48 protein-coding genes (2 of these 48 cut by a window edge) are annotated in these 57,671 nt (G+C 57.5%); 29 read left to right on the top strand and 19 right to left on the bottom strand.

Annotated features, from left to right (window positions below; translation table 11 throughout):
• The 8 genes from DSM25558_RS10575 to DSM25558_RS10540 form a co-directional block, all read left to right on the top strand.
• Window positions 1-382: the 3' portion of an ABC transporter substrate-binding protein gene (locus tag DSM25558_RS10575; RefSeq protein WP_077104502.1), read on the top strand. It extends 674 nt beyond the left edge of the window; the window shows 382 of its 1,056 coding nt (coding positions 675-1,056); its start codon lies off the left edge, out of view; its stop codon occupies window positions 380-382.
• Window positions 383-393: 11 nt separating this feature from the next.
• Complete coding sequence (locus DSM25558_RS10570) at window positions 394-1,290, top strand: NmrA family NAD(P)-binding protein (RefSeq protein WP_077104500.1); 897 nt, start codon at window positions 394-396, stop codon at window positions 1,288-1,290.
• A complete protein-coding gene (locus DSM25558_RS10565) occupies window positions 1,281-2,453 on the top strand; it encodes an LLM class flavin-dependent oxidoreductase (RefSeq protein ID WP_077104498.1) in 1,173 nt (390 codons plus the stop codon). Before DSM25558_RS10570 ends, DSM25558_RS10565 begins: the two co-directional genes overlap by 10 nt.
• A gap of 80 nt (window positions 2,454-2,533) precedes the next feature.
• Window positions 2,534-3,733 (top strand): M20 aminoacylase family protein, encoded by a 1,200-nt coding sequence (locus DSM25558_RS10560; protein WP_077104496.1) that lies wholly within the window; start codon window positions 2,534-2,536, stop codon window positions 3,731-3,733.
• 42 nt (window positions 3,734-3,775) lie between these two features.
• Window positions 3,776-5,371: an ABC transporter substrate-binding protein gene (locus DSM25558_RS10555; protein ID WP_077104494.1), complete on the top strand. Its 1,596-nt coding sequence runs from the start codon at window positions 3,776-3,778 to the stop codon at window positions 5,369-5,371.
• Between the two features lie 292 nt (window positions 5,372-5,663).
• Window positions 5,664-6,002: a DUF3088 domain-containing protein gene (locus DSM25558_RS10550; protein ID WP_077104492.1), complete on the top strand. Its 339-nt coding sequence runs from the start codon at window positions 5,664-5,666 to the stop codon at window positions 6,000-6,002.
• A 33-nt stretch (window positions 6,003-6,035) separates the two neighbouring features.
• Window positions 6,036-7,631 carry an ABC transporter substrate-binding protein gene (locus DSM25558_RS10545; protein WP_077104491.1) on the top strand — a complete coding sequence of 532 codons (1,596 nt, stop codon included), beginning with the start codon at window positions 6,036-6,038 and terminating at the stop codon, window positions 7,629-7,631.
• A 64-nt stretch (window positions 7,632-7,695) separates the two neighbouring features.
• Entirely contained in the window at window positions 7,696-9,048 is a 1,353-nt protein-coding gene (locus tag DSM25558_RS10540; RefSeq protein ID WP_077104489.1) for an LLM class flavin-dependent oxidoreductase, read from the top strand.
• A 12-nt stretch (window positions 9,049-9,060) separates the two neighbouring features.
• Here DSM25558_RS10540 and DSM25558_RS10535 read toward each other — a convergent pair whose 3' ends face one another.
• From DSM25558_RS10535 to DSM25558_RS10505, 7 genes are all read right to left on the bottom strand, one after another.
• Window positions 9,061-10,035 carry a LysR substrate-binding domain-containing protein gene (locus DSM25558_RS10535; protein ID WP_077104487.1) on the bottom strand — a complete coding sequence of 325 codons (975 nt, stop codon included), beginning with the start codon at window positions 10,033-10,035 and terminating at the stop codon, window positions 9,061-9,063.
• A gap of 19 nt (window positions 10,036-10,054) precedes the next feature.
• Window positions 10,055-11,296 carry an acyl-CoA dehydrogenase family protein gene (locus tag DSM25558_RS10530; RefSeq protein ID WP_077104485.1) on the bottom strand — a complete coding sequence of 414 codons (1,242 nt, stop codon included), beginning with the start codon at window positions 11,294-11,296 and terminating at the stop codon, window positions 10,055-10,057.
• A gap of 69 nt (window positions 11,297-11,365) precedes the next feature.
• Window positions 11,366-12,421, bottom strand: a complete 1,056-nt coding sequence (locus DSM25558_RS10525; protein ID WP_077104483.1) for an aldo/keto reductase — start codon at window positions 12,419-12,421, stop codon at window positions 11,366-11,368.
• A gap of 20 nt (window positions 12,422-12,441) precedes the next feature.
• The gene (locus DSM25558_RS10520) at window positions 12,442-13,377 is read right to left on the bottom strand and encodes an ABC transporter ATP-binding protein (protein WP_077104480.1); all 936 of its coding nucleotides are present in this window, start codon (window positions 13,375-13,377) and stop codon (window positions 12,442-12,444) included.
• Complete coding sequence (locus DSM25558_RS10515) at window positions 13,355-14,353, bottom strand: ABC transporter ATP-binding protein (protein ID WP_077104478.1); 999 nt, start codon at window positions 14,351-14,353, stop codon at window positions 13,355-13,357. Before DSM25558_RS10515 ends, DSM25558_RS10520 begins: the two co-directional genes overlap by 23 nt.
• Entirely contained in the window at window positions 14,350-15,363 is a 1,014-nt protein-coding gene (locus tag DSM25558_RS10510) for an ABC transporter permease (protein ID WP_077104476.1), read from the bottom strand. Before DSM25558_RS10510 ends, DSM25558_RS10515 begins: the two co-directional genes overlap by 4 nt.
• Window positions 15,360-16,349: an ABC transporter permease gene (locus DSM25558_RS10505; protein ID WP_077104475.1), complete on the bottom strand. Its 990-nt coding sequence runs from the start codon at window positions 16,347-16,349 to the stop codon at window positions 15,360-15,362. Before DSM25558_RS10505 ends, DSM25558_RS10510 begins: the two co-directional genes overlap by 4 nt.
• A gap of 257 nt (window positions 16,350-16,606) precedes the next feature.
• On the opposite strand from DSM25558_RS10505, the gene DSM25558_RS10500 reads away from it, so the two are divergent.
• From DSM25558_RS10500 to DSM25558_RS10490, 3 genes are all read left to right on the top strand, one after another.
• Complete coding sequence (locus DSM25558_RS10500; RefSeq protein WP_077104473.1) at window positions 16,607-18,211, top strand: ABC transporter substrate-binding protein; 1,605 nt, start codon at window positions 16,607-16,609, stop codon at window positions 18,209-18,211.
• A 107-nt stretch (window positions 18,212-18,318) separates the two neighbouring features.
• Complete coding sequence (locus DSM25558_RS10495) at window positions 18,319-19,353, top strand: ABC transporter substrate-binding protein (RefSeq protein WP_077104549.1); 1,035 nt, start codon at window positions 18,319-18,321, stop codon at window positions 19,351-19,353.
• Entirely contained in the window at window positions 19,350-20,552 is a 1,203-nt protein-coding gene (locus DSM25558_RS10490) for an acyl-CoA dehydrogenase family protein (protein WP_077104471.1), read from the top strand. The genes DSM25558_RS10495 and DSM25558_RS10490 overlap by 4 nt, the downstream gene beginning before the upstream one ends.
• A 45-nt stretch (window positions 20,553-20,597) precedes the next feature.
• Here DSM25558_RS10490 and DSM25558_RS10485 read toward each other — a convergent pair whose 3' ends face one another.
• From DSM25558_RS10485 to DSM25558_RS10475, 3 genes are all read right to left on the bottom strand, one after another.
• A complete protein-coding gene (locus DSM25558_RS10485; RefSeq protein ID WP_077104469.1) occupies window positions 20,598-21,251 on the bottom strand; it encodes a methionine ABC transporter permease in 654 nt (217 codons plus the stop codon).
• Window positions 21,244-22,314, bottom strand: a complete 1,071-nt coding sequence (locus DSM25558_RS10480; protein WP_077104467.1) for a methionine ABC transporter ATP-binding protein — start codon at window positions 22,312-22,314, stop codon at window positions 21,244-21,246. The genes DSM25558_RS10485 and DSM25558_RS10480 overlap by 8 nt, the downstream gene beginning before the upstream one ends.
• A gap of 69 nt (window positions 22,315-22,383) precedes the next feature.
• Window positions 22,384-23,214 (bottom strand): MetQ/NlpA family lipoprotein, encoded by an 831-nt coding sequence (locus DSM25558_RS10475; protein ID WP_077104465.1) that lies wholly within the window; start codon window positions 23,212-23,214, stop codon window positions 22,384-22,386.
• Between the two features lie 437 nt (window positions 23,215-23,651).
• Here DSM25558_RS10475 and DSM25558_RS10470 point away from each other — a divergent pair, with 437 nt between their 5' ends.
• From DSM25558_RS10470 to ssuD, 14 genes are all read left to right on the top strand, one after another.
• The gene (locus tag DSM25558_RS10470; RefSeq protein ID WP_077104463.1) at window positions 23,652-24,233 is read left to right on the top strand and encodes an alpha/beta hydrolase; all 582 of its coding nucleotides are present in this window, start codon (window positions 23,652-23,654) and stop codon (window positions 24,231-24,233) included.
• 44 nt (window positions 24,234-24,277) lie between these two features.
• Window positions 24,278-25,342 carry an LLM class flavin-dependent oxidoreductase gene (locus DSM25558_RS10465; RefSeq protein ID WP_083716402.1) on the top strand — a complete coding sequence of 355 codons (1,065 nt, stop codon included), beginning with the start codon at window positions 24,278-24,280 and terminating at the stop codon, window positions 25,340-25,342.
• A 69-nt stretch (window positions 25,343-25,411) separates the two neighbouring features.
• A complete protein-coding gene (locus DSM25558_RS10460) occupies window positions 25,412-26,413 on the top strand; it encodes an MsnO8 family LLM class oxidoreductase (RefSeq protein WP_077104462.1) in 1,002 nt (333 codons plus the stop codon).
• A 21-nt stretch (window positions 26,414-26,434) separates the two neighbouring features.
• Window positions 26,435-27,775: an LLM class flavin-dependent oxidoreductase gene (locus tag DSM25558_RS10455; RefSeq protein ID WP_077104460.1), complete on the top strand. Its 1,341-nt coding sequence runs from the start codon at window positions 26,435-26,437 to the stop codon at window positions 27,773-27,775.
• A 60-nt stretch (window positions 27,776-27,835) separates the two neighbouring features.
• Entirely contained in the window at window positions 27,836-29,023 is a 1,188-nt protein-coding gene (locus tag DSM25558_RS10450) for a M20 aminoacylase family protein (protein ID WP_077104458.1), read from the top strand.
• 22 nt (window positions 29,024-29,045) lie between these two features.
• Complete coding sequence (locus DSM25558_RS10445) at window positions 29,046-29,591, top strand: GNAT family N-acetyltransferase (RefSeq protein WP_077104456.1); 546 nt, start codon at window positions 29,046-29,048, stop codon at window positions 29,589-29,591.
• A gap of 23 nt (window positions 29,592-29,614) precedes the next feature.
• A complete protein-coding gene (locus DSM25558_RS29710) occupies window positions 29,615-31,420 on the top strand; it encodes an amino acid ABC transporter permease/ATP-binding protein (protein ID WP_077104454.1) in 1,806 nt (601 codons plus the stop codon).
• Window positions 31,421-31,444: 24 nt separating this feature from the next.
• The gene (locus tag DSM25558_RS10435) at window positions 31,445-32,383 is read left to right on the top strand and encodes an ABC transporter substrate-binding protein (RefSeq protein ID WP_077104452.1); all 939 of its coding nucleotides are present in this window, start codon (window positions 31,445-31,447) and stop codon (window positions 32,381-32,383) included.
• An 89-nt stretch (window positions 32,384-32,472) separates the two neighbouring features.
• A complete protein-coding gene (locus DSM25558_RS10430; RefSeq protein ID WP_077104450.1) occupies window positions 32,473-33,411 on the top strand; it encodes an ABC transporter substrate-binding protein in 939 nt (312 codons plus the stop codon).
• Window positions 33,412-33,595: 184 nt separating this feature from the next.
• Window positions 33,596-34,561: an aliphatic sulfonate ABC transporter substrate-binding protein gene (locus DSM25558_RS10425; protein ID WP_077104448.1), complete on the top strand. Its 966-nt coding sequence runs from the start codon at window positions 33,596-33,598 to the stop codon at window positions 34,559-34,561.
• A gap of 6 nt (window positions 34,562-34,567) precedes the next feature.
• The gene (locus DSM25558_RS10420) at window positions 34,568-35,410 is read left to right on the top strand and encodes an ABC transporter permease (RefSeq protein WP_077104447.1); all 843 of its coding nucleotides are present in this window, start codon (window positions 34,568-34,570) and stop codon (window positions 35,408-35,410) included.
• A complete protein-coding gene (locus DSM25558_RS10415; protein ID WP_077104445.1) occupies window positions 35,410-36,165 on the top strand; it encodes an ABC transporter ATP-binding protein in 756 nt (251 codons plus the stop codon). Before DSM25558_RS10420 ends, DSM25558_RS10415 begins: the two co-directional genes overlap by 1 nt.
• Before the next feature lie 235 nt (window positions 36,166-36,400).
• Window positions 36,401-37,864: an FAD/NAD(P)-binding protein gene (locus DSM25558_RS10410; protein ID WP_077104547.1), complete on the top strand. Its 1,464-nt coding sequence runs from the start codon at window positions 36,401-36,403 to the stop codon at window positions 37,862-37,864.
• Between the two features lie 21 nt (window positions 37,865-37,885).
• A complete protein-coding gene (gene ssuD, locus DSM25558_RS10405) occupies window positions 37,886-39,055 on the top strand; it encodes an FMNH2-dependent alkanesulfonate monooxygenase (RefSeq protein WP_077104442.1) in 1,170 nt (389 codons plus the stop codon).
• 44 nt (window positions 39,056-39,099) lie between these two features.
• Here the strand turns inward: ssuD and DSM25558_RS10400 are convergent, their stop codons facing one another.
• A complete protein-coding gene (locus DSM25558_RS10400; protein ID WP_077104545.1) occupies window positions 39,100-40,518 on the bottom strand; it encodes an LLM class flavin-dependent oxidoreductase in 1,419 nt (472 codons plus the stop codon).
• A 196-nt stretch (window positions 40,519-40,714) separates the two neighbouring features.
• On the opposite strand from DSM25558_RS10400, the gene DSM25558_RS10395 reads away from it, so the two are divergent.
• The 3 genes from DSM25558_RS10395 to mgrA are packed head-to-tail and all read left to right on the top strand — an operon-like array spanning window position 40,715 to window position 44,325.
• On the top strand, window positions 40,715-41,983 hold the full coding sequence (locus DSM25558_RS10395; RefSeq protein WP_077104440.1) for an SfnB family sulfur acquisition oxidoreductase: 1,269 nt from the start codon (window positions 40,715-40,717) through the stop codon (window positions 41,981-41,983).
• Window positions 41,984-41,994: 11 nt separating this feature from the next.
• Entirely contained in the window at window positions 41,995-43,257 is a 1,263-nt protein-coding gene (locus DSM25558_RS10390; RefSeq protein WP_077104438.1) for an SfnB family sulfur acquisition oxidoreductase, read from the top strand.
• A 24-nt stretch (window positions 43,258-43,281) separates the two neighbouring features.
• Entirely contained in the window at window positions 43,282-44,325 is a 1,044-nt protein-coding gene (gene mgrA / locus DSM25558_RS10385; RefSeq protein ID WP_077104436.1) for an L-glyceraldehyde 3-phosphate reductase, read from the top strand.
• 41 nt (window positions 44,326-44,366) lie between these two features.
• Here the strand turns inward: mgrA and DSM25558_RS10380 are convergent, their stop codons facing one another.
• The 5 genes from DSM25558_RS10380 to DSM25558_RS10360 form a co-directional block, all read right to left on the bottom strand.
• Window positions 44,367-45,737, bottom strand: a complete 1,371-nt coding sequence (locus tag DSM25558_RS10380) for an LLM class flavin-dependent oxidoreductase (protein WP_077104434.1) — start codon at window positions 45,735-45,737, stop codon at window positions 44,367-44,369.
• A gap of 4 nt (window positions 45,738-45,741) precedes the next feature.
• Window positions 45,742-46,995 (bottom strand): LVIVD repeat-containing protein, encoded by a 1,254-nt coding sequence (locus DSM25558_RS10375; protein ID WP_077104432.1) that lies wholly within the window; start codon window positions 46,993-46,995, stop codon window positions 45,742-45,744.
• Window positions 46,996-47,063: 68 nt separating this feature from the next.
• Window positions 47,064-48,107, bottom strand: coding sequence for a substrate-binding domain-containing protein (locus DSM25558_RS10370; protein ID WP_077104543.1), 1,044 nt, complete (start codon window positions 48,105-48,107; stop codon window positions 47,064-47,066).
• A gap of 33 nt (window positions 48,108-48,140) precedes the next feature.
• Complete coding sequence (locus tag DSM25558_RS10365; RefSeq protein WP_077104430.1) at window positions 48,141-49,175, bottom strand: ABC transporter permease; 1,035 nt, start codon at window positions 49,173-49,175, stop codon at window positions 48,141-48,143.
• Window positions 49,175-50,656 (bottom strand): sugar ABC transporter ATP-binding protein, encoded by a 1,482-nt coding sequence (locus DSM25558_RS10360; RefSeq protein WP_077104428.1) that lies wholly within the window; start codon window positions 50,654-50,656, stop codon window positions 49,175-49,177. The genes DSM25558_RS10365 and DSM25558_RS10360 overlap by 1 nt, the downstream gene beginning before the upstream one ends.
• A gap of 309 nt (window positions 50,657-50,965) precedes the next feature.
• Between DSM25558_RS10360 and DSM25558_RS10355 the strand changes: the two genes are divergently transcribed.
• Window positions 50,966-52,015 (top strand): substrate-binding domain-containing protein, encoded by a 1,050-nt coding sequence (locus DSM25558_RS10355; protein ID WP_077104415.1) that lies wholly within the window; start codon window positions 50,966-50,968, stop codon window positions 52,013-52,015.
• 105 nt (window positions 52,016-52,120) lie between these two features.
• Here DSM25558_RS10355 and DSM25558_RS10350 read toward each other — a convergent pair whose 3' ends face one another.
• From DSM25558_RS10350 to DSM25558_RS10340, 3 genes are all read right to left on the bottom strand, one after another.
• A complete protein-coding gene (locus DSM25558_RS10350) occupies window positions 52,121-54,316 on the bottom strand; it encodes a methyl-accepting chemotaxis protein (protein WP_244554153.1) in 2,196 nt (731 codons plus the stop codon).
• 192 nt (window positions 54,317-54,508) lie between these two features.
• Entirely contained in the window at window positions 54,509-55,042 is a 534-nt protein-coding gene (locus tag DSM25558_RS10345) for a sarcosine oxidase subunit gamma family protein (RefSeq protein ID WP_077104413.1), read from the bottom strand.
• Window positions 55,035-57,671 carry the 3' portion of a sarcosine oxidase subunit alpha gene (locus DSM25558_RS10340; RefSeq protein ID WP_077104411.1) on the bottom strand. 327 nt of this gene lie beyond the right edge of the window, so only the last 2,637 of its 2,964 coding nucleotides appear in the window; its start codon lies beyond the right edge, outside the window; the stop codon is at window positions 55,035-55,037. Before DSM25558_RS10340 ends, DSM25558_RS10345 begins: the two co-directional genes overlap by 8 nt.

Here is a 57,671-nt window from a genome sequence, read left to right as displayed (position 1 = left end):
TCCAGACCCGAAAATCCGCATCAATAATGGTACGCCACGGCCTTTGACTGTCGATGCGACCTTTGCGGACGAGCGGCCGGATCTCGTAACCGAACTAGTATCGATTGTGCGGCGGGTCTCCCATTGGGCAACTGAGAACCCTAATGATGCGGTGCGTTTCATCGCGCGTGAAATCGGGGTGAGCGAGGATGCCGTTCTGGCCGCCAACGGCCCACAGGTGCATCGCCAACTGGTGCTTGATCTCGATCCTGCAGAAGTGGATGCCATCAGCCACTTCAAGGACTTTCTGTTGGAATGGAAGTTCATTCCTACGGATTTCAACGTTCACGACTGGCTCGATCCGCGCCCGCTGGCCGCCTCGCGCCAGTCCGTTGGCACGTGAGGGCGGGAACAATGGCGGTAGATATTCTGGTCACGGGCGCGACAGGCAGGCTGGGAAAGCTTGTCGTGCCACGGCTTCTGGATGCGGGCAAAACGGTGCGGGTGCTGACCCGGCGTCCGCAGGAGGCAATAGGTCTCTGGGGCGACAAGGTTGAGGTCGCGCAAGGAGATTTCGCTGACCCGGCAACGGTGAAAGACGCGGCACGAGGTGCTCAAAAACTTTTCCTTCTTTCACCGATCAGCGAGACGCTCATCGTTCACCAGACTGCCGCCATCGATGCCGCAAAAGATGCGGGTGTTGCACGCATCGTCAAGATATCTGGTTCTGACTGGACCTTGAGAAACCCCGACCGCTCCACATCCGGTGCCGCCCATGCAGCGGTAGAGGCGCATCTGGCCGCTAGTGGCATTGCACATGCCATTGTGAGGCCGAACGCCTGGATGCAGGTGGCGCTTGCCCCGGTCGTCGTGGCTGCCGGCAAGGGTGAGGATTTGCCGAGCAGGTATGGACACGCCGCCGTGTCCTACATCGATGCGCAGGACATCGCCGATGTCGCAGTTCATGCCCTGCTCGATGACACGGTCTCATCCGACCCTCTGATTTTGACGGGGGCAGAGGCGCTGACGGTACACGACATCGCGCGTATCGCGGCGCGCATATTACAGCGTCCCCTTGGCGTATCTGCCACATCATCCGCAGCTCTGCCAACGCATACCGATGCATTCGAAAGGCGTGCCATTGGCGAGTTCGTCGCGCTGATCGGGGAAGGACTAGCCGCACCGGTGACGCAGACGGTTTCGCGCATCACCGGCAATCCACCACGCAGGTTGGAGGAATTTTTGCGCCGCCATCTGGTGTCTGCCGAAACGCAAAAGAACGACCCGAAGGGAGAAAAAACATGGCACTGACTGCGCCGATAACCGGAGAGCTGGAGCTCAAAGGGCCGTTCGACTTCGCGGAAAGCCCGCTCAGCCGTGCTGCACGACAGCCCTTGATGCTGGGACTGTTCCTCAACCTTCAGGACATCAATTTCTCAAGCCTGCCGACCAGCAACAGTTGGACCTTCGACTATAATGTCGAACTGGTAAAACGGGCGGAGGAACTGGGGTTCGAGCTTGCCTTCAGCCGCACGCAATGGCTGCCGAAAGGTGGTTATGACGGGGATTCCTCGCTCGACAGCTTTGTTGCACTCGGCGCGATGGCGGCGGTGACGAAAAGTATCCTGCTGATTTCGACAATTCATGTGCTTTACGGCCCGCTCCACCCGCTGCATTTGGCCAAATATGGCGCAACGCTCGATCATATCGCCGAGGGTCGGTGGGGCATCAACATCGTTACCGGTCACCGCGCCATCGAGCATGAAATGTTCGGCTGGCAGCGCATCGAGCACGACAAGCGCTATGACATGGCAAGTGAGCTTTTCGACGTGCTGCACAGGCTGTGGGGTGAAACCGAGAATTTCTCCCATGAGGGAAAGCTTAATCCATGGGCAATCAGCAATGGCTGGATCACGCCGAAACCTGCCTTTGGCCGCCCGAATCTGGTGACAGCCACTGGCTCCCCGGCTGGCATCGACTTTGCCGCACGCCATTCCGATCTGGTGTTCGTCACATCGCCCGGCGGCGCGCATATCGATAGCGCATTGGAAACGCTTCCCGACCACGTCGCGACCATCAAAAACCGGGCAAAGGCCTATGGCCGGCAGGTGAAAACAATCATCAATCCCATCATCGTCAGCTGCGATACGGAAGCCGAGGCAATCGCCTATGCGGATGCCATAGAGGCGGGTAAGCCGCAGCCGGGCGGCACGCGCGCTTTCGCGGCCACCAATTATGAGAGCGATGCCCATGCCTGGCGCGGACGCGGCGACCCGCGCCACAAGCAGGGGCGCAATCTCGGCGGCAATATCGAGATCATCGGCTCACCGGAACAGGTGGTCGAGCAATTGGTGGCGCTTAAAGCTGTCGGCATCGATGGTGTTCAACTCAACTTCTACGATTTCCGAGAGGATCTCGAATATTTCGGCGACCGTATCCTGCCGCTGATGAAGGAGGCTGGGTTGAGGCTTTGATGCTTCTTACCGCTCTTTCTGCCCTGCATCGCCATGACCTTGGCGGCGCGATTTCTTTCCAACTGCAATGAGGACTAGCCGTGAATATTGCCGTCGATCCCGTAAAAACACCCGCGCCTCAGATTATCGACCTGATCGCTACCTATGTACCGGAACTGGTGGATATCCGGCACGATCTGCACCAGCACCCGGAAATCGGCTTTGAGGAGGTGCGGACATCCGGCATCGTCGCTGAAAAGCTGGCGTCGTGGGGTATCGAGGTTCACCGCGGATACGGCAAGACCGGCATCATCGGCGTGCTTCGCGGCAAACATGCAGGCAACCGTGTCATCGGTCTGCGCGCAGATATGGATGCTCTGCCGATGCCGGAAGAAACCGGTTTGCCTTACGCTTCGGTTTATCCCGGCAAGTTCCATGGTTGCGGACACGATGTTCACACCACGATCCTGTTGGGAACTGCGCGTTATCTTGCCGAAACGCGGGATTTCGCGGGCTCGGTGGTTTTCATTTTCCAGCCTGCCGAGGAAGGGTTGGGCGGCGCGCGCGCAATGATCGCGGACGGCCTGTTCAGGGACTTTCCGGTGGATGAGATTTACGGGCTGCACAATTCGTCACACGCCGCGCCCAATCACCTCAAGGTATCGCCGGGAACGATCCTGGCAGGGGCGGATTTCTTCGATATTCGATTTAAAGGCAAGGGCGCGCATGCGGCTCATCCGGATGTGGCGCATGACCCCGTGCCAGCGATCGGCGAGCTGATCGGTGCCTTGCAGACGATTGTCAGCCGCAATGTGTCGCCCACAGAACCGGCAGTCTTGTCCATCACGCGTATTGAAGCCGGGTCCGCCTATAATGTCATCCCTGAAACCGCTTTGATTGCCGGGACGGTACGGGCCTTTTCGGATACGGTGCGCGAAACCATCCGGTCGCGCATCCGCACGATTTCGGAGCATATCGCGCAGGCCCATGGTCTTTCGGCAGAGGTCGATATTCGCGATATCTTCTCGGTTCTGACCAATGACGACGCATCCGTCGACATCGTTGCCGACGTTGCGCGTCAGGTCTTGGGCGAGGCTCGCGTGTCCAAGGAACCCAGCCGCTTCATGGGCAGCGAGGACTTTGCCGATCTGTTGAAACACGCGCCCGGCGCATTTTTCACGCTCGGCCATTCCGGCACCGTACCAGCCCACAATCCCGGCTTCATCGTCGATGACGCAATCCTTCCGGTGGGCGCAACGCTGTTTGCGCGCCTGGTGGAAAGCCGTTTGAAACCGGCTTGATGCAGCACCCCATTTCATAACCAAAACGAAAAGGAAACAATCATGGATTTGACAAGGCGTAAGACATTGCTTTGGGGGGCAGCGTTCGGCGGGGCAGCACTTCTGCCGTCGATATCATTTGCCGCTACACAGACACCCAGCAAGGGCGGCATCGTAACCTTTGCCGGGTTGGGCGAGCCCACGACCCTCGTGCCATTGTCGGATAGCAATACGCGCACGCGCGCCATTTCCACGAAGATCCTCGAAGGGCTGGTGCGGTTCGACAGCGAGTTCAAGCCGCATCCCGTTCTGGCCGAAAGCTGGGATGTGGCAAGCGATGGTCTGCGCTACACCTTCAAGCTACGCCAAGGCGTGAAATGGCACGACGGCAAAGACTTAACGTCTGCGGATGTGAAGTTTTCGCTGCTGGCCTTCAAGAAAGTAGGGCCACGCGGGCGGATCACCTTTGCCAACATTGCCGACGTCGAAACGCCCGATCCGCTGACCGCCATCGTGGTTCTTTCCGAACCCGCACCCTATTTGTTGCGGGCGCTCGTCGGCGGTGAAACGCCGATCTTGCCCGCGCATGCCTATCCCTCGGACAATTTCAGCGAAAGCCCGAATGGAAACGCGCCAATCGGCACCGGGCCATTCATCTTTGAAGAGTGGAAGCGCGGCAGCTATGTGAAACTCAAACGAAACCCGAACTACTGGCAGGCTGGCTTGCCGCATCTGGATGGCTTCATCGCGCGTTTCGTTGCAGACTCTGCATCAGCGACGATCGCGGTGGAAACGGGTGAGGCAGACTACGCAACCGATGTATCCTTCGGCGATCTGGAACGCTTGCGGCAGGATCCAAAACTGGCTGTCGATGTCTATACGGATGCCTATCTCAACAATGCAGCCGTTTTCGAGTTCAACCTCGAAAATCCCATTCTCGCCAAGAAGGAAGTCCGTCACGCGTTGGCGCATGCCATTGATCGCAATTTCATAAATGATGCGATTTTCTATGGCACCGCGAAACCAGCGGGATCGAATATTCCGGCGATCTTCACCGCCTATAATGACGAGGCACCGTTCAACTATCCATTCGATCTTGCCAAGGCGAACGCGTTGCTCGACAAGGTGGGTTATCCGAAAGGCGCGGATGGGACACGGTTTTCGCTGCGACTCGCCTTCCTGCCGTCGGACGTTTTCCGCAAAACATCCGAATATCTGCGCTCCTCATTCGGGAAGCTCGGTATCAAGGTGGAAACGCTTGACGGTGATCTCGCGACCTTCATCAAGCGTGTCTATACCGAGCGCGGATTCGATCTGACCGTAAACGGCATCAGCCGGCTGTTCGACCCGACAGCTGGCGTACAGCGGCTGTACTGGTCCGATGGGATCAAGAACCCGGCACCCTATGTCAACGCAGCGCATTACAACAATCCGAAGGTGGACGACCTTTTCCGGGCTGCTGCCGTGGAAAGCGATGAGACAAAGCGTGTGGCGCAGTTCAAGGACATTCAAAAGATCACAGGTGACGAATTGCCGAATTTCTCCATCGTTGCGCTGCCGACAGTCATTTTGCGAAACGCCAATCTGCAATCCCTGGTGACAACCATCGATATTGCATACAGCGACCTCGCGACCGCGTGGAAGCAACCGCAAAGCTAATCCCTGCCTCTTCTGCTACCTGGACCCGGCGCTTGCGTCGGGTTTTTTATTGCGTGTTGCTCCTGTCTTCCATTTTTTGAACGTCTGCTTCAGAGCGCAATCGGCGAATACCATTGTCCTTTTGACCCATCCGGAAAAAGGAAATGCCCGGAGAGTAATCTTCCAAAGAACGCTATTTCATCGTTGTTTTTCGGCAAATTTATTCTTCGCATCACGGCAAAAATACGTTTCTGGACCCACCATATCTCCCGCGTCAGTGTCGGTTCACCCTAACTGTCAATGATGGATGCCCATGGCCAAGGACACGCTTTTTCTCATCGCCCCCGGTTTTGAAGACCCGAAACATCCGGGGGTGACGTTCGTCTGCCCTCATTGCAACCAGATCGAAGGGCTGCTTGCAGCTTTTCCCGATCTTGCGAAACGGCTTGATATTCACCGCGTCAGCTTCACCCGTCCGCGTGAGGCGGTGATTGCGCAGGTTGGCGAGCAGAACCAGTCGCTGCCGCTTCTGATTTTTGCGGAGGACGCGCCCGAAGACGCCACAGTCCACGGCGACAAGCGCTTCGTTCAGGACACGAAACGCATTCTTTCGCTGCTGGCCGAACGCCACGGCTTTCCGCAGCTTCATTGATATCGCCTCATTCCCTTTACGCCGGAGACAGAGATGAGTTTTTCCAGACGCCAATTTCACAAAATCGCGCTTGCTGCGGGCGCTTTCGTTGCCCTTCCCGGCGGTTCATTTGCGGCCGCCGAAGAACCCGTCTCCGGCGGCACGTTGAAGATCGTCTATTTCCCGGAGCCGACCCAGCTCGTCGCGATCAACACCAGCGCTGGTGGTCCGCAATTCGTCGGCTCCAAAATCTACGACGGATTGCTGACTTATGATTATGACCTGACACCCAAGCCAAGCCTCGCCAGAGAGTGGTCGGTTTCCGCCGATGGGCTGGAATATGTCTTCCATCTACAGCCGAATGCAAAATTCCATGATGGCAAGCCCGTCACATCCCAGGATGTCGCCTTCTCGGTTCTCCGTCTTAAAGAGGCGCATCCTCGTGGGCGCGCGACTTTCTCGCAGGTCGAGAGTGTCGATACGTCGGACCCGCTTGTCGCGAAACTCAAGCTCGCCAAGCCCTCGCCGGGGCTGATTACCGCGCTGGCATCGTCGGAGTCGCCAATCGTACCCAAGCATATCTTCGAAACCTTCAAGCCGACCGAAAACCCGAAACCGAACCAGATCATCGGCAGCGGACCGTTCGTTCTGAAAGAATGGACGCCCGGCAGTCACATTCTGTTGGAAAAGAACGCCGATTACTGGGACCAACCGCGCCCGCATCTGGATCGCGTCATCATCCGGCTGATCAACGATGCGGGCGCACGGGCGGCAGCGCTTGAAACGGGAGAGGGAGATATCGGCCCAAACCCTGTTGCACTGTCTGATCTGGAGCGATTGAAAGCCGTGCCGTCGCTGCAGGTGGATGATCGCATCTATGCCTATGCGGGGCAGCAAAACCAGCTCGTCGTCAATCTTGAGAACGAGTATCTCAAGAACCTTGGAGTGAGGCAGGCCATTGCGCACGCCATCAACGTTCCTGCCCTCATCGACATCGTTCTTTACGGTTATGCGGTGCCGTCTCCCACGCCCATCAGCCCCGGCTTGCCGAAATTCCACAATCCGGATATCGACTTTGCCAAGTTCGACACGGCGCTTTCGGAAAAGCTGCTGGATGAGGCCGGTTTTCCGCGCAAGGGAGATGGCAAGCGTTTCAAGCTGAGGGTCACCACCAACCCGTTCAATCCGCAGACCTATTCCGACTTCATCGCGCAAGCGCTGATCAAGATCGGCATCGAGGCAGATATCCAGAAGTTCGATTTCGGCACCTATGTGAAGGTGGTTTATACCGACCGCGCCTGGGACCTCTCGGTGGAATCGCTCTCCAATACGTTCGATCCGACAGCCGGTGTGCAGCGGGTTTACTGGAGCAAGAACTTCAAGATCGGCCTGCCTTTCTCGAACGCCAGCCACTACGAAAACCCGGAGGTCGACCGCTTGCTGGAGGCGGCGGCGGTGGAGCCCGACATCGAAAAACGCGCCGAGTTGTTCAAGGCATTCCAGGTCATCGTCGCCAGGGACTTACCGGTCATCAATCTTGTCTCGCCCATTCAGCCGGTCGTCGGCAGCGTCAGGGTCAAGGATTATGCCGTGGGCGCAGAAGGCCTGAGCGGCAACCTGGCACAGGCATGGCTGGCAAAAGAGGCCTGATGCATTTGGCGCACTGACTGGTGCGCCAATCATCTTTCGACATATGAACAGGATCGGAAAGACAATGAGCAGAACGTCGGAGAAACTCGTTCTCAACGCATTCATCTATCCCGGCGGCCACCACGAGGCGGCCTGGCGTCATCCGCAGTCGGAGCCACTTCGTGTGACCGATATCAAGCTTTACCAGGATATCGCAAAGCGTGCGGAAGCGGCCAAGCTGGACGCGATTTTCTTTGCAGATGCACCGGTTCTGGATAGCAACATCCGTTATGCCGCTCGGCATCGGCTGGAGCCGATTACCATGCTCGCCGCGCTTGCGGCGGTCACGGAAAAAATCGGCTTTATAGCCACTGCATCCACCACCTATTACGAGCCCTATAATCTGGCTAGGCTGTTTGCCTCCGTCGATCATATCAGTGGCGGCCGCGTCGGCTGGAATATCGTCACGACATCGGCCGATGCGGCAGCCGCGAACTTCAACCTCGAAAAGCACCCGCCTCATTCCGATCGCTATCGCCAGGCGACCGAGTTTGTCGATGTAGTCACAAAGCTTTGGGATAGCTGGGAAGACGATGCCATCGTGGCCGACAAGGAGAGTGGTCTTTTTGCGGATACGGACCGCATTCATCCGGCCAATCACAAGGGTGATTTTTATCAGGTTCGCGGCGCGCTGAACCTGCCGCGCTCTCCGCAGGGCCGTCCGGTCTATGTGCAGGCTGGGTCTTCCGAGGATGGGCGGGGTTTTGCGGCGCGTTACGCCGAAGCGATTTTTACCGCGCACCAGACGCTCGAAAGCGCGAAAAGCTTCTATTCCGACATCAAGAAGCGCGTGGCCGCAGCGGGGCGCAATCCCGCCCATGTCAAAATCCTGCCCGGCATCAGTCCCTTCATCGCCTCGACGGAAACGGAAGCTCGGAAGCTAGAGGCCGAATTCAACGACCTGGTCCAGCCAGCCTTTTCTCTGGCGCAACTGAACCGCATCACCGGCATCGATCTCGGTTCGGCCGATCTGGATAAGCCCTTGCCGCGTGAAGCCGTCGAGGCAACCCGCGCCCAGGCCGACAGCAGCCGTCATCAGCTTGTTCTCGATGTGATTGACCGCGAAAATCCAACCATTCGGCAATTGCTGCACAGGCTCGCAGGCGGGCGTGGCCATAAGGTCATCGCCGGCACGCCCGAGCAGGTGGCGGACTGGATCGAAAGCTGGTTCCGGGAGGGTGCTGCGGATGGATTCAACATCATGCCGCCATGGCTGACGGGCGGATTCGATATCTTCATCGACGAAGTTGTGCCGCTTCTCCAAAAGCGCGGCCTGTTCCGACTGGATTACAAAGGCGAGACGTTGCGCGATCATTATGGCTTACCAAGGCCGGACAATATTTATGCCGTCCCAGCCGCTGCGCGCGAAAGCGCCTGACTTGCAATTATTTCAGGCGGCAGCGTTCAAGGAAGGCACATCGTTACGCAGCAAAGCGATCAGCGATGCGATTTCCGGCTGCCGCCGTCTCTCCTGGCTGGCGAGAAGATGATAGCGACAGGCTGTGGGCTGCGGTGAGCCAATCGGCGAGACGAGCCTGCCGTTCTTCAACTCTTCCGACACCAGCGATTGACGCACCAGCGCAATGCCGTGACCGGCAAGCGCTGCCTCGATCAGCACCGGCTGATGGGAAAAGCGCGGTCCTAGTTTTGCCAGCCTGATATGGATACCGCAGGAGCGCAGCCAGTTGGCCCATTCGAAGGCACCATCGCTGCCACTGCCGCGCAAGATTTCGCCCGAGAGATCGCAAAGCCGTTCCGGATGACCAGTCAACCGATGACGTGCCGCAAATTCCGGCGCGCACACAGCCAACACGGCGTCGTCAAACAGTGGCTCGTAGACGAAGCCCGCGATCCGCTCGCTAGATGCGACGATTGCGCAATCGGCACCATCCAGCTGAAGACGGTCGAGTGGCCCTTCATCCAGTGTTTCGATGGAGAGTTCCACATCGCCAAGTGCATGGCTGATCCGTCCTAGTCGCGGCCCGAGCCAGCGGGCAGCAAAAGACGGGCAGGCCAGGATGCTGAGCCTGGGTCTGGAGCCAGAGCGCAGAAGATCCGAAAGACTGCCGACCATGGTTTCGAAGGCTTCCGCCATGCCGGGATAGAGTGCGGCACCCGCATCCGTCAGTGCCAGTTCGCCGCGCTGACGGCTGAAGAGCGGTTGGCCGAGATGGGTTTCAAGAATCCGAACCTGTTGGCCAATGGCTGCGGTGGAGACATGCAGTTCATCGGCTGCGCGGGAAAAACTGGCATGTCGGGCCGCCACGACGAAAGCACGCAGGGCCGTGAGCGGCGGCAGGCGCGAGAGCGTCGGCAATCGCAAGGGCGCGTTTGCTTTGGGCGGAGACAGAAACTCTGTTCTCATGACGGTCTCACTCTCATCATCAGAAGACCCGGCCTTCGGCGAGGTGCGTGGTGGTGCCGTTCAAATAATAATCACCGATGACCCGGGCCTTGTGCTGCAACGGATTGTGGTTGTAGACGGTGCGGATATTGCGCCAGTGCCGGTCGAAATTGCGTTCGCTCGACGTGGCCGAACCGCCGCCCAGCTCGTAAATGGCTGTCGCTACGTTCAAAGAAAGCTGCGACGCGATTATCTGCGTTCGGGCAGTGGCAAGCGAGCCATCGATCAGGGCGGCTTCTATCGCGGCTTCGTCACCCGTTTGAAACGTCAAAGCCGTCACATCCAGTGCGCGCGCCGCTTCACGGATCAGCGTCTTGACCGCAAAGGCACCGGCGCTGAGCTCGCCTATCGTCTTCTGCACAAATGGGTCCTGATTGGCGGTTTCGGCGGCGCTGTGAAGCGTGGTGCGCGCCTGTTTCAGCACGTATTCAATGCCGTCTCTTACTGCAGACTGCACCGCGCCCGTGGCAGATGCGGCCAGATGCAATTGACGCATGGCGGAGCAATGACGTCCGATCTGGCTTCCCAGTCGCCGCGTCGTCACCTCATGCGGCAAGACCTCGACATTGTCGAGAAGCACACCGCCGCTGGCGGTCATGCGCTGGCCCATGCTGTCCCAGTCATCAAGAACGGTAATGCCCTTGCGATCCAGCGGAATGAGAACGCCAATCGGTTGTTCGTCGTCACCAATCGCGCTGAACAACCCGAAATCTGCAAAGGCGGTTCCTGTGGCGTACCATTTGCGGCCGTTCAGTCTGTAGCGGTCACCATCAGCGCTCAGGCGGGTGGTGATTTCGCCGGGACGCTTGGTGCCCTGTTCGGTACTGGCACCCGCGAAAAGCTTGCCGGACAGCACGTTCTCCAGATGCCTGCGGTCTTCCAGCTCGATGGGACCAAGCGCGAGGTTTTCGGTAAAATTGAAGTGGCTGCGCAGCGCATGGGGAATATTGCTGTCTGCTTCGCCGAGGATCATCAACAGCTCGATATAGTCGGCAATGGAGCCGCCCGGTCCGCCTTTCGACTTCGGAATGCGCAAGGTCCCAAGTTTCGCCTCTTTGATGCGGGCAAAGACGTCGAAAGGCAGTTCCCGCTCACGCTCGCGACGGGCGGCGTCCTTTGCGGCAAAGGCTGCGATGTCTTTGGCGCGAGACAGGATGTCATCACGGCTGGGCACGTCGGACAGGCTGGTGGTTTCTACGTTGGCTGTGTTGGCGTTCGACATCGCATTGGTCCTTGAGCGGATCGGTTGGCCTGCGGCCCTTTTGTGCCGCAGGCTTTGTCATGATGGCAATCAGGCGACGGCGCGGGTCTGGACCGGCGCGCGTGGTGCAGGCTCGACATTGCGAGGCACGCGGCCCTCTACCGGATGGCTTGGATCGTTGAAGCCGGGTGTCGAGGGATGGCCTGTCGTCACGAGGCTGTCGACCAGGGCTTCATCGTCGGCATCGATGGTCACGTCGAGGGCTCTGACATAGCCGTTCCAGTGTTCTTCGGTGCGCGGCCCGGTAATGGCGGCGGTGACGAACTTGTTGTTCAAGACCCAGGCCAGTGCGAAATCCGCCGCCGAGACGCCCTTGGCTGCCGCGTGCGCCGCAACCTTCTGGGCGATCTCAATCGATTCCGGACGCCATTCCGTTTCCAGAACGCGCTTGTCACCACGGCCCACGCGGGTATCAGCACCCGGCTGCTGGCCCGGCTGATATTTGCCGGTCAACACGCCGCGCGCCAGCGGCGAGTAGGAAACAACGCCAAGGCCGTAATTGTTGGCAGCGGGAAGCTGCTCCGCTTCGGCCGTGCGGTTGACGATGTTGTAGAGCGGCTGGCTTGCCACTGGACGATCAATGCCGAGCTGGTCGGCGAGATGCGAGATTTCAGCGATCCGCCATCCGCGGAAATTCGAGACGCCGAAGTAGCGCAGCTTGCCGGCCCGAATAAGGTCCGCAATGGCGCGCAACGGTTCTTCCAGCGGCGCATCGAAGACGGCGCGGTGGAAATAGAGAATGTCGATATAGTCGGTGTTCAGACGGCGCAGGGAATTCTCGACGGTTTCGATGACCCATTTGCGCGATTGGCCACCCAGATTGGGGCCTTTCTTGTGCGAGTTGACGAATTTCGTCGCCAGAACCCAATGGTCACGATGATCCTTGATGCCGCGACCGACGACTTCCTCGGATTTTCCATCGTGATAGACATCGGCGGTGTCGATGAAGTTGATGCCCTGTTCGCGGGCCTTGTCGATGATGCGGAAGGCGACGTCGTCAGGTGTCGGGCCGCCGAACATCATAGTGCCGAGGCTCAACGGTGAGACTTTCAGCGCGCTGCGCCCGAGATAGCGATAATCGACCATGTTATGTACTCCTTGGATTGTCATTGGGCATAGTGGCAGGCCACGGCGTGGCTCTCACCGAAAAGCTGGTGTTGCGGCGCTGTTTCGCGACAGAGATCGGTTGCCAGCGGGCAGCGCGTATGAAAGCGACAGCCCGATGGCGGATTGTGTGGGCTTGGCAGATCGCCCGAAATGGGGGCCGCCTGCTTGCGGCGCGTCGGGTCCGGCACGGCGGCCAGCAGTGCCCGTGTGTAGGGATGTTTCGGCGATGCCCACAACTGCGCCGTGGGTGCGCTCTCAACAATCTTGCCGAGATACATGACCAGCACGCGATCCGAAAAATACCGGACCACGGACAGATCGTGCGAGACGAAGAGATAGGACAGCGACAGGCGGTTCTTCATCTCCACGAGGAGATTGAGAATTTGCGCCTGAATGGACAGATCGAGTGCCGAGACGGGTTCATCGCAAACGACCAGTTCCGGTTCCAGGATCAACGCACGCGCGATGCCGATGCGCTGGCGCTGGCCGCCGGAAAATTCATGAGGATAACGGTCAAGCGCATCCGGCGGCAATCCAACCTGGGCGACGATTGCCTCGACGATCTCCCTCTGGCGCTTGCCGTCTCCAATCCCGTGCACCTTGAGCGGTGCAGTGAGGATCGTGCGGACCGTCTGGCGCGGATTGAGTGAGGCGAAAGGGTCTTGAAAGATCATCTGGATGCGACGGCGAATGCCCCGCAATTGCGACGATGACATTGCCGTCACATCAGCGCCCTTGAAGGTGACCTTACCGGAAGATGGTTCCACCAGGCGCATCAGGGATTTGCCGAGCGATGACTTTCCGCATCCGGATTCCCCGACCAGGGCTACCGTTTCACCTGCCTCGATCTCCAGCGATACGTCATCAACGGCACGCACCGTTCCACGACCGCCGGCATATTCGGTAGAAAGCTTATGCACTGACAAAAGCGCCATTGGAGACCTCCGCAGCTATGGGGTTGACGAAAGGACACGCTGCCTGTCGGCCCTCGGAAATTGTCCTGAGCGGCGGCACGAATTGCCCGCAGACACCGCGCGCGCCCGGACAGCGAGGCTTGAACGAACAGCCCTTTTCCCCGGTTGCCGAAACGATGGAGCCGGGAATTTCAAGCAGCGGTCCGTCGCGGTAGTGCTGCCCTGCTTCCGCACGCGGTGAGGCGGCAAGAAGTCCGCGCGTATAGGGGTGGTAAGGGCTGCGAAACACCGGTTCCGGCAAGCCCTCCTCAACTTTTCGGCCCGCATACATAACCATCACCCTGTCCGCCCATTGTGCCACGATACCGAGATCATGGGTAATGAGAATGACGGCCATGTTGAGATCACGGCGCAGATTGTCGAGAAGCTGAAGGATTTGCGCCTGGATCGTCACATCCAGCGCCGTGGTGGCTTCGTCCGCAATCAGGAGCTTTGGATTGCAGGCAACGCCGATGGCGATCATGACGCGCTGGCGCATGCCGCCGGAAAGCTGGTGCGGATAGTCATCCACCCGTCGTCCGGCCTCTGGAATATTGACCAGATCCAGCAATTCGATAGCGCGTTTTCGTGCCTGGCGTTTGTCGATCTTTTCGTGGATGCGAAGCACCTCGATGATCTGCTCACCGATGGTCAGAACCGGATTGAGGGAGGTCATCGGTTCCTGGAAAATCATGCCGATGTCGCTGCCGCGAATGCCACGCCATTGCCGTTCGGACAAGGACACGAGGTTCCGGCCCTCCATCAAAATCTTGCCGCCGACCTTGGCGTGTGATGGCAAGAGGCCGATCAATCCAAGCGCAGTCAGTGATTTTCCAGATCCGCTCTCTCCGACAATTGCCAGCATTTCGCCAGAGGAGACGCTGAAGCTAACACCCTTGACGGGCTGGGCATCGCCAAAGCCCACTGAAAAATCCTGTACATCGATCAGTTTGGTCATCGGCGTTCCTCCGAAAAGCGCGGATTGAGCGCGTCGTTGAGACCATCGCTGATCAGATTGAGCGAAATTACGGTGAAGACGATGGCAAGGCCAGGCAGAGCGGTTAGATACCAGGCGGTTCGGATGACATCACGCCCGGAGCCGATCATAGAACCCCAAGACACACGATTGGGATCTCCAAGTCCCATGAAGGATAGTGCAGCTTCCATCAAGATTGCACCGGCAACCATGACCGACGATGTCACGATGATCGGCGGCAGTGCATTCGGCAGGATTTCCTTGAACACGATACGCGCATGGCCGTAACCAAGGCTGCGCGCAGCCAGAACGTAATCCTTCTCACGGATGGCGCGGAATTCGGCGCGCGTCAGCCGGGCCACCATGGGCCACGTGATAATGCCGATTGCGGACGTCACGGTTGTGACCGATGGCTGGGCGATTGCGACGAGGACGACCAGCAACACGAAATTCGGCAGGGTCTGGAAGATTTCGATGATCTTGACCAGAATATCGTCCACCAGACCGCCGAAATATCCGGCAAATGCGCCGATAGTGATGCCGATCGTCAGCCCGATGACCGTCGCGACCACGCCAACCGTCAGCGAGATGCGCGCGCCGTGGACGATGCCTGCCATCACGTCACGCCCCATGGAATCGGTGCCGAGCGGATAAGCAGCATTCTGTCCCGGCCACAGGAAAGGTCGCGTCACCATTTCCAGCGGATCGCCCGGATAGAGAATGGGTGCCAGCAACGCCGTGACGATAACGGTTGCCAGAAAAAGCAGCCCAACAATGGCATTGGGGTTCGTCAGAAAGATTTTCAGTTCCCGCCGAAGGCCCTTTCTGGGCACGGAGACCGTGCGCGCCGAAAGCGCATCGGGAGCATGCAGATAGGGCCAGGGTTTCTGATCTTCCTTCTGCTCTTTGGCCGAGGGGCTGGCGGTTTCAGCTTTCGACTGCTTGGCGATGTCGGCTGCTTGCAGAAATGCGGTGGTGTTTGAAGAGCTCATCGGCTTTCTCCGATGCGAGGGTCAAGCCATGCCTGCAACAGGTCCACGGCAGCGTTGACGACAATGACGACGAAAGAAGACAGAAGCAGAATGCCGAGCAACACGCTGAAATCCCGTGCCATGACAGCTTCGAATGCGAGGCGGCCCAATCCCGGCCAACTGAATACGGTCTCGACCACGACCGCGCCCCCCAGAAGTCCGCCAATATGCATTCCAGCCATGGTGGTGATGGGAATGAGCGCGTTGCGCAGGATGTGGCGCGTCGTCAATCGGAACGGTGAGACACCCTTGGCGCGCGCGGTGCGCACATAGTCTTGCGACTTCACCTCCAGCATGGCGGCACGGGTGAGGCGGGCATAAATGGCCAGAAAGTAGAGTGCCAGAGAAAGTGCTGGCAGGATAATGTAGCGAATGCGGTCCAGAAAGGCATCGAGGCCGGTCAAGCTGCTGCCGATGGTGCTGTCACCGCCCGAGGGCAACCAACCGAGTTTGACAGAAAATGTCAGGATCAACATCAGGCCAATCCAGAAGCCGGGAACCGAGTAGAAAATCAGCGATCCGATGGAGATGATCCGATCGGGCAATCTGCCGGAAAAAAGTGCCATGATCGAGCCGAGAAAGACGCCGACGAAGATGGCGATGCCCAGCGCTGCGCCCATCAGCGCCAGCGTGCCGGGCAGTCGTTGGCCGATCAGGTCGGCAACCGGCATGCCGTATCGTGGTGAAAAACCGAGGCTGAATTGCGCGAGATTGCCTAGATAATTCGTCAACTGATGCAGCACGGGCAGATCGAGGCCGAAGCGGGAGCGCATCTCCGCCATCGTCTCCACGGTCGCAGAGCCTGCCTCTGCCGCAAGCACATCGGCGGCATCACCCGGTGCAAGCTGGAGCAGGAAGAAATTCAAGATGATGATGCCAAGCACGGTGGGTATCGCCGACAAGGCTACCCGACGTGCTTGGGATAAAATCCGTTTCGAATTCGACATCGCTTCCCATCCATTTTTGTTTCAGGCGTCAGCGTTGCCCGATTTGAATAGGTTATTAGTTGACTAAAATTATGGAATTTGTCAAAGATATATCGGAATTATTTTCTTAAAAACAGCGATATAGACCCGTTTAAGAAAAGATAATTTCTAAAAAAGACGATTATTGGGCGTATGTGCTCATATCTGTCTTCGTCAGAAACGAATTTTCCATCGGGGCAAGTTTCGTCGGTCGAGGCCGGCGCAGAGAGGAACGTTATATGACTGATTTCCATCAAACGACACGACGCGGGTTTCTGCTGGCTTCTGTCGCGCTGGGGGCCGTTTCACTTTCAGGGGTTGGGGCGTGGGCGGTGGAGCCCGCGCGCGGTGGCACGGCAACCTTCCTGCTGGCCACCGAACCGCCGGTGTTGACCACCATCGCGCACACGGCGGCCAATTCCTTTTATGTCTCCCCAAAGGTGACGGAGGGTTTGCTGACCTATGATTTCGATCTCAATCCCAAACCGCTTCTGGCAACGGATTGGCAGATCAGCCCCGATGGCTTGCGTTATACGTTCAAGCTGCGGTCCGGTGTGAAGTGGCATGATGGCAAGCCTTTTACCTCCGCCGATGTGGCGTTTTCGATCAAGACCATCAAGGAGGTGCATCCGCGCGGACGCAATACCTTCCTCAATCTTGTGGATGTCGAAACACCCGATGAACTGACGGCGGTTCTGGTTCTTTCCAAGCCCGCACCCTACCTGATTACCGCACTCGCCGCTGGCGAAACGCCCATCGTGCCGAAGCACCTATATGAGGGTACGAAGGTTCAGGAAAACCCGGCCAACTATGCACCCGTCGGTACCGGCCCCTTCAGGTTCAAGGAGTGGGTGCGCGGCAGCCACATCGTCTATGTGCGCAACCCGGATTACTGGGACAAGCCGCGTCCCTATCTTGATCAGCTCATTGTCCGTTTCATCACGGATTCGGCAGCGCGCAGCATTGCCATTGAGTCCGGCGAGATTGATCTGGCACCCGGCACGCCCGTTCCCTACAGCGATCTGGACCGTCTCAAGGCCTTGCCGGATCTCGTCTTCGACACGCAGGGATACCAATATATCAACAGCGTCAGCCGCGTTGAGTTCAATATGGAGAAGGAGTTCTTTAGGGATGTGCGGGTGCGGCGTGCCTTTGCGCATGTCATCGACCGCAATGTCATCTTCAACACGGTCAATTATGGCTATGGCGCGCCCATTCCAGGTCCGATCAGCGCAAAGCTGAGCAAATGGTATGTCGGCGACCTCAAAACCTATCCAATTGATCTCAAGGCAGCGGAAGCACTGCTCGATGAGGCCGGATACAAGCGTGGCGCAGATGGCGTGCGTTTGCACATCAACCTCGATTACGTCCCCGGCGAAGGTTACCCACGCGGTGCAGATTATATCCGTCAGGCCTTGGCGAAGGTCGGTGTGGAGGTGAACGTCCGCAATCAGGATTTTGCGACCTATACCAAGCGCATCTACACCGACCGTGATTTTGATTTTGCTTATGAAGGCATGAGCAATCTGTTCGATCCGACAGTTGGCGTCCAGCGGCTCTACTGGAGCAAGAACTTCAAGAAGGGTGTGCCTTTCTCGAATGGCGCAGCCTATAGCAATCCGAAAGTGGATGCGCTGTTCGAAGCCGCTGCTGTTGAGATCAATCCTGAAAAGCGCTTCGCGCAGTGGAAGGAAATCCAGCAGATCCTTGTCGAGGATGTCCCCGCGATCGACATCGTCAGCGCGCCGGAGATCACCATCTACAACAAACGACTGGCAGATCACACCGTGGGCGCAGAGGGCGCGGCTGGCAGTCTTGCCTTCGCCCATATCGCCACGTCCTGACCCTTTTCGAAAAGAGCCCATCGCCACGGCGGTGGGTCGTCTTGCGCTCCGTTTTTTAGGCGCGCCGTCTCGCTCTACCCTTTTGCACTCGAATTCGAGGACATATGATGACAACGCCGCTTTCCGAAATCTGGTATACGCGCTGCCCTGTTCCAACGCCCGTCGGTCTGGCTGCCCAATTGGGCTATCTGGAACAGACATTTGCCGAGGTGGGCGTCGCCCTGAAGTCGATCATAGATTCGCCGGATCGCGCTATCAGGCAAAGCCATTTCAACCATACTTTGGAATGGTCTTTCCGCCATGGCGGCAATGTGCCGCCCATTCGCGCCCGTTCCGAAGGCCGCAACACGCGCCTCGTCGGCATTACCTGGACGGACGAGTTTCAGGCCATCATCACTTTGCCGCAAACCGGCATCCGCTCCGTTAAAGACCTCGTTGGTCGCCGCTTTGGCGTACCACGCAGGCCTGAAGGCATCGTGGATTTCATGGCCGCAACGGCTCTGAAAGGGCTGGTATCGGCTCTCTCGCTAGAAGGCTTGAAAACCGACGACGTGGAACTGGTCGATATCGATATCGCGGATTCGATTTTGGCCTCCCAGGAAGGCCCATCGCTATTTGGCCTGAAGCGTCGACAAAGCTTTGGCGAAGAAGTGGCGGCTTTGCTGCGCGGAGACGTCGATGCCATCTTCGTCAAGGGAACGGCTGGTGTCAGCGTTGCCAATCTGATTGGCGCGGTGCAGGTGGTGGAGTTCGGTTTCCATCCCGACCCGAAGATACGCATCAACTCCGGTTCACCCCGTGTGCTGACGGTCGATGCGCGTCTGGCAGACGAGCGTCCCGATCTCGTAAGGCGTCTTATTGCCGTCATTCGCAGAGCATCCGACTGGGCCGAGCAGCACCCTGATGAAACCCGTCGCTTCATTGCGCGCGAGGCAGGTGCGAGTGAAGAACAGGTGCTTGCCGCCAATGGGGCGGATGTCCACCGTCATCTGGGCATAAGCCTTGATGCCGAACTGGTGGCTGCGGTCGAGCACTACAAGGATTTCCTGCATGAATGGGGCTTCCTCGAAAATGACTTCGATATCGCGGCATGGGTCGATGCACGTTTCATCGATGTTGCGGCCAAGAGGGCGGTCGCATGAGTGCTATTGTCTCTGCCGTAAAACGACCCTCCGAGCCATCAGCCGATCCGATAACCATCGCAGCCGGTCTGGCCCGGCGCTTTGCCGAAACCGCTGCTGGCTATGATAAAACTGGTGAATTCGCCGTAGAAAACTTTGCAGCACTTTTCCAGTCGGGCCTGCTGGGGCTGGTGACGTCACGTGAAGACGGCGGGCTTGGCGAAGGTCTCGAGACGACGCAAGCTGTGATTTCCACGATTGCCAGCGGTGACCCTTCCACAGCGCTTATCCTTGCCATGCACTACAGCGTCCATTCCGCCATAAGGCGCGGGCGCTGGTCATCGGCGCTTGCTTCACGCGTCTTGGCCGCCAATTTTGAGGGACCAGCGCTTTTGAACAATGCGCAGGCCGAGCCCGGTGCGGGCTCGCCCGCTCACGGCGGATTGCCGGAAACATTGGCGCGGATTGACGGCGATTTCTGGGTCGTCAATGGGCGCAAAAGCTTCGTGACCGGACTTCCCGGTCTCAAATGGGCAATCGTCCTCGCTTTGACCGAAGAGGTCGCGCCTCGCCTCGTGCAATTGCTCGTTCCGCTCGATGCCCAAGGCATCAGCCATGCCCGTGCATGGGAGGCAACCGGCATGTTCGGCACTGCCAGCCACGATCTGATCTTGACGAATGTGAAAGTGCCGTTGGCTGACATTGTTGCGCAACAGCCAGCAAGCGAACCGCTTCGCCGCGACGAAGCCGATGGCCATACCTTCTTCACGTTGCTTTCGGCGGTCTATCATGGCGTTGCCGTCTCTGCCCGCGATGACCTGCTACGCCATTTGACCGCGCACGTGCCGTCCAGCCTAGGTGCACCACTCGCCACCATTCCTCGGATTCAGGAGGGGACCGGACACATCGAGGTGCTGCTGACTGCCAATAAAAGGCTGCTCACATCGATCGCGCGGGATGTCGATACCGGTGTTGCAATCGGTACGGATGCGTTTGCTCTTCGCCATGTCGTCATCGACAATGCCGTCACGATAACCGATCTTGCGCTAGAGCTCGGTGGAAATCGCGGCCTGCGGCGAGACTACAATCTTGAGCGCCACCATCGCGATGCGATCACGGCGCGTGCTCATGCACCGCAAAGTCATATGATCCGATCCATCCTCGGGCGCAATGCCGTCAATCGAGTCGTGAACGGGACGCCATCAGAAAAGAGTGTTTAGGACCAAAGAGGCCACGCGCTGCTGTCGCGCGTGTCCTCTTCGAGATCAATGCCTGTCCAGGCGCGCGGCCGCCTTGTCGCCAATCCACTGGATGCCGCAGACGACGACGATGAGAACGGCGACGACGGCGATCATCACGTTGGTTTCGAAACGCTGGTAGCCGTAACGGATGGCGAGATCGCCAAGTCCACCGGCCCCAATCGCCCCCGCCATTGCGGACGCCCCGATCAGCGTGACCAATGTCACGGTAAAGCCGCCGATGATGCCCGGCAGTGCTTCCGGCACCAGCACCTCGCGAATGATAGTCCAGCGATTGCCGCCCATGGCGCGGACCGCCTCGATCAACCCGTGATCCACCTCGCGCAACGAGACTTCGGCGATGCGTGCGTAGTAGGGAATGGCCGCGATGGAGAGCGGGACGATCGCAGCCCAGGTGCCAAGCGACGTTCCGACAATCAACCTCGTCAGCGGAATGAGCGCGACGAGCAGAATGATGAAGGGAATGGAGCGGAACGCGTTGACGATGGCACCGATGATCCGGTTGATCCAGAGGTTTTCGGCGATGCCACCTCTCGACGTTATGACAAGCGCAAGACCAAGCGGCAGACCGACGATCAGGGAGATAACGCCGGACGCAAAGGTCATCAATGCCGTTTCCCAAATGGAGCGGATCAGAAGTTCGATCATGATGTCAGACATAACCCAGCACCTCCACGCGAGCGTCTGCAGAAACCAGTTTGCCGGTGATATCCTTCAGTAAACTTTCATCGGAACGAGGAACGGTTAGGAAAAAACGGGCAACCGGTTGCGATTGAATATGTTCAACACCGCCTTCCAGGAGGCGCACTCCGCGCGAGAATGAGCTCCCGAGATCATTGAAAAGCTGGCTCTGCGCATAAGCGCCGACTAGGTCGATCCTGATGAGGGTATCAGCGCCGTTTTTCTCGTCCAGCCTGCGGCTGATATGTTCGGGCAATTGAGGCCGGTTGCCGCCGAGCAGACTTTTGGTGATCTCGGCAACAGGGTGCGAAAACACCGACCACACATGACCTTCTTCCACGATTCTGCCCGCATCGATGACGGCCACGCGATCTGCAATTGCGCGGATGACGTCCATCTCATGGGTAATGAGGACGATTGTCAGGCCGAGCTTGCGGTTGATGTCCTTGAGCAGGGCAAGAATGGAGCGGGTGGTTTCAGGATCAAGCGCAGACGTTGCCTCGTCAGACAGTAGCAAAGCAGGCTTTGCGGCCAAAGCCCGGGCAATGCCGACACGCTGCTTCTGGCCGCCTGAAAGCTGGTTTGGATAGGCTTTTGCCTTGTCCGAGAGGCCCACGAGCTCAAGCATTTCGCGCGCACGCGCCAACCGCTCAGCCTTGGCCATGCCCTCTATTTTAAGAGGAAGAGCGACATTTGCTTCAACGGTCTTTGCCGACAGAAGGTTGAAGTGCTGGAAGATCATGCCGATTTTGCGCCGTAGCGGCTGAAGCTGTCGTTCCAGCAGCCCGTTGATCTTGCGGCCGTCGATGATGATATCGCCGCTGTCGGCACGCTCAAGGCCATTGAGGCAGCGAATGAGCGTCGATTTCCCTGCGCCACTTCTGCCGATGATGCCAAGAATTTCGCCCTGCCGCACACTCAGCGACACCCCGTCTAACGCCGGTACCTTACCGAAACGGCGGTGCACGTCGTGCAACCGGACGACCTCTGTTGCGATCTCTATCGCCTCTTGTGGCGCTTGAACGATTTTGTGACTGTTCATGGTATTTTCCTGCAAGCAAAGGCGGCACGGAAAAATCCGCGCCGCCTTTTCGCTTTGTGTGTTTGGCTATTAGTAAGCGCTCAAGCCTGTTCCGCGATAAACCTTTTCAAACACGGCCTTTACGGAATCGTTCTGATAGGCTGCGACGATTTGCTTTACCCAGGGCTGGCTTTCGTCAGCCTGCTTGACGGCAATGAAGTTGCGATATGGGTTATCGGCAATGGGTTCCTGCGCAATGCGGTTATCTGGGCCAAGACCAGCCTTCAAAGCCCAATCCGTGTTGACGACGGCCGCATCCAAATCATCGATGGAACGACCGACGATGCCCGCGTCGAGCTCCTTGATTGTCAGCTTCTTCGGGTTTTCAGTAACATCCGCCAAAGTTGCCAGAATGCCGGTGCCGTCTTTCAGCTTGATCAGGCCCTCATTCTGAAGAAGACGAAGTGCACGGCCCTCATTGGAGGGATCGTTCGGCACGCCCACCTGTGCCCCTTCCTTCAGATCAGCCACAGTTTTGTGCGTCTTGGAGTAAAGCCCGATGGGCCATACACCAGTGTAGCCAACTGGTACGATCTTGTAGCCATGCTGCTTGATCTGATTGTCGAGGTATGGCTTGTGCTGGAAGGCGTTGGCGTCGATCTCGCCGCGTTCCAGCGCTTCGTTCGGCTGTGTGTAATCGTTAAAGATGACGGTTTCGATCTTTAGACCGCTTTTTGCGGCCTGCTTGGTGACCTCGCGCCAGACGTCTTCGTCTTCCCCGCTGATAATGCCGACCTTGATCGCCTTATCGGCTGCATGGCCGGCAGCAACGCCGGTTACGCCAGCGGCTGCAACTGCAAGCAGTGCCGTCAAGCCAGCGCGGCGTGTGAGGGAGATGGTGTTTCCAAAAATCTTTTTCATTGTTGTCGCCCCTTAAGCTTTCGAAGCAATTGCTTCTTACCTTCTGAAGAATGTCAGAGACGGTTACTCAAAACGACGCAGCGTCGTTTATTTTGCAGTGCGGAAGAGGAAAAGGTTTCTGCCTCTTCTCACGGGTTTGAAATAATCTACTTCTTTAGTCGATTATATCTAGAGTCCGAATAAATCGAAGAAGGCGCAATGATTTCCTAGTATGATCCCTTCATATTCTCCGATGAGAATAAAATTTTTATCGAATTCCAAAATATGTGCATGATTTTCTAATATAGATAAAGCAGAGAAAAACACAGATGTGGACCTGCTTGCCGTAATTGAGCATTCTGATGTCAATAGTGAAGCGCGCTGGCAACGTTGTTATCGGCTTCGCGTGAGTGATCAGCTTCATTTGAGATTTTGGCGGATTGGACCAAGGAGCAGGCATGTGTACCACCTTGATCGTACCCGGTCTCAACGGGTCCGGGAGTGACCACTGGCAACACTACTGGTTGCAGGATGATTCCGGCGCTCGGCTTGTCGATCAGGAAAATTGGCAATGCCCTTTTCTGGCAGACTGGTTGGAGTCTTTTGAGCGTGCTTTGGCAAAAATGGATCATGCCTATGTCGTCGCCCACAGTCTCGGCTGCATTTTGGTTGCCAACATGGCCGGACGGCCACTCGCCACCAAGATTAGAGGTGCTCTTCTCGTTGCTCCTGCCCAGCTTGAACGGGTAGAGGCGTTGCATCCATGCATCGTTAGTTTCGGTGAGGCTCCGATATCGCCGCTCCCGTTTCCAAGCGCTGTCATCGGCAGTGATAACGATCCTTACATGACGGCCGAAGAGTTGGAGTTGGCCAGCTCCCTTTGGGGCAGCACTCACATTAATCTCGGTTCAGTCGGGCACATCAACGTTGCAAGCGGGTTTGGCCGCTGGTCGCAGGGTTACGATCTCATGGATCGTCTCAAAGGGGCGGGTTTGCCCAATCAGGTAAGCCGTATCACCGACCATCGAGCCTTTGCATAAGACATCCGTCTCCTGATGACGGGAATTCATTCTGGAGACTTATTATGCCGCTCTCCCATATTCGTCAGTTTTCGTTCCTCATTCCAGGGAATTACGATGATGATGACCCAGTTCGTGGGATGGAGGATACATTGCGGCTTTTTGAGCAGGGCGAAAAGCTGGGTTATCACACGGCCTTCGTTCGGCAACGACATCTCGAGCGGGGTATTTCGTCCGCAGCTACGTTTCTCGCCGCTGCATCGCAACGCACGAAAAGAATTGGGCTCGGTACGGCTGTCATTCAGCTCGGTTACGAAAATCCGTTCCGCTTGGCGGAAGATCTCGCAACGGTCGATGTGCTTTCCCATGGACGACTGAATGTCGGCGTATCCGTTGGTGCGCCACCCTTCGCGCAGTTGATTTCGGCCTATACCGACCCTGCGCCGGATGCGGATTACACCCATAATCGGGCGGAGAAATTGGCAGCGGCCTTGCTGTCTGCTCCGCTCTCACCGCGAACGGACGCTGGCAATGCGGCCGGAGCCCAGGTGCCTCGGCTACGGCCATTTGCAAAAGGGCTGACTGATCGCCTGTGGTACGGTGGCGGTTCGCAGAGTTCAGCGCGATGGGCCGGGCAGGCGGGTTTTAATCTTCTGACCGGAAACATCGTCAGCGGCGAACACACCGACGATTTCCTCACTGCGCAGGCAGCACTCATTAATCGTTTTCGTCATGAATGGATTCATGAGCGAGAGCCTCGGGTCGCACTTGGCCGTGTCATTTTGCCTACCGATAGCGCAGACCCGCAAACGCGCCGCCGTTACAAGGAGTTCGCAGCTCAACGCGACAAGCGCACCGGTACGCCACACGGAGACCGTCGAACTTTGTTTCTGCCCGATATCGTCGGCACCACGGAAGAGATTTTCGAAACGCTTGCGCGTGACCCTGTCTTGCCACTCGTCTCCGAGTTCCGGCTGGAACTCCCTTATGAATTTCAGGCGGAAGACTATCGTCAGATCATCGACGACTTTGCCGGCGTCGCATTTCCATCCCTACAACAGACGACAGCGAGCGTTGTTAAAGCTCTTCCATCGGAAGACAATATTTTTTCCGTTCACACGCAAACGTAGAACGAACATCCTTTATTAGTTTAGTAAATCGGTAGACTAATCGGTCATCAGCAAATGGACGAGGTCACGATGTACTCTCTCAGCCTTCTGGATAAGAGCCCCATCTCCACCGATGAGAACGCTACAAACGCTTTTCGCGATACGCTTAATCTCGCAAAACGCGCAGAAGAGTTGGGATATCGCCGGTTTTGGGTGGCCGAACATCATAACTCGCCGGAATTGGCAGGATCTGCACCAGAAGCGCTCGTCGCATGGATTCTGGCGAAAACCTCTCGCATCAGAGTGGGTTCGGGTGGGGTCATGCTCCAGCACTATAGCCCCTATAAGGTAGCGGAAGTCTTCAATGTCTTGGCTTCACTTGCCCCGGGTCGCGTGGATATTGGCGTCGGAAAGACGCCAGGTGGTCTGCCGCTCGCAACATCGGCATTGCAGCAGGCCTATGACCCGGCACGCAAACCGGATTTCGAAACGGCATTTGCGGAACTAGATGGCCATCTGTCCGGTCCGGTTGCCGAAGGAAACGCACAGGCAGGCCTTGCTGCGACACCTGCGCCGCCTGTTGCTGCGGAAAGATTTCTGCTGGGTGCAAGTCCTGAAAGCGCAAAGCTTGCGGCATCAAAGGGTTGGAATTTTGTTTTTGCCGGTCACCTCAACGGCGATCCGGAAGTCTTGCGCTCCAGCCTTGAGACCTTCCGTGCGCAAAGCGGCGGAAGATCCGCCATTCTAGCGTTGTCGGCACTTGCAGCGAACGATCCTGCGCAGGCTGCGGCGCAGGTGGCCAATCAGCGAATTTTCCGGGTGTTTCTGAGCAATGGCAAGGCGTTCAATCTGGGGCGGCGTGAGCAGGCAGAGGAGTTTGCCCGGCAATCCGGCGATACGGATTATCGCATAGAGGAACGCAAACCCAACGTGCTGCATGGCACGGCGGTCGATATCCACACACAACTTCATCGCCTCGCAAGTGATTACGGCATCGAGGAATTCATCATCGAGCCTCCGCATGCCGGTGCGGATCAACGGCTTGCGTCAATCGAATTGCTGGCAACGCACCGCCTTTCGGCTGCCGCGTAACGGATGTCAGGAGACAGGAACATGACCAAAAAACAAGTACGTTTCGGTATCATGCTGCAAGGTCCCGGTGGCCATATGAATGCATGGCGCCATCCCAAGAGCCCGGTCGACGCCAGCGTCAATTTCCAGTTCTTCAAAGACAATGCTCTGAAGGCGGAAGCGGCGGGCATTTCCTTCGCTTTCGTGGCGGACGGGCTTTATATCAATGACAAATCCATTCCACATTTTCTCAATCGCTTCGAGCCCCTGACGATCCTTTCGGCACTTGCCGCGGTTACCACGAAGATCGGTCTTGCCGGCACGGTGTCCACCTCCTACAGCGACCCCTTTACGGTGGCGCGGCAGTTTGCCTCTCTCGATTTGATCAGCGGTGGCAGAGCGGGTTGGAACGCTGTCACGACGCCGCTCGAGGGGACGGCCAAGAATTACAGCCGCAACCATCCAGAACACGCGCTTCGCTACGAGATAGCCGACGAATATCTCGAGGTTATCAAAGGTCTCTGGGACAGCTGGGATGACGATGCCTTCACGCGCAATCGCGAAACCGGCCAGTTCTTCGATAAGTCAAAGCTGCACACGCTGGATCACAAGGGCCGCTTCTTCTCCGTTGAGGGACCGCTGAATATTCAGCGCTCAGCACAGGGACAACCGGTCATCTTTCAGGCTGGTTCTTCCGAAGCGGGTATCGGTCTTGCCGGCAAACATGCGGACGCGGTTTTCACCAATTCCGCGTCTCTGGACGAAAACCATACGTTCCTGAAGCGGGTAAGACAAAGCGCGGTCGCTCAGGGACGCTCCGCCTCCGATGTGAAGATATTCCCCGGCATCGGCCCGATCGTTGGCGAAACACAAGACGAAGCCGAAAAGAAATACGACATCATTCGCAACCTCATCACCATAGATGATGCGCTGGCCTATCTCGGACGCTTCTTCGATCATCACGATTTCAGCGTCTATGATTTGGATGCGCCATTTCCGGAACTGGGCGAAATCGGCAAGAACAGCTTCCGCTCGACCACGGATCGCATCAAGCAGCGGGCAAAAGACAAGAACCAGACCCTGCGTGAAGCTGCTCTTGAGGCAGCAACGCCACGTGAAGGCTTTATCGGCACGCCCGAAAAGGTCGCAGACGAGATCATTCGCTGGGTAGAGAACGATGCTGCCGATGGCTTCATTCTGGGCTTTCCCGTGATTGCCGAAGGGCTGGATGACTTCATCCGTCTGGTCATCCCGGTTCTACAACAGCGTGGCTATTTCGATCCTCAGCTTGAAGGCTCGACACTTCGCGATCATCTCGGCTTGCCGTTCCGCCAAAGCGTTTATGCCGGCGAGTCAACGAATTTGGACAAAGCCATCGCCTAGTCGCTGAGCGATTTTTAAGGACGCGCGGCAGGTTTGAATGCAGCGCAGGAGATAACGACCATGAATATCCACATTGACGGCGCGCGTCCCAGTGACGACGCCGAACGGGGAATCCTTGCCTTTCAGGAGGAGAGTGTCGCGATCCGTCGTGACCTGCACCGGAACCCTGAATTGTCGCGTAAGGAAAAGCGGACCTCCAGCGTCGTGGCCCGCTATCTTCTGTCTTACGGTTACGAGGTCACGGAAGGAGTTGGTGGCTATGGTGTCGTCGCTACGCTGAAGCGTGGTACTGGCGACAAACGTATCGGCATCCGGGCAGATATCGACGCGCTGCCAATCGTGGAAGAAACCGGCCTTGCCTATGCCAGCGAAAATCAGGGCGTGATGCATGCCTGCGGGCACGATGGCCACACCACGATCCTGCTGGCCGCTGCACGATATCTGGCGGAACAATCGAATTTTTCTGGCACGTTGACGCTGATTTTCCAGCCCGCCGAGGAAATCGGCGCTGGTGCGAGAGCCATGATCGCCGACCGGCTTTTCGAGCGGTTTCCGGTGGATGCGGTCTTCGGCCTTCACAATTGGCCAGGTGTTGCCACGGGTCAATTCGGTTTCGTCGAGGGGCCAGCCATGGCCTCCGTCGATAAGGCTACGATCCGCATCATTGGCAAGGGTGGCCATGGCGCGGAACCCCATGAAACCGTCGATCCGGTGCTGGCCTCTGCCGGTCTCATTACAGCCTTGCAAAGCATCGTGTCACGCAATGTAGATCCGCTTCAGATGGCGGTTTTGACGGTCGGCTCCATTCATGGCGGTACGGCGTCCAACGTCATTCCTGAAAGCGTCGAGTTGCAAATCACGGCGCGGGCCTTCTCTGAAACTGTCCGCGAGACTTTGGAACGCAGGCTGAAAGCGCTGGCAAAAGCCCAGGCCGAAAGCTTTGGTGCGACGGCGGATGTGGATTTCCACCGCGGTTTCCCGCCTGTCTTGAATCATGTCGCACAGACGACGTTCGCGCGTGGCGTGGCAAAGCGGCATTTTCCCGCGTCGCAGATCGCCGAAGACTTTCAGCCGCGCACCGCCAGTGAAGACTTCGCCTTCATGCTTCAGGAGAGGCCCGGCTCCTATCTCTTCGTGGGCAACGGGGAAAGCGCCTCACTGCACAGCCCGCATTACGATTTCAACGACGCCATCATCGCGCCGGCGGCCCGTTACTGGGTCCGACTGGCGGAAGCCTACCTTTCCTGATCTCAACACCGGAAGCAAAATCATGAGCGACAGTTTTCTCTATACATCTGTTCTCGACCCGCTCGCACAGCCGCTGCTGGACGAATTGCTGTTCGAATATGACAGCCGCTACGGCACGTTTTTCAATGCGGAAGGTGCCAAAGCAGAACTCAGCAAGTATCCGCCAGAGGCCTTTAGCCCGCCCTATGGCAATTTCCTGCTTCTGTTGCGGGATGGCAAGGCCATCGGCGGCGGTGCCTTCATGCGGCACGATGACGAAACAGCGGAGTTCAAACGCGTCTGGACACATTCGGCCCATCGACGTCAGGGACTGGCGAAAAAGGTGTTGGTCGAGCTTGAACGTCAGGCCATTCGGCAGGGATATGCCCGGATTTATCTGACCACGGGTTTCCGTCAGCCGGAGGCCGTGGGCCTCTATCTCTCCAATGGTTACAGGGCGCTGTTCGACACCACGGCAGACCCGCAAACCATCAAATCCTTGCCCTTCGAAAAGTGGCTCTCCGTTGCGTCAACGGCATCGTCCTTTGACACCGCGACGACACCCCGTGCCGTGAGCCATCACGCATAGATCAGCTCTGAAAGGGCCGCCTCATGACCATCGCGTCCGATTTTCCGCAAGTGGCAGTGAATGAACGAAAGGTCGCGCCAATCAAGGGCGATTATTCGCACTTTCGCATCGTTCCCGCCCGTTATCCGCTGCGCACTTTTGGCACGATCGCATCCATCGTCATTATCGCGGCAGTTCTGAATTCCGTATTCGGCAATCCCCGCTGGGGCTGGGATGTGTTTGCAGAATGGTTCTTTGCCGAACCCGTGCTGGTTGGCCTTGGTAGAACGCTGCTTCTGACAGTTCTTGGCGCTTTCCTCGGCTTCGTTCTTGGAACGGTTCTGGCGCTGGCACGCGTGTCCGGCTCACCACTGCTGGTCGCCATCTCCTGGACCTATATCTGGATATTCAGGTCCATCCCGCTGATCGTTCTGCTGCTGATCCTCAACAATCTCGGTTATCTCTATGAAACCATCACGATAGGCGTGCCTTATACCGGCATCAACTTTATCAGTTGGAACACGACACAACTGATGACGCCGTTTGCGGCGGCGGTCATCGGCCTCACCTTGAATGCGGGTGCGTTTTCCTCGGAGATCGTGCGTGGCGGTATTCTGTCCGTCGAGCAGGGCCAACTGGAAGCAGCCGCATCGCTCGGCCTGCCGCGTCGCAGACAGTTTTCCAAGATCATACTGCCGCAGGCCATGCGCACAATTTTGCCCAATGGTTTCAATGAAATCATCCTCATGGCGAAAGGCACGTCGCAGGTCTATATTCTTGCCCTGCCAGAACTTTTCTACACGATCCAGATCATCTATCGCCGTAATCTGGAAGTCATTCCGCTGCTGATGGTGGCAACCGTCTGGTATCTCATTATCCTGACCGTTCTCTCCATTATCCAGCATCACATCGAGCGGCATTTCTCTCGCGGCGCGCTGCGCAATCCACCACCATCCTTTTTCAACACGCTGTATCGCACGGTCTGGCCACGCTCAGCTGTGACTGAAGCCAACAAAAAGATCGATGCAGTTACGTATACGTCGGAACGTCCGGTCGCTGTTCGCTCAGGCAGCTTCCAGCTTGGAAACAGAGGCGGCAACGTCACCATCCATGGGGTTTCGAAATCCTTCGGTTCTCTCAAGGTGCTAAAGGATGTAACCCTCACGGTTCCGGCAGGCAGCGTCACTGCCATTCTCGGCCAATCCGGCTCCGGCAAATCTACCCTGCTGCGATCAATCAATCATCTGGAACGGGTGGATGACGGTTTCATCGCTGTTGATGGCGAACTGGTCGGTTATCACCAGAAGGGCGATACGCTCTACGAGTTGAAAGAAAAGGACATCCTCAAACGCCGCGTCGAGGTCGGCATGGTGTTCCAGAGTTTCAATCTGTTTCCGCATCTGACCGTTCTGGAAAACATCATTGAGGCACCTGTGACGGTGCGTGGCATTTCCAGAACCCAGGCGGAAGCGGAAGCGCGCGACCTGCTGGCCCGTGTCGGCCTGGCGGAAAAGGCGGGTGCATACCCTCGCCAACTCTCCGGTGGTCAGCAGCAGCGCGTTGCCATTGCCCGTGCGCTTGCTTTGCGGCCCAAGGTTCTTCTGTTCGACGAGCCCACATCGGCGCTCGATCCTGAACTCGTCAATGAAGTGCTCGATGTCATCAAGGAACTCGCCCGGTCCGGCGTCACCCTCATCATCGTCACACACGAAATCGGCTTTGCCCGCGAAGTCGCCGATACGGTCGTCTTCATGGAGCAGGGCAGGATACTGGAGACCGGAACACCGGAGAAGGTTTTGACCAAGCCAGACCATCCCCGCACAGCCGAGTTTCTCGCAAAAGTCCTATAAAATTCAAACAAGAGGAAACATTCAATGATTTCTAAATCGATATTGCTGTCGGCCATCAGTGGCGGGTTGATCACCGCGTTTCTCTCCTTCGGGCAAGCGGCGCACGCACAGGAAATCGACCTCTCGCGAGAGCAGAAAGGCCGTGTGCGTGTTGAGAAGGTGGAAGAGGCCGCAAAACTCATTCCAGCCGATTTCAAGTTCGTCACACCGGGCAAGCTGACCGTTGCGACCAATCCATCGCGCCTGCCGCTAGGGGATTATGCCAATGACGCAAAGACCCCAATTGGCAGCGAGCCGGATATTGCCCAACTCGTGGCTGACAGCCTTGGCCTTCAGCTCGAACTGATACCTGTTGCCTGGGCCGACTGGCCGCTCGGTCTCGTGTCAGGAAAATTCGATGCCGTTATTTCCAACGTCACCGTCACCGAAGCGCGCAAGGAGAAATTCGATTTTTCCAGCTATCGCAACGATCTGCTTGGCTTTTACGTCGCGGCTGACAGCAAGGTGACCAGCATTACCAAGCCGGAAGAAATTGCAGGCCTGAAAGTCATCGTCAGCGCTGCCACCAATCAGGAACAAATCCTGTTGAAATGGATCGAGCAGAACAAGGCCAAGGGCCTGGCGGCCACAGACGTGCAATATTACGACGATCAGGCCGTGCTCGATCTTGCCTTGCAGTCCGGTCGCGCAGACGTCTATCTCGGCCCCAACGCCACATCCGCCTATCAGGCCGCGACAATCAAGAAAACCAAACTCGTTGGCACATTCTCCGGTGGTTGGCCTGAATCGGCGGAAATCGCGGTCGCGACGAAAAAAGGCTCCGGCATCGATGCGGCAATCACCGCGGGGCTGAATGCGCAGATCAAGAACGGCAATTACACAAAGGTTCTTGCCCGCTGGAATCTGGCGTCCGAAGCGATCACGGAATCGCGCACCAACCCACCCGGTCTGCCGAAAAGCTGAGTTGAGAGGCAGCCTCACTCAGCCGGTGGCGCAGGCATCCTCCCGCCCGCGCCACCCTTTGTTCAACGTTTTCAAACGAAAGTATCGTCATGACATCAACATCGGGTTTTCGTTCAGTTCTCGCCAGCCTAGCTTTGGTATCGCTCAGCGCGAGCATGGCATGTGCTGCCGGTGATGTCTTTGATTTGTCGCCCGAACAACTGGGCCGTATCCGTGTCGAAAAAGATGCCGATGCCACCGCGGCCATTCCGAAAGACTTCAAATTCGTAACGCCTGGCAAATTCACAGTTGCCGTGTCAGCCGGCGGGCCACCACTCGCCACCTACGCGACTGATGCGAAAACCGTGGTGGGGGCAGATCCTGATTATGCCTCGGCTATCGCGGATAGCCTTGGCCTGGAGCTCGAGCTCGTTCCGGTCGCTTGGGCGGATTGGCCGTTGGGCCTGGTATCGGGAAAATACGACGCCGTAATTTCAAACGTTGGTGTGACCGAGCAGCGAAAGGAGAAATTCGATTTCTCGACCTATCGTCAGGGGCTGCACGGTTTTTTCGTAAAAGCAGATAGTGGCATTACATCGATAAAGGAGCCGAAGGATGCGGCCGGGCTTCGTATCATCGTTGCCGCAGGCACCAATCAGGAGCGGATACTTCTCAAATGGAGCGATGAGAATGTTGCTGCCGGATTGAAGCCAATCGAGCTGCAATATTACGACGACGAGGCAACGCGGATCATTGCTCTTTCTGCCGGACGCGCTGATGTCATCGTGCAGCCCCATGCTCAACTGGTGTTCATCGCGGCACGCGACAAAACCATCAAACGTGTCGGCACGCTTGCTGCCGGTTGGCCGGAAAGATCCGATGTGGCGATCACCACGCGAAAGGGGTCCGGTCTGGCGGAGGCTCTGACGCTGGCGACCAATGATCTGATCAAAAACGGTGCTTACGCGAAGATTCTGGAGCACTGGCAACTTTCAGAAGAAGCCCTGCCAGAATCGCGAACCAACCCGCCCGGCCTGCCGAAGACGTAAGCCGAAGGATGCTGAAACTGACGATCAGTAAAATGCGCGGAGCGCCGCGTCGGGATATTCCGACTACGGGGAGCCATTGTAACAGGACCGATATTCCTCTCCGCGCCTGAAATTTGGAAAGCCGGCGGATTACAAATGAGATGAATTTGCCGGAGATTATACCATCTAATTTGGAGATCGAGATATGAGATCATTGATTGCGTCGGCGCTGGGTGCACTGGCAGGACTGGTGGCACTGGGGCAGGCCCATGCAGCAGACATTTCGGAAATCCGTATCGACTGGGCAACCTACAATCCGGTCAGTCTCGTGCTCAAAAATGATGGACTGCTGGAGAAGGAGTTCGAAAAGGACGGGATCAAGATCACCTGGGTTCAGTCCGCCGGCTCCAACAAGGCGCTTGAATTCCTCAATGCCAGTTCGCTCGACTTCGGTTCTACGGCAGGTGCCGCAGCGCTGATCGGACGCATCAACGGCAACCCCATCAAATCGGTTTATGTCTATTCCAAGCCGGAATGGACGGCATTGGTGACCCGAAAAGATACCGGCATCACCAAAGTCGAAGAGCTGAAAGGCAAGTCGATTGCGGTCACGCGCGGCACAGACCCGCATATTTTCCTCGTTCGCGCCCTTGCTGATGCCGGTCTTACGGAAAAGGATGTGACGCTTGTGCTGCTTCAGCATGCCGATGGCCGTCTGGCGTTGAAGCGCGGTGATGTGGATGCCTGGGCAGGTCTCGACCCGATCATGGCATCTGCCGAGATCGAGGACGGTGACGTGCTGTTCCATCGTAACGCTGCCAACAACACCTGGGGCGTGCTGAACGTTCGCGAAGAGTTTGCCAAGGAGAACCCCGAAATCGTCAAGCGTGTACTGGCAACTTACGAGCGTGCTCGTGAAGAAGCCCGCAAGGACCCGACAAAGCTGAAGGCCGCATTGGTGGCAACAACGAAACTGCCGGATGCGGTGATCGCCCGTCAGCTGGAACGCACCGATCTCAGCCAGTCGAAAATCGGCGATGAACAGCGCGACACCATCGAGGCGGCGGGTGTTGCACTGCAAAAGGCAGGCGTTGTGAAGGCGGATGTCGATGTGAAAGGCACGGTATCAAGCCTGATCGACGCAAGCTACGCACCCGCACCGGGCCAGTAAAGCATCATGGCCCTGCTGGACACAGTGCTGTCGAAGCGGCAAGCTGACATCGGCAAACGTCAGCATCGGCAGCGCCGATTGTCGGTGCTCGACCATCCGCTGGTGGGCATCGTGTTTCCAGTGGTCGTCATTCTAGGCTGGGAGTTTCTTGTCCGTGCTGGTCTGGTCGGCGGAAGGCTGATGCCGCCGCCGTCGAGAGTACTGGCAACGGTGCAGGAACTGCTGGTCTCCGGTGAACTCCTGACACATATATGGGTTACCCTCAAACGGGTTCTGTTTGGCTTTGCGCTGGGTGCTGCGGCAGGAACCATTCTTGGTGCGCTCACAGGTTTTCTGCCGAGGCTCGCACGGATCCTCGATCCCACGCTGCAAGCGTTGCGTGCCATTCCCTCCATCGCCTGGGTGCCGCTCTTCATCCTCTGGTTCGGTATTTTCGAAGCCTCGAAGATTGCCCTGATCGGCGTTGGCGTATTCTTCCCCGTCTATCTCGGTGTTTACGGTGCCGTCGTTGGCGTCGACCGGCGGATTGTCGAGGTGGGACGTGTTTACCGTCTTTCCGGCTTTGATCTCGTGCGGCGAATTTTGCTGCCGTCTATTCTGCCTGACTACGTGCTGGCGCTCAGGTCTGGTTTGGGTCTTGGCTGGATGTTCGTTGTGGCGGCCGAGTTCATGGGCGCATCCGAAGGGCTTGGTTATCTGCTGGTAGATGGCCAGCAACTGGGCAAACCAGACCAGATCCTCGCCGCCATTCTGATCTTTGCTCTTGTCGGCAAGGCAACCGATACCATTCTCATTCTGGCGACTGCACCGTTCCTGCGCTGGCAGGATACGCATGGCGGAACCGCCTGATGCTGGATATTCGCAATCTCTCAAAGGTCTATCCCAACGGAACGCATGCGCTTCATGCATTCTCCCTGACCGTTCGTGAAGGGGAGGTCGTTGCCGTCATCGGTGGCTCCGGGTGCGGTAAGAGCACGCTTCTGCGTCTGCTTTCAGGCCTTGAACGACCGAGCCAAGGCGAAATACGCCTGAACGACAAGCGCCTCGAAGAACCGGACCCGCTGGTAAACATCGTTTTTCAGGAACCTCGACTGTTCCCCTGGCTAACGGTTGCCGACAATATCGGCTTCGGTTTGCGTGCCCTCGATGCTGAACAGCGGCGCGGCCGGATACAAAAAGCGCTGAAGCAGATCGGTCTTTCCGGCTATGAAGCACGCTGGATCAAGGAGCTTTCAGGCGGACAGGCTCAACGCGTCGCGCTGGCGCGAGCCCTTGTCACCGATCCATCGGTGCTTTTGCTGGATGAGCCATTTTCTGCACTGGACGCCATGACCCGCGCCGACCTGCAAGACCATCTGGTGGATTTGTGGAGCGAAGCCGGGTCCACCATGCTGCTCGTGACCCATGACATTGAGGAAGCCATCATCATGGCGGATCGCATCATCGTCATGAAACCCTTTCCCGGACGTATCCTTCAAGAGGTTAAGGTGGATATACCGCGTAAGCGTGACCGGACATCGCCAGCATTTGCTTCTCTTCGTAAACATCTTTCAGAGCTTCTGGCGCTTTCGCTTTCAGAGGGCAAACATGCGTCGCCTGTGTGATGATGCACAGTGTGCGGAAAGCGCGAGTGGTGCAGTTTGCTACCTCAGCGCCATCCCGGAGTTAAAGCTTTCACGGTTCTGTCCATAAATGGAAAACTTATGCGACTGAATTTATTGACGATAATGCCGTCTGGGGCGACAATCGAGCTGAATTTTTCGCGTTCATGGAGAAACCCTGTGCCGGATGCGCATCCGTCCCTCAATTCCAGAGATCGGCATCGTTTTGGAGCGTGACATGTCCTCAGCCTCTGAGTTGCCGGTGGTCGCTGTTATCGGTGGTGGATTCAGCGGTGCCGCATTCGCGCTTCATTTGAGCGCGCTCAGCGCAGGCAAAGCGCGGATCGTGGTGTTTGAGCCTCGAAGCCGTCTAGGCGCGGGTCTTGCCTATAGCACGGCGGAACCCGCACACCGCATCAACGTGCCAGCCGAGCGGATGTCCCTTTATCCGGACGATGCCGAAAGCTTCCTGCGCTATCTTGCGACGACCGATGAACATGTAACGGATGCGGCACTCATTGGACGTGATGGCCAACCCTATCCGCGCCGTCAGGTCTTCGGGGACTATGTCGAGGCAGAAATCGCATCACTATTGTCATCTGGCGCGGTGGAGCATCGCAAGGCCGAGGTCGTTTCAATCGTGCCTTCAGGGCAGGATTGGGACATCGCCGATAGCCAAAATGGTGCTTTGCGCGCGCAATTCGTGGTGCTGGCGGTCAGCCACCCGGCACCGGGATTGCTGCGGCCGTTGCTGCCTTTCAAAGATCACCCGAAGCTCGTTGCTGATGTCACCGTGCCAGCAGCACTCGCACCAATCGCCACCGAAGACCATGTGCTGATCCTTGGAAACGGGCTGACGGCCGCAGACGTGGTGGCAGCCCTGGAAAAGCGCGAACATAGGGGCAAGATCACATCCGTCTCCCGTCGCGGTCTCCGTTCGCGGGGACACGCACCGGCGGCGCAGGAGCCCTTCGGTGATTTCTCGTCAAAGCCCTCTTTGCGCGCCTCTGCCTTGTTGCGCGTCATTCGCCGCAGCATTGAAGAGGCCAAGGCCGATGGGCTGACGTGGCATGCTGTTCTTGATGCCGTGCGCGGGCAGGCCTTCGCCATCTGGCGTGCGCTGCCAGTGGCGGAACGTCGTCGCATCGTGCGGTTGGCTCGCCCGTTCTGGGATGCGCATCGTTTCCGCATCGCACCGCAGGTGGAGGACGCGCTTGACCGAGCCATCGCCGATGATCGTTTGGCCATCGCCGCGGCGAGGCTGAAACGGGTGGTGCCGGAGGGCGCACGCTTCCGCGTGACACTTTCGCCGCGCCATATGCCGGATGATCAAGAGCAAATCTTCGATGCCATCGTGGTGACGACCGGTCCGGCCCATGAGGGCATTTTGCAATCCCAACCCTCTTTGGCGGCTCTGGCCGAAGCTGGACATCTCAGCCTTTGCAAGACCGGCCTTGGGATCGCTTGTGATCTCGATGCCCGTGTCCTCGGCAATCATGGCGCACCCACTGATAACCTTTTCGTCGCAGGTCCGCTCGCCCGTGGCACGTTCGGAGAGCTCATGGGGCTTCCTCAGGTGACTGAACACGCCGTGTTCGTAGCGCAGCAGGTGGCGTCAGCCCTCCAGTCTGTCGTCACGCCCCTGCCGGAAACGCCGCTTCACCCAAATCTGGATCCAAATTTTCGCCGTCTGGCGGTTTAATCGACAAGAAGGATGCCCACCATGCCAAACACAAAACAGCCCCTCGATTTCCTGTGGTTCATCCCAACCTCGGGGGACGGCTCCTATCTCGGTTCGGACGACCTTGCCCGTGCCTCCGACCCAGGCTATTTCCGTGAGATCGCCCAGGCGGTGGATCGCCTCGGTTATTCGGGCGTGCTGATCCCAACCGGGGTGGCCTGCGAGGAATCCTTCATTCTCGCCGCCAATCTGGCCGCATATACGGAAAATCTCAAATTCCTTGTTGCCATCCGTCCGGGCGTTGCATCTCCGGCTTATTATGCACGTCTTGCCGCCACGCTGGATCGCGTTTCGAATGGTCGCCTTCTTCTCAATATCGTGGTTGGCGGTAGTGCGCAGGAACTGGCAGGCGACGGCGTCTTCCTGCCACATGACGAACGTTACGCGCATGCCGACGAGTTCTTCCAGGTTTTCAACACCTTGATAGAAACTGGAAGCGCGCATCTGGAAGGCAAATATATTCAGGCGCACAATGCCCAACTTGGCCTTCCGCCTGTCCAGGAACCGCGTCCGCCGATCTATTTCGGCGGCTCTTCCGATGCGGCCATCGATTTTTCGGCTGGCATCATCGACAAATATCTCACATGGGGCGAACCGCCGGCACAGGTGGCCGAAAAGGTAGCGAAAGTGCGCAAGGCCTCCGCCGCAGTCGGTCGCGACGTGTCCTTCGGCATTCGCCTGCATTTCATCGTGCGGGAAACCGATGAGGAAGCATGGGAAGCCGCAGATCAGCTGATTTCGAAACTTTCGGATGAAACCATTGCTGCCGCGCAAGAGGTTTTTGCCAAGAACTCCGATTCCGTTGGGCAAGCGCGCATGGTCGCTCTCCATGGCGGACGCCGCGACAAGCTGGAAGTGTCGCCAAATCTGTGGGCAGGCATAGGACTTGTTCGTTCCGGTGCAGGTACGGCATTGGTCGGCTCACCGAAAACCATCGCGGCACGTCTGCGCGAATATCAGGATATCGGCATCGATACGGTGATCGCCTCCGGCTATCCACATCTGGAAGAAGCCTATCGCGTCTCGGAACTGCTGTTCCCTGAAATCGGCCTGGACGGTCCCCGCAACCAGATCCGTTCCTCATTCGGAAAGCCGCAGGTTTTTGGCGGCGGTGGCCATGGCGGCAACGTCAAGGTCGCCTCCGGCTCCTGATGAGCGAAAGACGGCATGGCCATCGTCTGGCCATGCCGCTGGTCCTATGAAACAATCGCTTTCGGCTGGAGGGAAAGCAATGCGGCCTCCTCGCGTTTGAACGCTTCAATATCGCGGTACCGATCTGCGGGGTGGTTTGCAGGTAGATAGTCACCATCGCCAAACAGCTTTTCGCGCAATGTGCCGGGCTTGTAAGCGGTGGGATAAACGCCACGGTTTTGAAGTTCCGGCACGATATATCCAACGACATCCTCGAAACTGTCAGGTGTCACCGCATAGGCGAGGTTGAAGCCGTCAACATCGGTGTCATCGGCCCATTCCTGCAAAATATCGGCGATGCGGGACGGAGAGCCGACGAAGACCGGGCCAAGTCCGCCGATGCCGCCGAATTTCGCCAGCTCATCGATGGTCCAAGACTTATCCCCGCCCGCGACATGCTCAACGAAGGAATGTATGGCGTTGGTTTCGATCTTCTTGACCGTATCCGTTGGCGCATATTGTCCGAAATCGATGCCGCTCCAACCGGACATAAAGACCAGCGAGCCATCATAGGATACGAAATTCTGGTACTCCTCGAATTTCTTCTGGGCCTTTTCGTCGGTCTCATCGGTGATGATGGTGATCAGCGTATAGATATAGACCTTCTTCGGGTCGCGCCCGGCTTCCGCCACGCGTTTGCGCATATCCGCCACATGGGCTTTGAGCACTGACTTCGTCGGGGCCGCCACGAAGATGCACTCGGCCTGTTCCGCCGCGAATGCCTTGCCTGGCCCGGACGCACCCGCCTGATAGAGAACCGGTGTACGCTGCGGTGATGGCTCGCTCAGGTGATAGCCGGGAACATCGAAATATTTGCCCTTGTGGCCGATCTCGTGGACCTTCGACGGATCAGTAAAGATGCGCCTTTCCCGGTCGCGCAAAACCGCACCCTCTTCCCAGCTGCCTTCGAAGAGTTTGTAGAGCACCTCGACATATTCGGCGGCAACTTCGTAACGGTTGTCATGGCGGCGCAAACCGCCTTCGCCGATGTTTTTGGCACCGCTTTCAAGGTAGGAGGTGACGATGTTCCAGCCAATGCGGCCTTTCGTGTGGTGGTCGGCTGTGGAGAGCCGACGTGCAAAGGTGTATGGATGCTCAAATGACGTAGAAGCGGTGATCCCGATGCCCAGATGCTCCGTCGCAAGCGCGATGGGTGCTGCCAGTTGCAGCGGATCGTTGACGGGGATTTGCGCTGCCTGGTGAATGGCATGGTAGTTGGAGCCCTTGTAGACATCGTAATAGCCAATCACGTCAGCGATGAAGATGCCATCGAAGATGCCGCGTTCCAGTGTGCGGGCCAGGTCCTGCCAATAGTCCAGGTCCTTGTATGTCAATGATTTATCACGCGGATGCGCCCACAGGCCGGGGGATTGGTGGCCAACGCAGTTCATATCGAACGCATTGAAACGGATGGGTTTGCTCATCATCGACTCCACAATTTTGTCCCGCGACGATACGGGCTGGCGGCGATGAAGAGAAAGAGCGTCCATACCCTGTATCGACACCGTGGAAGAAAAAGCTTCCACATCTTACTATATTAAAAACATAGAATGACTTTCAAGAACGCGCGCCTGTGCGATGCTCTGCCACGCCGATTTAACCCGTTTGTGAGGCATCTGCATGGGCACGATTTCCGAGACCAAAATCGATTTCAACATCCACCCGCGCGTTAATTCCACAGATCCGGTAGCGCCGAGACCTCGCCCTTCGGTTCCAGCCCACATTATCAGCTCCGACGCCGAGGCCATCGAGATTGCCGAGCGTCTTGCCGAAAAGTTCAAGGTGGGTGCTGCGTTGCGCGACCGGGAAGGGCTTTTGCCGGTGACGGAGCTGGATGATTATTCGCAAAGCGGTCTTTGGAGCATGAATGTCCCCAAAGCCTATGGCGGACCGGAAGTTTCCTATGCCACGCTTGCCAAGGTCATCGCCACTATTGCCGCTGCCGACCCCGCCATTGCCCAGACAACCCAGAACCATCTCGCCATTATCGCAACGGTCGATCTGGATGGGACGGAAGAGCAGAAGAAACTGTTCTTCGGTTGGGCGCTTCAGGGCCTTCGCTACGGCAACGCCTTCTCCGAGCTGAAAAGCAAGACGGTGGCGGATTTCGAAACCAGGGTGGTTCACGATGGCGACGATGTTATCGTCAACGGAGAAAAATTTTACACGACGGGCGCGTTGCTGGCCCACATCGTCCCCATCGTCGGTGTCGATGAGACCGGCCAAGGCTATCTCGTCTTTGCCGACCGGGATGCGCCCGGCCTGACGGTGACCAACAACTGGTCGAGCTTCGGCCAGCGCACCACGGCGTCAGGATCGGTAAAGATCGAGAATGTGCGTGTGCCAAAAGCGCGGGCGTTGAAGGTGACTTCCTTCGATCATCCAACGGTTGGCGGCCCCGTCTCGCAGATCATTCAATCGGCCATCGATGCCGGCATTGCGCGCGGCACGATTGACGACACGATTTCATTTATCAACACCTATAGCCGCCCGTGGATAGACAGTGGCAAGCAGAAGGCAAACGAGGATTTGTTCACGATTGCTGCCATCGGTGATCTGAAAATCAAGCTGCATGCCGCCGAGGCACTGCTGGAAATCGCAGGCCGCAGCATCGATATTGCCAGGGCCAATTCCACGCTAGAAACGGTGTCGGAAGCGACGATCAAGACCGGTGAATCCAAGGTTCTGACCACGGAAATTGCGATCCTGTCGACCAACAAGCTGTTCGAACTGGCGGGAACGCGCTCGACACTTGCCGAACATGGGCTGGACCGCCACTGGCGCAATGCCCGCGTTCATACGCTGCATGATCCCGTCCGGTGGAAGTTCTACCATGTCGGCAATTATTACCTCAACGGCGCGCATCCGCCGCGCCACGCCTGGAACTGAGGTTCGATGACATGACGACAACGGACCGAACGTTGCATCGGCAGGCCGCATTGACGGCGGGCAGGCCAGCGCCGCATGTGCCGCCACGGCAGAAGCTTGCGCACGTCATCAAGAGTGATGACGAGGCTATCGCCATTGCCAAGGAACTGGCGCGCGAATTTGCCGTAGGCTCAGCGGAGCGCGACCGGGAGCGGCGGTTGCCGCTGGCGGAGATCGAGCGCTTCTCGCAAAGCGGCCTCTGGGCCATCACCGTGCCGAAGCAATATGGCGGGGCGGAGGTATCTGCGGTGACGCTGGCGGAAGTGACCGCCATCATATCGGCTGCCGATGGCAGCATCGGCCAGATACCGCAGAACCATTTCTACATGGTGGAAGCACTGAGGCTTGCAGGCAGTGAAGAGCAGAAGAAGCATTATTTCCAGCGCGTTCTGGATGGTGACCGGCTGGGCAATGCATTCACCGAAATCGGCACGAAAACGCCCGTCGATTACAAGACGCATTTCGTAGACAGAGATGGAAAGCTGCTGCTCAACGGGCAGAAGTTCTATTCCACCGGCTCGCTGTTCGCTCACATCATCGTGGCCGTTGCCAAGGGGCCGGATGAGCGTGTGAACATCGTTTTCATCGATCGCTCGACGGCAGGCCTCAACCTCATCGACGACTGGACCTCGTTCGGCCAGCGCACCACCGGCAGCGGCAGTGTGACCTTCGATGATGTGGAGATTACGCCGTTTCAGGTGGTCGATCAGCAGGGCGTGTTTGAACGGCCGACCACGATGGGGCCGTTTGCGCAGATCATCCATGCCGCCGTTCAAGTGGGTATCGCGCGTGGTGCTCTCTCCGAAACAGTCTCCTACGTTCGCGCCCATGCTCGCCCGTTCTTCGAACTGGATATCGAGCATGGATATGAGGACCCACACACCATCCACTTGGTAGGCGATGTCGCGATCCGGGTTCACGCAGCCGATGCGCTACTGGCAAGGGCAGGGCGCATTCTCGATGAAGCCACCGCTTCACCGAATGAGAAAACCGTTGCAGCGGCCTCCATCGCAGTGGCCGAAGTGAAGGCGTTGGGGACGGAGGTGGCGCAACTGGCCTCGACCAAACTCATCGAACTCGGCGGCGCGCGCTCGACGCTGGAAAGCTTTGGCCTCGATCGCTTCTGGCGCAATGCCCGCACCCATTCGCTGCACGATCCGGTCCGCTGGAAGTACCACCATATCGGCAATTTCTATCTCAACGGCACCCTGCCGCCGCGCCACGGCGCTATATGATTTATCACTCTCAGGAGAGACAGCATGACGTACCTTCCCAAACCCGACCGCTACGAAGAGGCCCCGTTTCGCCGGACAGGCCGCAGCGGGCTTAAGCTGCCGCCGATTTCTCTCGGTCTGTGGCACAATTTCGGCGATACCACGCAACTCGAAACGCAGCGCTCGATCCTGTTCAAGGCTTTCGATCTGGGTATCACCCATTTCGATCTAGCCAACAATTACGGCCCACCAGCAGGAAGCGCGGAGATCAACTTCGGAAATATCCTCAAGCAGGATCTCGCCGCCTATCGCGACGAGTTGATCATCTCCACCAAAGCCGGATGGGATATGTGGCCGGGGCCGTATGGTCGCGGAGGCGGGTCGAAGAAAGCCTTGCTCTCCAGCCTTGACCAGAGCCTGAAACGGCTGGGTGTGGAGTATGTCGATATCTTCTATTCCCACCGTTTCGATGCCGAAACGCCTTTGGAAGAAACGGCGGATGCGCTGGCGCAGGCCGTGCGGCAGGGCAAGGCGCTCTATGTCGGCGTGTCCTCTTATTCCGGTGCCAAGACGCGCGAGATTGCAGCGCTTTTGAATGAGCGTGGCACGCCGCTGCTCATCAACCAGCCCGCTTACAATCTGTTCAATCGCTGGGTAGAGAAAGACCTGCTGGATGCGACGGATGAAGTTGGCGCTGGTGTGATTGCGTTTACGCCACTGGCGCAGGGCTTGCTGACCAACAAATATCTGAACGGCATTCCGCAGGATGCGCGCGTCAACCGTCCCGGCGGGGATTTCCTGCGGCCGGAGCATTTGAAGGAAGAGAATATCAAGCGGGCACGGGCGCTGAACGAGATCGCGCACCAACGCGGGCAGTCACTGGCGCAGCTCGCCATCGCCTGGGTTCTTCGAGACAAGCGCGTGACGTCTGCTCTGATCGGCGCAAGCTCGGCAAAGCAGGTCGAGGAAAATGTTGCGGCGCTGAAAAATCCGTATTTTACGGCGGATGAGCTTGCCGAGATCGACCGCTATGCGGTGGAAGGCGGTATTAACCTGTGGGAAAAACCGTCGCACGACGAAGCGGTCTAATCTTTAACACATGCCCGGATTTGTGTCCGGGCATGTCCTCGTCAAACGTCGGATGGAAAGCGCCATTGTGCCGCCACATGCGGTTCTGCCAATCGGTCACCCCGGCCGAACAGGCGGCTGCGCAGGGTTCCCTCCTGATAGCCGGTCTTGTAGCGTCCGCGTGATTGAAGCTCGGGGATCACGAGATCGACAAAATCCTCGTAGCATTCCGGCACCACCGTGCGCGTCAGATTAAACCCGTCGATCTCGCCGTCATCAATCCATGCTTCCAGCTCATCCGCAATTGTAGCCGGCGAACCAATGAACGTTGGGTAGCGCCCGCCGAGGGCAAGGCTTTCCAGCAGATGACGCTTCGTCCAGCCGCGTTCCCGCGCCGTCTGAACGCCGGATTGAATGGCGTTGCCTTTGCCGCTGTCCTTGATGATCGGGTCATCAAGGACAAGGCTTTCAAGATCGATGCCGGACCCAGCCGAAAAATGCGCAAGGCCTGCCTCCGGGTTGGCATAGCGGCAATAATCGGCATGTTTTTCCTGTGCTTCGCTATCGGTCAAACCCGGAATGACGCTGATGCCGACGAAAATCTTGATATCATCAGGTGCACGTCCTGCCTTCACGGCTTCCGCCCGCAACAGTCGCGATGTTCTTTGCGCGGCTGTGCGATCCGTGGCTGAAATGAAGATACATTCGGCGTGGCGTGCCGCAAAAGCTCTTCCGCGTTCCGAACTTCCCGCCTGAAACAGCACCGGCGTGCGCTGGGGAGATGGTTCGCTCAGGTGGTAACCCTGCGACTGGTAGAATATGCCCTGATGATCGATGGAACGGACGCGGGCGGGGTCAGCATAGATGCGGCCTTGCTTGTCGGCGCGCACAGCATTGTCCGCCCAACTGCCCTCCCAAAGCCTGTAGAGCAGTTCCAGCGCTTCATCTGCCTGATCGTAACGGTCGTCATGTCCGGTCATGGCGCTCTGGCCAATGGCACGGGCGGCGCTGTCGAGATATCCGGTCACGATATTCCAGCCCATGCGCCCGCCGGTGAGATGGTCGAGCGTCGACATGCGGCGAGCGAAAAGATAGGGCGGTTCGGCATTGGCGTTGACAGTAACGCCGAAACCCAGATGCCTGGTCCCGGCTGCCATGGCAGAGACCAGCATCATCGGATCGTTGACCGGCAATTGCACCGATTCGCGCAGCGGCACATCGACGGAGCCGCCATAGACATCATAGACGCCGAGAATATCGGCCAGGAAAATGGAATCGAACAGGCCGCGCTCTAGCGTTTGCGCAAGGTTCGTCCAGTAACCAATTGTTTTGTAGTCCGTTGAGCGATCCCGAGGGTGGGTCCAAAGGCCGTGGTTGATATGGCCGACGCAATTCATGCTGAAGGCGTTCAGGCGAATTTCTTTTTTGGACATTCCATCAATCGCCGTATTCTATGATTTCCAGCCCGGCATTGTAGTCTGTTGCGTAGATCAGGCCAGAGGCATCCACAAAAACATCCGCAGACTGAATAACCTTTGGGCGTCCGGCCCTGCGGTCGGTCATCACCGTTGGGCCTGCCGGTACCAGAGCGCCGGTCTCAATGGGATGGTACGGATCGGAAATATCGAAAGCGCGAATGCCCGCATTCTGCCATGTCGCGAAGATCAGGGTTTCCGATACGAACGAACCGGGCCGGTTTTCGTGCAGATTATGCGGGCCGAAATGGCCACCTTTTTTGGTGTAGTCGATCTCGTTGGGAATAGGGAAGGTGGATATGCTGACAGGGTTTTCCGGCACGCGAATATCGAACACCCATGTATGCTTTCGCCCGTCCTCTTCATTGTCCAACACCGCCTCATCGGCAACGACCAGCAGCTCGCGGCCCGGCAATGGCAGCGGAGAATGCGTGCCGCCGCCATAGGGTGGCGACCAGTTGTGGTGCTTGATCAGCTTGGGGGCCGAATGGTCGGAGATGTCGAGCAGCGTCAGGCCGCCATCGCGCCAGCAGGCATAGGCCGTGGTGCCGTGAACCAGTGCGTGATGCAGGGCATAACGTTTTCCTTCACCCCAGTCCGGTGTCTCACCCTTCGCAAGGTTCATGCCCGGCAGCCACCATTGTCCGACGATGAAAGGCTTGGTGGGATCGGAAAGATCGATGGTGACGAAGATATAATCGGAAAATCCATCCAGAAGGGCTGAGGCATAGGCATAACGCCCGCCCACATACCAGATGCGGTGGAGGCCGACGCCATCAACATCCAGCTGGCCGATCTTTTTCGGGCGATCTGGCGTGGAGATATCGAACACGCTCATGCCCGCTGCCCAACTGCGCTGCCGCTTTTCAGCAGCCACGGTTTCACCGACGGACTTGGTGTAATAGGCCTTTTCGTCGGTGAAGCTTTCTACATCGGCGAAGAGATCAAGCGCGTTGATAACGAGCAAGAGATCGTCATGCGTCTGAAGATGGATGTTCCACGTGTTGGGTGGAGCCTGCACATAATTGACGGTCTTTGGATGTTTGGCATCGTGCAAATCCACGATCGAAAACCCTTGCGACCATGGATGGGCAACATAGGCATAGCCGCGATGCACCATCAATTGCAGCCCGTCGCCCCTGCCGCCGATATCGCTGTGGCCGATGAGCTTCATGTTGCGGGCGAAATCGGGCTTTGGCAGGTCTGGGCTGGTCATGTCTGTCTCTTGATGCTGGAAACGGAATAGGCACCGCGCAGGACGCGGTGCCGGATAGGTCGCAGGCCTCAATGCGTGGCGGATGGTATCCAGCTTGCGGTGGCTGCATCGCTTTTCAGGAAGGCCGGAAACTTCTGCTGAAGCTCCTCGATGGTGCCGATATTGTTTTTCACCAGATCGTCACGCGTGATGAGGGTCGGCTGGAGGAGAACCGATTTTCCTGGGGACTGACCGGCGATATCGAGCGAAACGGCGCGCACCGAGACCTCGCCCACCACGGCGGCGTTGGTTGCCGCCGTCGCCACCCAGGCGCTGTCTGGCTCGGTGATAAGCTGGATATCGGCGGTCGAAATATCGACGCCGTAAATCTTCACCTGCGTTGAAAGGCCGAGTTCATCAACGGCAAGTTTTACGCCCTTGGCGAACTCATCCCACGGTGTGAAGATGACCTTGATATCCGGGTTGGCGCGCAAAATGGCCTTGGTCTGGTCGGCGACGGACGCAGGCACCGTGTCGTTGACGACGCCCCAAACGGCTTTTTCGGTCAGCGTGTGCTTTTCTACGAGGTCCTTCCAGACCGCGTAACGGCGGTCCAGCGGTGCAAAACCCGCAACATATACCGCACCGGCAACGAAACCATCGCCATTGTCCTTGATCGCCTGATCCAGAACGAGCTTGGCCATGTCCTTATCGCTCTGTTCAATCTGTGGAATCTGCGGGTTGTCGAGGTTCACGTCGTAAGCGACGACCTTGATGCCCTTGTCGAGCGCCTTCTGGGTCACGTCTTTCAGCACTTCCGGACGGCCATTGTTGATGACGATGCCATCCACGCCAAGATTGATCGCCTGCTCGACCAGATTACGCTGTGCGTCATTATCGTTGCGGGCCTGCGAGACGGTGAGGTTGATGCCGAGTGCATCGGCCTGCCGCTTGACGCCAGCCTCGAAGGCTTGAAGCCAATCGCCGCTGCCGAGGAAGCTGATGACGGCAACATTCACCGTTTTCTTGTCGAACGGCGCAGGCGCACCCGCAATGCCGGCGGACAGGGCGCTGGTGGCCAAGACGGCGCTGGAGACGGCGGCGACTGCAAATGTTTTGAGGATTTTGAACATGATGTCCACTTCGTTGGATGAGGGTTGAGAGGATCAGTTTTTCGCGCCCGCAACGCCGTAGGTTAGCGCCAAGGCACTGACGAGAACGGCCCCTTTGATGAAGTCCTGCGTGTAATAAGGCGCGTTCAACATGGTGAGACCGTTGAGCAGCACGCCGACGAATACAGCTCCGACGACCGTGCCGAGAACATTGGGACGTCGCAGCGCCAGAACCGCAAAGCCGATCAATGCGGCTGCAACGGAATCCATCAGCAGCGATGCGCCCGAAGACACGTCTCCACGACCGACACGGGCCGCGACAATGATGCCGCCCAGTGCCGCAAGCGTGCCGGACAGCACATAGGCGAAGGTCTTGATGCGATCGACATTCGCGCCCGCCAGACGCGCTGCCGTCTCATTGCCACCGGTCGCATAGATCAGCCGCCCAAGCCGTGTCCGCTCCGTCAGGATGAAGAGGATGACGGCGACGATGACCATGAGGATGACCGGCAGAGGGATGAGGCCAAACAGGCTGGAACGACCGATGGTGAGAAAGGTGGGATCGTATTTGCCCGTCGCGGTCGATCCATCCGGCAGAATGAGACCGACGGAGATGGAGCGGCCTGCCGTTGGAATGAGCTGAAGACCGGTCAGCAGGAACATGGTGGCAAGCGTTGCCAGCAAATCTGGTACCTTGAGCTTGACGATGAGGAAGGCGTTGGCAAGGCCAACAAGTGCGCCGAAAGCCAGCACCAGCGGCACCGTCTGGTAAGCATTCAACCCCAAAACGATCATCAGATAGCTGGCCGCCATGACGCTTGATGCGGCAACGGCGCCCACCGACAGGTCGAAACCATTGATGGCCAGCGTTACGCTGACGCCCGCGCCGATGATGGCGACGACGGAAACCGCCTGCAGAATGCTCATCAGATTGTTGATGTTGATAAAGGCGGGTTGCGCTATCGAAAACCCCATGACAAGAGCCGCAAGCAGCAGAAAGACCGCACCGCGCCGTATGGCGTTTCTGAAGCTTTCGGCTGTTGCAGGATAGGTTGGCTTTTCAACGATCTGTTCCGTGCCATCGACCATCAGGCAAGTTCCTTGTCAGGCTGCGTTGCGTCCGCATCAAGCCGGCTTTCGAGAAGGGTGTGATGTTCCATGACCAGAACCCGGTCGGCGACCTCGAATGCCTCTTCCGGGTCGGACGTCGCAATCAGGGTGGCGCGCTGCGAATGGCGGCGAATGGTGGCGATAATGTCTTGCCGCGCACCGACATCCACGCCTTGAAACGGCTCATCCAGCAACAGCAGGCGGCTGGGTTCTGCTTCCCAGCGGGCAATGACCGTCTTTTGCTGATTGCCGCCGGACAGAGACCAGACGGAGGCGGAAGCGGAGGACGCCTTGATCGCCAGCCGCTTGATCGCATCATCACCTTCCTTCAGTTCGCGGTTGGAAAACAGGAAGCCGGAAGGGTACCAAGTCTTCAGATGCGGCAGGCTGATGGTTGCGGCAATGCTTTCGCCCGGCCAGTCTGCATGGATGAAGGACGAGCGGTGCCGGTCCTCCGCCGCCATGGCGACACCAGATGAGATCGCACCGGTGGGGCTGAGTGGCGCATAGGGTTTACCATCCAGTGATACCGTTCCCTCGGCAAAAGCACCAAGTCCGAAGAGTGATGACAGCAACCGGCTTTTGCCAGCGCCCAGAACGCCGGTAATGGCCACGACCTCACCTTCCCGCACTGAAAGCGAAAACGGCTTGGCACCAGGCAGAAGCCTCACATTTTGAAGGTCGAGTACGGTCTTGCCAAACCTCTCGCGGCGATCCGGTCTTGCAGAACTGAGGGAACGACCGATCATGGTTTCAATAGCTGCATCGAAATCAATGGGCTGCGTGAACGAGCCCACATTGCGCCCGCCGCGCAGAATTTCCACCCGATCTGCCAGCGCTGCCAGATCGGCTGTGCGGTGGGAGATATAAAGGACGCTGATCCCGCGCTGTTTCAGCCCGCGAACAAGGTCATAAAGCCGTAGGGATTCGCGAGAGGAGAGGCTGGCCGTGGGCTCATCAAGAATGAGCAGGCGCGCTTTGTTGGCCAAGGCACGGGCGATTGCCAGCAACTGTCGGTCTGCGGCGCTGAGGTCTTCGAAATCCCGATCCAGCGGCAGATCGAAACCGGCGTCGGCGAGAATTTTCGAGGCGGCTTTGCGGATGGATGTTCGTGACAGGAAAAACGGATGTCGCCCATCGACGAAGTGATTGAGAAGCAAGGCATCGGCCACAGTTAGGCCGGGAATGCCGACGACATCGGTGGATTGGTGAACGGTGACGATGCCCCTTGCCGCCGCTTCCGCTGGCGTTTTCGGCGCAAATTCCGCGTCCTGCCACAATATTTTTCCGGCATCGGGGCGATATAACCCCGACAGGATTTTGACCAGCGTCGATTTCCCAGCGCCATTTGCGCCCATCAGCGCAACGACTTCACCAGCCTCCATTGTAAGGTTGGCGTTCACGAGTGCCTTGGTCGAACCAAATGCTAAGGAGATGTTTTGTATGTCGAGGATTGGCATAATGGGAACGCCTGTGAATGACGATCCAGTGTCGTAATCCTCCTGTTCGAACAAACAAGGATACGGTTTCTATAGTGCGTTGAAACGATGGAATATATTTCCATCCTGCGAGTGCCCAGATCGTGCGAGGGGAGGGCGTTTCCAATCCGGTCTCTGGTCCTGAAGTAAAACGTTCTGTATGGCGGTCTCGGCGAAACAAAGAAAACCCAGCCGACCGCATAAATTGGTACAAAATAGTCCATCTATATAATCGATTTTATGGTCTGATTTGTTCAGAGAATTTCAGTCGGATCATCAAGAGGAAGTACTATGTCAGTCAGACCTGTTTTCGTAGCTTCGGCGCTATTTTCTTTATTGTTGCCGCTCGCTGGTGCTGCGCAAGCGGAAGGGCTTTCCGGTGCCCCTGCGCCTTTCGATAAGGGCGGCGTAAAAATTGCTCTCATCGGATATATTTCAGCAGGCGATTTCTTTCAGGCCTATCAGGCGGGTGCAGTCGCGCAGGCAAAAGCGCTCGGCGTGGACTTGCGGGTGTTTCAAGGACGTCAGGATGCGGCTCAGCAACGGGAGCAGATTCTGCAGGCCATCAATCTCGGCGTTCAGGCCATCATCGTAGACCATGGGCAACCTGAATCCTTGACGGATGTTGTGCAGCAAGCCCTTGATAAAGGCATCAAGGTCGTGGCTTTCGACGTCAATCTCAACAACCCGAAAGTCTCGCAGATCGAACAGTCCGACCACAGGCTGGCCGAACTGGCGCTGGAGCAAGCATTGAAGGATAACGGCAGCAGCTTTAATGCTGGCTACGCATACGTTGCGGGCTTTGCACCGCTGGATCGTCGCAATGAAATTTGGGACAAGGTCCGCGGCGAAAACAAGGGCATCGTGGAAAAGGCCCGTTTTGGAACGGTCAGTGACACCACCGCGACGGCAACTGCCGATCAAGCCAAAGCGATATTTCGCGCCAATCCGGACATTTCGGTCGTGTTTGCGCCTTACGATGAATTTGCGCGTGGCGTGAAGCTCGCAGCAGCCGATCTCGGCCTTTCAGACAAGGTCAAGATTTATTCGGCAGATATCTCCACGGCCGACATTCAGGAAATCGTCGAGCCCGGAAGTCCATGGGTTGCAACAGCTGCCACGAATCCGGCCGTGGTCGGGGCGGTTTCGGTTCGAGCTGCCGCTCTTCAGATTGCCGGTGAACAGGTTCCGAGCAAAGTTGTTGTCGAGCCTGTTCTGGTAACACAAAAGCAGTTGCGGGATGCCAAGGTCGAAACAATCGAAGATCTGGCAAAAAAAATCCCGGCATTTTCTACAAGTGCCGCTGTAACCGCGAGCTGGATACCTGCCGCAGCGTTTTAATGTATCAAGATCTACCGACGCATTTTCTGAGTCTGCTACTGCCCTCTGGAGCAATAGCAGACATTATGACGTTGCGGAAAAGGTCTCGGCGAGGCCCTGTGGCGGTCAGCTTGCCAACGCGTAGTGGGAGCGTCGTTGATCGTTTTGCACAGAGCCGTTGCCGACTTTGAAGCGGCCTATGATTTCCGCAAGATTCTCCGTTTCCTGTGACAGGCTTTGCGCGGCGGCTGTGGTTTCCTCGACCATAGCTGCGTTCTGTTGTGTAACCTTGTCCATATGGTCGGCGGCTGATGAAACTTCCCGGAGGCTGACGGCCTGTTCGCGGGTATTGGAAGCAATCTGGTTGACGGTCTGGGTCATGCCGATGACCTGTTCTACGATTTTGCCAAGGGATGATCCGGTTTCCTGGACGAGATTAACACCGGCGTCGACCTGTGATGACGACAGGGAGATCAGTGTCTTGATTTCCTTTGCGGCCTGTGCCGAGCGTTGAGCCAACTCTCTTACTTCCTGAGCCACGACGGCGAAACCTTTACCAGCTTCACCCGCGCGTGCGGCTTCGACGCCGGCGTTCAGTGCCAGAAGGTTGGTCTGGAATGCGATTTCGTCAATGACGCTGATGATGTTGCCAATCTTGCTCGACGAACCCTGGATTTCCGTCATAGCTGCAATTGCGCGAGCAACGACAGCACCTCCCATTTCAGCATCGCCGCGCGCTGCGCTGACCGTTTGCTGGGCGGTGTTTGCACCGTCGGCAGTGTCATTGACGCCACGCGTCACGTCACCCAGTGCGGCAACGGTTTCTTCCAGTGATGCCGCCTGTTGTTCTGTACGACGTGCCAGATCGTTCGAGGCTGTGGAAATTTCACCCAGGCCTGAACGGATTGCGTAGACGGCCTGCACTACAGTACGAATGGTATCTTCAAGCGTGGAGATCGATGTGTTGAAGTTCTGACGAATGGTCTCGAATTCCGGCGAGACGCGCTCGTCCATGCGTACTGTCAGGTCACCGGAGGCCAGAACACCGAAGCGGCTTTCGACAATCTGTACGAAATGACGCAGGTCTTCGGCCTTGGCCTCTTCGATATCGCTACGGCGTTTGCGGTCTTGCTCGACCTGCTCTTGTAGCTCTTCCTGTTCTCGTTTGAGCGTCTCGCCACGGGCGAGGTCATGGCGAAATTTTTCGAGAGCGACCTTCAGACGTCCCAGTTCGTCCACACTGCCGTTGTGCGCGATTTGCTCGCGGTAATCCCCATCCGCCATCTTCTGGACCGAGCCGAGAAGGCTCTTGAGTGGCTTGCCGACAAGCGCGCGTGTGGCTGCCAGAATGACACCAAGGGTAACCAGCAGAATGAGCAGCCCGCCGATGGTCGTGCTGTAAATCTGGCTCCAGACAGGGTCAGAGAATGTTGCCGCTGGTACATCGAGGATGGCTGCCCAGGTGGTATTCATTCCAGGCGCTGTGAACGGATAGATCAGGCGAACGGCACCGTCAGGCATATTACGCAAAATCTGCGGTTTGCCATCCGCGAGCGCCTGCTTGACCTTGTCTGCGCCTTGGTCGGTATAATCCTTCATCAGATTGGCGGCGTCTGGATGTGCGAGCCATTTACCGTTGCTGGCCAGCAGCATGACGCGGCCACCGTCGAACGGCTTCATCTGGGTCAGCGTATTTGTCAGGTCATCCAGTTTGATATCAACACCGGCCATGGCGACGATATTGCCATTTGCACGCATGGGAACGGACACCGATGTCACCAGCTTTTTCATGCCGGTGAGATAGGGCGAGGTTATCGCAGCTTTGCCGGAATTGACCACGAGCGAATAATATTCTGACTTCGGATCAAGGCTCCAGGTCGATAGCTCCATCTGGCCATTGTCACCCTTTGTCCAATAGGGCGTAAAGATGCCTTCCTTGTTGACGCCTTCACTGCCCGCGACCGGGGTCAATCCCTTGGCCTCCGGCATTTCGAACATCCATGCGCCGAACACATTCGAATATTGCGGGGCTACGGCCTTGATGGCGGCAATGATGTCAGCGCGGTTTTTTGAACCGTCTGTGATAATTCCGTTGAGGCTGGCAGCTAACGTCGCACCAGCCGATGTAGCCTGAGCGATGTCGGTAGCAACGCGCTGGCTGACGAGAGCCGCTTTTTCGGTTGCAAGAGCCATGACATCGTCTTCGGTCTTTGCTTTGATCGTCATCGCGTTGAAAGTAGTATAGGCGATGAGAATGCTTGCGATGGCAGTCCCCGTTGCGAGGACCAGCTTCCCCGATAATGTACGAAGTATTGCATTCATGAAATTGTCCCCAGCTTTGCAGGAAGATTGCTGGAAATTGGTGAAAATTCTCCAAATAAAACAATATAAAATTATTACGGACGACAATTCAGATATTAAGTATTTAGCCGTTCGGCACAATTTAACGCTTCCGCGCGAAGCAACTCTGCGCAGCTTATAACATCGGTGGCTTCGCTCAGTTTGGCCTTGGAATTATTGGAATTCCAGGCTCATCTGAACAAGATCGTCCCACAGGCTTTCGGCAAAACCTCTAAGAACCATGAGTTCGAACGCATGTTCTCCGGTTCTCGTGATGTGGGTGGAGATATGGCCGATAAATGTCGTTGTTGCCCATCCGACCGGAAAGCTGATCATAGCCAGATCAACTGCGGTTCCCTTGGCAAGAACACTCTCGACCCCGGCACCATACAGATGAATGCGCACGCGGCCGGCACTCTGATCGGCGCCGTAAACGTCCGTGCCGAGCGCTGCAAAAAGCGCTTCCAACTGCCCTTGTGTCTTGGGCTGGTCGCCGACGATAAACCATTGGCCAGGCCCAGCGGCGCGCACGGCATGCGGGGTGCCATCGGAAAGCGGCACGATGCGGTTCTTGATCGTTTCGTCGCCGGGTTTTCCCATGATGAGGATAACGTGGCCTTCAGGCAACGCTTCCAGTGTGATGTCTTTGCCCGCAATTGGCGCGCGGTCGGCAAGTGCGGGCTTTGATACGAGGGCGAATTCAGACATGCAGTTTCTCATTTTCTGGATCGACAAAGACCGGGCTGCACAGGCGTGCGGGCGTGAACTCGTTTCTTATGCCATTCCAGATCATCATCTCTTCTCCGTGACGTTCAGAGCCACGCTTGACGAGAGCAAGACCGATCGTGGAGCCGACATGGGGAGAGAACGCGCTTGACGTGACATAGCCCTGATCGTTTTCGAGGGTGGCAGCCGCGGTCTTTTCAAGAATATGCGCGCCGCTGCGGAACGACGTGTTTGGATCAAGTGGAATGACGCCGACGAGTTGTCCACGGTCAGGCGATGTCAGGCCCTCACGCGCCACCATGGCCTTGCCGATGAAATCCACCTTGGTGGATGACACCATCTTGCCGAAACCGAGATCGGCAGGCACCACCGTGCCGTTGATTTCATTGTGGGTAACGTGGCCCTTTTCGATGCGCAACACGCTGAGCGCTTCGATGCCATAGGGCTGAATGCCGTGTTCGCGGCCTGCCTCCATCAACGCATCGGCAACGCTTTCGCCATAGCCTGCGGGGACAGCGAGTTCGAATGCCAGCTCACCGGAAAAGGAAATTCTGAACAGCCGTCCATGCAGTTGCCCACCGAAAAGTGAGACTTCGCATGCCGCCAGAAACGGGAAAGCCTCGTTGGAAATGTCTTCGTCGACAATGGTCTGGAGGATGATACGGGCTTTCGGTCCGGCAATGGCCATCTGCGCCCACTGGTCCGTGGAGGAGGCGAGGTGAACGTCGAGATCGGGCCAGAGCGCTTGTGCGCAGAATTCCAGATGGTTCATGACGCCAGCCGCATAGGCGGTGGTGGTGGTCATGAAAAAGCGCTCGTCCGACAGGCGACTGGTGGTGCCATCGTCATAGATCATGCCGTCTTCACGCAACATCAAGCCATAACGTGCCTTGCCGACGGGCAGCTTCAGGAAGGCGTTTGAATAAACGCGGTTGAGGAACTCGGCTGCGTCCTTGCCGCAGATTTCGATTTTGCCCAGCATCGATACGTCACACAGACCTGCGTTCACGCGCGCATTGCGCACTTCACGGTCCACGCTTTCGCGCCATGTGGTTTCACCATCACGCGGAAACCAGGCCGAGCGATACCACAGACCTGTCTCAACGAAGGTCGCGCCATTCTTTTTGGCCCAGCCGTGCAGGGGTGATTTCCGCACCGGCTGGAAATGTTCGCCATGATATGCACCGGTCAATGCCCCGAAGGACACCGGTGTGTAGAAGGGTCTAAAAGTGGTTGTCCCGACCTCAGCCGGTGACACGCCGCGCGCTTCGGCCAGAAGGCCGATAGCGTTGACGTTGGAAAGCTTCCCCTGATCCGTCGCCATGCCGTTGGTGGTATAGCGTTTGGCAAGTTCTACATGGCCATAGCCTTCCTGTACGGCCAGCCCCAGATCCTTCCGGTGCACATCGTTCTGATAATCCACAAAGGCCTTGCCCTTGATGCCGGGAATATTCCACACCGGTTTGGCAGCAGTAGAGATCGTATCGCCTTCGACCCGACCGAAGGAGGCAGGCGATGTATTGAAGCCGAATTCGGCGACCAGTGCGGCAGCGCGGGCCGCGCCTTCTTCAAGGCAGGATGCAATGCCGGATGTGGCAGCGACAGCACCCGCGAGCGCGACGCCTTTCAGCCCTTGCGGTGCCAGAAACGCGGAATGTTCATCCGACCAAACCGGTTTGCCGCCACGGTGGCAGGCAAGATGAATGATGGGCGAGAAACCGCCCGACATCGCCAGCGCATCGACCTTGATTGTCTCGATCGTACCGTTTCTGAAAACGCTGATGGAGGACAGTGCCTTGCCGCCCTGGGCGTCAGAGACGTAGGCACCCTTTATAACACGCGCCTTGCCTGCATAAGCGGTGTTCGCTTCTGGCCTTGAATCGATGATAGCGACGGGAATGATGCCGCGTGCCTCGAGATCCTGCGCCAGAGCGTAGCCGCTATCATTTATGGTGAAGATTGCGATGTCCTTGCCGGGAGCGACGCCGTAGCGGTTCAGATAGGTGCGCATGGCCGTTGCCATCATCACGCCGGGGGTGTCATTGCCGCCGAAGACGAGCGGGCGTTCTTCCGCACCGCTGGCAAGCAGGGCTTTTTTCGCAAAGATACGCCAGAGACGTTCGACGGGGAGTGCTGCATTTGGCAAGGCGACATGTTTCTGGACGCGTTCCACGGCACCGAACACGTTGCCGTCATACCAGCCGAAAGCCGTGGTGCGTGTCAGAACACGCACATTGGATAAGGATTGCAGCTCATCAATTGTTTGCCGGGCAAAAGCATGCGCAGTCACGTCACCGATTGACGCGGTCTCGGACAGTAGCGATCCACCCGCCACGGAATGTTCATCGACGAGGATGACGCGTGCGCCAGCGCGACCGGCAGTGAGTGCAGCAGCAAGACCTGTCGGGCCGGAGCCGATGACCAGGAGATCGCAATGCGCCCAGCATTTCTCGTATGTATCGGGGTCGGCTTCGTAAGTCGCTTTGCCGAGACCCGCTGCCTTGCGAATGAACGGTTCGTAGAGTTTCTCCCAAAGTGGAGCCGGCCACATGAAGGTCTTGTAGTAGAAACCCGCGCCTAGAAATGGCGAGAGCAGGCTGTTTAATGCGCC

This window comes from Agrobacterium sp. DSM 25558 (assembly GCF_900100825.1).
GTDB lineage: Bacteria > Pseudomonadota > Alphaproteobacteria > Rhizobiales > Rhizobiaceae > Agrobacterium.
Note: the sequence above shows the minus strand (reverse complement) of the source record. Positions and strands in the feature narration are given on the sequence as shown.

Coding starts and splice junctions, on each gene's coding strand:
- DSM25558_RS10400 (WP_077104545.1), bottom strand. CDS start 40,518: ATGAGCAAACCCATCCGTTTCAATGCGTTCGATATGAACTGCGTTGGC.
- DSM25558_RS10535 (WP_077104487.1), bottom strand. CDS start 10,035: ATGAGAACAGAGTTTCTGTCTCCGCCCAAAGCAAACGCGCCCTTGCGA.
- DSM25558_RS10540 (WP_077104489.1), top strand. CDS start 7,696: ATGAGCAGAACGTCGGAGAAACTCGTTCTCAACGCATTCATCTATCCC.
- DSM25558_RS10475 (WP_077104465.1), bottom strand. CDS start 23,214: ATGAAAAAGATTTTTGGAAACACCATCTCCCTCACACGCCGCGCTGGC.
- DSM25558_RS10500 (WP_077104473.1), top strand. CDS start 16,607: ATGACTGATTTCCATCAAACGACACGACGCGGGTTTCTGCTGGCTTCT.
- DSM25558_RS10425 (WP_077104448.1), top strand. CDS start 33,596: ATGAGATCATTGATTGCGTCGGCGCTGGGTGCACTGGCAGGACTGGTG.
- DSM25558_RS10505 (WP_077104475.1), bottom strand. CDS start 16,349: ATGTCGAATTCGAAACGGATTTTATCCCAAGCACGTCGGGTAGCCTTG.
- DSM25558_RS10375 (WP_077104432.1), bottom strand. CDS start 46,995: ATGACCAGCCCAGACCTGCCAAAGCCCGATTTCGCCCGCAACATGAAG.
- DSM25558_RS10465 (WP_083716402.1), top strand. CDS start 24,278: ATGCCGCTCTCCCATATTCGTCAGTTTTCGTTCCTCATTCCAGGGAAT.
- DSM25558_RS10510 (WP_077104476.1), bottom strand. CDS start 15,363: ATGAGCTCTTCAAACACCACCGCATTTCTGCAAGCAGCCGACATCGCC.
- DSM25558_RS10470 (WP_077104463.1), top strand. CDS start 23,652: ATGTGTACCACCTTGATCGTACCCGGTCTCAACGGGTCCGGGAGTGAC.
- mgrA (WP_077104436.1), top strand. CDS start 43,282: ATGACGTACCTTCCCAAACCCGACCGCTACGAAGAGGCCCCGTTTCGC.
- DSM25558_RS10460 (WP_077104462.1), top strand. CDS start 25,412: ATGTACTCTCTCAGCCTTCTGGATAAGAGCCCCATCTCCACCGATGAG.
- DSM25558_RS10530 (WP_077104485.1), bottom strand. CDS start 11,296: ATGTCGAACGCCAACACAGCCAACGTAGAAACCACCAGCCTGTCCGAC.
- DSM25558_RS10360 (WP_077104428.1), bottom strand. CDS start 50,656: ATGCCAATCCTCGACATACAAAACATCTCCTTAGCATTTGGTTCGACC.
- DSM25558_RS10515 (WP_077104478.1), bottom strand. CDS start 14,353: ATGACCAAACTGATCGATGTACAGGATTTTTCAGTGGGCTTTGGCGAT.
- DSM25558_RS10390 (WP_077104438.1), top strand. CDS start 41,995: ATGACGACAACGGACCGAACGTTGCATCGGCAGGCCGCATTGACGGCG.
- DSM25558_RS10350 (WP_244554153.1), bottom strand. CDS start 54,316: ATGAATGCAATACTTCGTACATTATCGGGGAAGCTGGTCCTCGCAACG.
- DSM25558_RS10485 (WP_077104469.1), bottom strand. CDS start 21,251: ATGTCTGACATCATGATCGAACTTCTGATCCGCTCCATTTGGGAAACG.
- DSM25558_RS10450 (WP_077104458.1), top strand. CDS start 27,836: ATGAATATCCACATTGACGGCGCGCGTCCCAGTGACGACGCCGAACGG.
- DSM25558_RS10445 (WP_077104456.1), top strand. CDS start 29,046: ATGAGCGACAGTTTTCTCTATACATCTGTTCTCGACCCGCTCGCACAG.
- DSM25558_RS10430 (WP_077104450.1), top strand. CDS start 32,473: ATGACATCAACATCGGGTTTTCGTTCAGTTCTCGCCAGCCTAGCTTTG.
- DSM25558_RS10520 (WP_077104480.1), bottom strand. CDS start 13,377: ATGGCGCTTTTGTCAGTGCATAAGCTTTCTACCGAATATGCCGGCGGT.
- DSM25558_RS10365 (WP_077104430.1), bottom strand. CDS start 49,175: ATGGTCGATGGCACGGAACAGATCGTTGAAAAGCCAACCTATCCTGCA.
- DSM25558_RS10495 (WP_077104549.1), top strand. CDS start 18,319: ATGACAACGCCGCTTTCCGAAATCTGGTATACGCGCTGCCCTGTTCCA.
- DSM25558_RS10410 (WP_077104547.1), top strand. CDS start 36,401: ATGTCCTCAGCCTCTGAGTTGCCGGTGGTCGCTGTTATCGGTGGTGGA.
- DSM25558_RS10415 (WP_077104445.1), top strand. CDS start 35,410: ATGCTGGATATTCGCAATCTCTCAAAGGTCTATCCCAACGGAACGCAT.
- DSM25558_RS10355 (WP_077104415.1), top strand. CDS start 50,966: ATGTCAGTCAGACCTGTTTTCGTAGCTTCGGCGCTATTTTCTTTATTG.
- DSM25558_RS29710 (WP_077104454.1), top strand. CDS start 29,615: ATGACCATCGCGTCCGATTTTCCGCAAGTGGCAGTGAATGAACGAAAG.
- DSM25558_RS10345 (WP_077104413.1), bottom strand. CDS start 55,042: ATGTCTGAATTCGCCCTCGTATCAAAGCCCGCACTTGCCGACCGCGCG.
- DSM25558_RS10555 (WP_077104494.1), top strand. CDS start 3,776: ATGGATTTGACAAGGCGTAAGACATTGCTTTGGGGGGCAGCGTTCGGC.
- DSM25558_RS10565 (WP_077104498.1), top strand. CDS start 1,281: ATGGCACTGACTGCGCCGATAACCGGAGAGCTGGAGCTCAAAGGGCCG.
- DSM25558_RS10435 (WP_077104452.1), top strand. CDS start 31,445: ATGATTTCTAAATCGATATTGCTGTCGGCCATCAGTGGCGGGTTGATC.
- DSM25558_RS10420 (WP_077104447.1), top strand. CDS start 34,568: ATGGCCCTGCTGGACACAGTGCTGTCGAAGCGGCAAGCTGACATCGGC.
- DSM25558_RS10490 (WP_077104471.1), top strand. CDS start 19,350: ATGAGTGCTATTGTCTCTGCCGTAAAACGACCCTCCGAGCCATCAGCC.
- DSM25558_RS10545 (WP_077104491.1), top strand. CDS start 6,036: ATGAGTTTTTCCAGACGCCAATTTCACAAAATCGCGCTTGCTGCGGGC.
- DSM25558_RS10455 (WP_077104460.1), top strand. CDS start 26,435: ATGACCAAAAAACAAGTACGTTTCGGTATCATGCTGCAAGGTCCCGGT.
- DSM25558_RS10480 (WP_077104467.1), bottom strand. CDS start 22,314: ATGAACAGTCACAAAATCGTTCAAGCGCCACAAGAGGCGATAGAGATC.
- DSM25558_RS10395 (WP_077104440.1), top strand. CDS start 40,715: ATGGGCACGATTTCCGAGACCAAAATCGATTTCAACATCCACCCGCGC.
- DSM25558_RS10370 (WP_077104543.1), bottom strand. CDS start 48,107: ATGTTCAAAATCCTCAAAACATTTGCAGTCGCCGCCGTCTCCAGCGCC.
- DSM25558_RS10380 (WP_077104434.1), bottom strand. CDS start 45,737: ATGTCCAAAAAAGAAATTCGCCTGAACGCCTTCAGCATGAATTGCGTC.
- DSM25558_RS10525 (WP_077104483.1), bottom strand. CDS start 12,421: ATGGTCGATTATCGCTATCTCGGGCGCAGCGCGCTGAAAGTCTCACCG.
- ssuD (WP_077104442.1), top strand. CDS start 37,886: ATGCCAAACACAAAACAGCCCCTCGATTTCCTGTGGTTCATCCCAACC.
- DSM25558_RS10550 (WP_077104492.1), top strand. CDS start 5,664: ATGGCCAAGGACACGCTTTTTCTCATCGCCCCCGGTTTTGAAGACCCG.
- DSM25558_RS10570 (WP_077104500.1), top strand. CDS start 394: ATGGCGGTAGATATTCTGGTCACGGGCGCGACAGGCAGGCTGGGAAAG.